The 57,213-nt window shown below is 53.6% G+C and carries 59 protein-coding genes, 1 tRNA gene, 1 pseudogene and 1 riboswitch (1 of these 62 only partly in view); of the genes and pseudogenes, 56 read left to right on the top strand and 5 right to left on the bottom strand.

The genetic code is table 11. From position 1 onward, the window contains the following. Positions 1-222: 222 nt before the first annotated feature. The gene (locus tag QMG93_RS31290) at positions 223-753 is read right to left on the bottom strand and encodes a hypothetical protein (RefSeq protein WP_281943556.1); all 531 of its coding nucleotides are present in this window, start codon (positions 751-753) and stop codon (positions 223-225) included. A gap of 201 nt (positions 754-954) precedes the next feature. Here QMG93_RS31290 and QMG93_RS31295 point away from each other — a divergent pair, with 201 nt between their 5' ends. The 10 genes from QMG93_RS31295 to rsmI all read left to right on the top strand — a co-directional run bounded on the left by QMG93_RS31295 (position 955) and on the right by rsmI (position 8,399). Further along, positions 955-1,152 carry a sigma factor G inhibitor Gin gene (locus QMG93_RS31295; protein WP_281943558.1) on the top strand — a complete coding sequence of 66 codons (198 nt, stop codon included), beginning with the start codon at positions 955-957 and terminating at the stop codon, positions 1,150-1,152. A 108-nt stretch (positions 1,153-1,260) separates the two neighbouring features. Then, complete coding sequence (locus QMG93_RS31300; protein ID WP_281943560.1) at positions 1,261-2,757, top strand: aminotransferase class I/II-fold pyridoxal phosphate-dependent enzyme; 1,497 nt, start codon at positions 1,261-1,263, stop codon at positions 2,755-2,757. Between the two features lie 96 nt (positions 2,758-2,853). Then, a complete protein-coding gene (gene tmk / locus QMG93_RS31305; protein WP_281943562.1) occupies positions 2,854-3,498 on the top strand; it encodes a dTMP kinase in 645 nt (214 codons plus the stop codon). Positions 3,499-3,618: 120 nt separating this feature from the next. Beyond that, positions 3,619-3,948, top strand: a complete 330-nt coding sequence (locus tag QMG93_RS31310; protein ID WP_010501661.1) for a cyclic-di-AMP receptor — start codon at positions 3,619-3,621, stop codon at positions 3,946-3,948. A gap of 17 nt (positions 3,949-3,965) precedes the next feature. Further along, positions 3,966-4,412 carry a YaaR family protein gene (locus tag QMG93_RS31315; RefSeq protein ID WP_025846801.1) on the top strand — a complete coding sequence of 149 codons (447 nt, stop codon included), beginning with the start codon at positions 3,966-3,968 and terminating at the stop codon, positions 4,410-4,412. 36 nt (positions 4,413-4,448) lie between these two features. Next, positions 4,449-5,426, top strand: coding sequence for a DNA polymerase III subunit delta' (gene holB, locus QMG93_RS31320; protein ID WP_281943565.1), 978 nt, complete (start codon positions 4,449-4,451; stop codon positions 5,424-5,426). 2 nt (positions 5,427-5,428) lie between these two features. Then, positions 5,429-6,232 (top strand): stage 0 sporulation family protein, encoded by an 804-nt coding sequence (locus QMG93_RS31325; RefSeq protein WP_281943567.1) that lies wholly within the window; start codon positions 5,429-5,431, stop codon positions 6,230-6,232. Positions 6,233-6,273: 41 nt separating this feature from the next. Next, the gene (gene yabA / locus QMG93_RS31330; RefSeq protein WP_281943569.1) at positions 6,274-6,630 is read left to right on the top strand and encodes a DNA replication initiation control protein YabA; all 357 of its coding nucleotides are present in this window, start codon (positions 6,274-6,276) and stop codon (positions 6,628-6,630) included. Between the two features lie 89 nt (positions 6,631-6,719). Then, positions 6,720-7,496, top strand: a complete 777-nt coding sequence (locus tag QMG93_RS31335) for a tRNA1(Val) (adenine(37)-N6)-methyltransferase (RefSeq protein WP_281943571.1) — start codon at positions 6,720-6,722, stop codon at positions 7,494-7,496. A 9-nt stretch (positions 7,497-7,505) separates the two neighbouring features. After that, positions 7,506-8,399: a 16S rRNA (cytidine(1402)-2'-O)-methyltransferase gene (gene rsmI / locus QMG93_RS31340; protein WP_281943573.1), complete on the top strand. Its 894-nt coding sequence runs from the start codon at positions 7,506-7,508 to the stop codon at positions 8,397-8,399. 137 nt (positions 8,400-8,536) lie between these two features. Here the strand turns inward: rsmI and QMG93_RS31345 are convergent, their stop codons facing one another. Both QMG93_RS31345 and QMG93_RS31350 read right to left on the bottom strand, forming a co-directional pair. Then, positions 8,537-8,788 (bottom strand): hypothetical protein, encoded by a 252-nt coding sequence (locus QMG93_RS31345; protein ID WP_281943576.1) that lies wholly within the window; start codon positions 8,786-8,788, stop codon positions 8,537-8,539. A 225-nt stretch (positions 8,789-9,013) separates the two neighbouring features. Beyond that, positions 9,014-9,268, bottom strand: coding sequence for an AbrB/MazE/SpoVT family DNA-binding domain-containing protein (locus QMG93_RS31350; RefSeq protein ID WP_010501678.1), 255 nt, complete (start codon positions 9,266-9,268; stop codon positions 9,014-9,016). A gap of 384 nt (positions 9,269-9,652) precedes the next feature. Between QMG93_RS31350 and QMG93_RS31355 the strand changes: the two genes are divergently transcribed. The 23 genes and pseudogenes from QMG93_RS31355 (at position 9,653) to QMG93_RS31465 (ending at position 32,860) form a co-directional block, all read left to right on the top strand. After that, on the top strand, positions 9,653-10,936 hold the full coding sequence (locus QMG93_RS31355; protein ID WP_281943578.1) for an HD domain-containing protein: 1,284 nt from the start codon (positions 9,653-9,655) through the stop codon (positions 10,934-10,936). 48 nt (positions 10,937-10,984) lie between these two features. Then, a complete protein-coding gene (locus QMG93_RS31360) occupies positions 10,985-11,752 on the top strand; it encodes a TatD family hydrolase (RefSeq protein ID WP_281943580.1) in 768 nt (255 codons plus the stop codon). Positions 11,753-11,976: 224 nt separating this feature from the next. Continuing rightward, positions 11,977-12,167, top strand: a riboswitch (cyclic di-AMP (ydaO/yuaA leader). 327 nt (positions 12,168-12,494) lie between these two features. Beyond that, positions 12,495-13,586: a 3D domain-containing protein gene (locus QMG93_RS31365; RefSeq protein WP_281943582.1), complete on the top strand. Its 1,092-nt coding sequence runs from the start codon at positions 12,495-12,497 to the stop codon at positions 13,584-13,586. A 110-nt stretch (positions 13,587-13,696) separates the two neighbouring features. After that, entirely contained in the window at positions 13,697-14,251 is a 555-nt protein-coding gene (gene rnmV, locus QMG93_RS31370; RefSeq protein WP_281943584.1) for a ribonuclease M5, read from the top strand. After that, positions 14,248-15,168, top strand: coding sequence for a 16S rRNA (adenine(1518)-N(6)/adenine(1519)-N(6))-dimethyltransferase RsmA (rsmA, locus tag QMG93_RS31375; RefSeq protein WP_281943586.1), 921 nt, complete (start codon positions 14,248-14,250; stop codon positions 15,166-15,168). Before rnmV ends, rsmA begins: the two co-directional genes overlap by 4 nt. An 81-nt stretch (positions 15,169-15,249) precedes the next feature. Then, positions 15,250-16,134, top strand: coding sequence for a sporulation peptidase YabG (gene yabG / locus QMG93_RS31380; protein ID WP_281943588.1), 885 nt, complete (start codon positions 15,250-15,252; stop codon positions 16,132-16,134). A gap of 206 nt (positions 16,135-16,340) precedes the next feature. Further along, positions 16,341-16,613: a biofilm formation stimulator Veg gene (gene veg / locus QMG93_RS31385; RefSeq protein WP_010501694.1), complete on the top strand. Its 273-nt coding sequence runs from the start codon at positions 16,341-16,343 to the stop codon at positions 16,611-16,613. Positions 16,614-16,773: 160 nt separating this feature from the next. Beyond that, a pseudogene (locus QMG93_RS31390) lies at positions 16,774-16,947 on the top strand (small, acid-soluble spore protein, alpha/beta type); the annotation flags it as partial. 331 nt (positions 16,948-17,278) lie between these two features. After that, positions 17,279-18,133 (top strand): 4-(cytidine 5'-diphospho)-2-C-methyl-D-erythritol kinase, encoded by an 855-nt coding sequence (gene ispE / locus QMG93_RS31395; RefSeq protein ID WP_036690525.1) that lies wholly within the window; start codon positions 17,279-17,281, stop codon positions 18,131-18,133. A gap of 134 nt (positions 18,134-18,267) precedes the next feature. Further along, positions 18,268-19,113 carry a pur operon repressor gene (gene purR / locus QMG93_RS31400; RefSeq protein WP_281943590.1) on the top strand — a complete coding sequence of 282 codons (846 nt, stop codon included), beginning with the start codon at positions 18,268-18,270 and terminating at the stop codon, positions 19,111-19,113. A gap of 9 nt (positions 19,114-19,122) precedes the next feature. Continuing rightward, entirely contained in the window at positions 19,123-19,509 is a 387-nt protein-coding gene (locus tag QMG93_RS31405; protein ID WP_216798250.1) for a RidA family protein, read from the top strand. A gap of 122 nt (positions 19,510-19,631) precedes the next feature. Then, complete coding sequence (gene spoVG / locus QMG93_RS31410; RefSeq protein ID WP_010501706.1) at positions 19,632-19,916, top strand: septation regulator SpoVG; 285 nt, start codon at positions 19,632-19,634, stop codon at positions 19,914-19,916. A 145-nt stretch (positions 19,917-20,061) separates the two neighbouring features. Then, positions 20,062-21,444, top strand: a complete 1,383-nt coding sequence (gene glmU, locus QMG93_RS31415; protein WP_413789364.1) for a bifunctional UDP-N-acetylglucosamine diphosphorylase/glucosamine-1-phosphate N-acetyltransferase GlmU — start codon at positions 20,062-20,064, stop codon at positions 21,442-21,444. A gap of 112 nt (positions 21,445-21,556) precedes the next feature. Further along, on the top strand, positions 21,557-22,183 hold the full coding sequence (locus QMG93_RS31420) for a 50S ribosomal protein L25 (RefSeq protein WP_281943596.1): 627 nt from the start codon (positions 21,557-21,559) through the stop codon (positions 22,181-22,183). 159 nt (positions 22,184-22,342) lie between these two features. Further along, positions 22,343-22,903 (top strand): aminoacyl-tRNA hydrolase, encoded by a 561-nt coding sequence (gene pth / locus QMG93_RS31425; protein ID WP_281943598.1) that lies wholly within the window; start codon positions 22,343-22,345, stop codon positions 22,901-22,903. A 113-nt stretch (positions 22,904-23,016) separates the two neighbouring features. Next, positions 23,017-23,247, top strand: a complete 231-nt coding sequence (locus QMG93_RS31430; protein WP_010501715.1) for an anti-sigma-F factor Fin family protein — start codon at positions 23,017-23,019, stop codon at positions 23,245-23,247. Between the two features lie 191 nt (positions 23,248-23,438). Next, positions 23,439-26,963 (top strand): transcription-repair coupling factor, encoded by a 3,525-nt coding sequence (mfd, locus tag QMG93_RS31435; RefSeq protein WP_281943600.1) that lies wholly within the window; start codon positions 23,439-23,441, stop codon positions 26,961-26,963. Continuing rightward, positions 26,950-28,041 (top strand): peptidylprolyl isomerase, encoded by a 1,092-nt coding sequence (locus tag QMG93_RS31440; RefSeq protein ID WP_281943602.1) that lies wholly within the window; start codon positions 26,950-26,952, stop codon positions 28,039-28,041. Before mfd ends, QMG93_RS31440 begins: the two co-directional genes overlap by 14 nt. Before the next feature lie 234 nt (positions 28,042-28,275). Further along, the gene (spoVT, locus tag QMG93_RS31445) at positions 28,276-28,818 is read left to right on the top strand and encodes a stage V sporulation protein T (protein ID WP_036690452.1); all 543 of its coding nucleotides are present in this window, start codon (positions 28,276-28,278) and stop codon (positions 28,816-28,818) included. A 181-nt stretch (positions 28,819-28,999) separates the two neighbouring features. Next, the gene (locus tag QMG93_RS31450; protein ID WP_281943605.1) at positions 29,000-30,688 is read left to right on the top strand and encodes a polysaccharide biosynthesis protein; all 1,689 of its coding nucleotides are present in this window, start codon (positions 29,000-29,002) and stop codon (positions 30,686-30,688) included. Positions 30,689-30,729: 41 nt separating this feature from the next. Further along, on the top strand, positions 30,730-32,238 hold the full coding sequence (gene mazG, locus QMG93_RS31455) for a nucleoside triphosphate pyrophosphohydrolase (RefSeq protein ID WP_281943607.1): 1,509 nt from the start codon (positions 30,730-30,732) through the stop codon (positions 32,236-32,238). Between the two features lie 77 nt (positions 32,239-32,315). Beyond that, the gene (locus QMG93_RS31460) at positions 32,316-32,588 is read left to right on the top strand and encodes an HU family DNA-binding protein (protein ID WP_010501443.1); all 273 of its coding nucleotides are present in this window, start codon (positions 32,316-32,318) and stop codon (positions 32,586-32,588) included. Beyond that, complete coding sequence (locus QMG93_RS31465; RefSeq protein ID WP_010501445.1) at positions 32,588-32,860, top strand: RNA-binding S4 domain-containing protein; 273 nt, start codon at positions 32,588-32,590, stop codon at positions 32,858-32,860. Before QMG93_RS31460 ends, QMG93_RS31465 begins: the two co-directional genes overlap by 1 nt. Before the next feature lie 67 nt (positions 32,861-32,927). Here QMG93_RS31465 and QMG93_RS31470 read toward each other — a convergent pair whose 3' ends face one another. Further along, positions 32,928-33,365, bottom strand: coding sequence for an ester cyclase (locus QMG93_RS31470; RefSeq protein WP_309299702.1), 438 nt, complete (start codon positions 33,363-33,365; stop codon positions 32,928-32,930). Between the two features lie 130 nt (positions 33,366-33,495). On the opposite strand from QMG93_RS31470, the gene QMG93_RS31475 reads away from it, so the two are divergent. The 7 genes from QMG93_RS31475 (at position 33,496) to spoIIE (ending at position 39,174) form a co-directional block, all read left to right on the top strand. Then, the gene (locus QMG93_RS31475; RefSeq protein ID WP_281943610.1) at positions 33,496-33,969 is read left to right on the top strand and encodes a MarR family winged helix-turn-helix transcriptional regulator; all 474 of its coding nucleotides are present in this window, start codon (positions 33,496-33,498) and stop codon (positions 33,967-33,969) included. Positions 33,970-34,281: 312 nt separating this feature from the next. Next, positions 34,282-34,566 carry a sporulation protein YabP gene (gene yabP, locus QMG93_RS31480; protein ID WP_025846843.1) on the top strand — a complete coding sequence of 95 codons (285 nt, stop codon included), beginning with the start codon at positions 34,282-34,284 and terminating at the stop codon, positions 34,564-34,566. After that, positions 34,563-35,144: a spore cortex biosynthesis protein YabQ gene (gene yabQ / locus QMG93_RS31485; protein ID WP_281943612.1), complete on the top strand. Its 582-nt coding sequence runs from the start codon at positions 34,563-34,565 to the stop codon at positions 35,142-35,144. The genes yabP and yabQ overlap by 4 nt, the downstream gene beginning before the upstream one ends. Before the next feature lie 25 nt (positions 35,145-35,169). Beyond that, positions 35,170-35,499 carry an FtsB family cell division protein gene (locus QMG93_RS31490; RefSeq protein ID WP_281943614.1) on the top strand — a complete coding sequence of 110 codons (330 nt, stop codon included), beginning with the start codon at positions 35,170-35,172 and terminating at the stop codon, positions 35,497-35,499. A 116-nt stretch (positions 35,500-35,615) separates the two neighbouring features. Then, on the top strand, positions 35,616-36,092 hold the full coding sequence (locus QMG93_RS31495; RefSeq protein WP_010501452.1) for a S1 domain-containing RNA-binding protein: 477 nt from the start codon (positions 35,616-35,618) through the stop codon (positions 36,090-36,092). Between the two features lie 94 nt (positions 36,093-36,186). Further along, positions 36,187-36,260, top strand: a tRNA-Met gene (locus QMG93_RS31500). Positions 36,261-36,678: 418 nt separating this feature from the next. Then, positions 36,679-39,174, top strand: coding sequence for a stage II sporulation protein E (gene spoIIE / locus QMG93_RS31505; RefSeq protein ID WP_281943617.1), 2,496 nt, complete (start codon positions 36,679-36,681; stop codon positions 39,172-39,174). A gap of 81 nt (positions 39,175-39,255) precedes the next feature. Here spoIIE and QMG93_RS31510 read toward each other — a convergent pair whose 3' ends face one another. Beyond that, complete coding sequence (locus tag QMG93_RS31510; RefSeq protein WP_281943619.1) at positions 39,256-39,867, bottom strand: VanZ family protein; 612 nt, start codon at positions 39,865-39,867, stop codon at positions 39,256-39,258. Between the two features lie 165 nt (positions 39,868-40,032). Here QMG93_RS31510 and radC point away from each other — a divergent pair, with 165 nt between their 5' ends. From radC to pabC, 16 genes are all read left to right on the top strand, one after another. Next, positions 40,033-40,443, top strand: coding sequence for a RadC family protein (gene radC, locus QMG93_RS31515; protein WP_281943621.1), 411 nt, complete (start codon positions 40,033-40,035; stop codon positions 40,441-40,443). 134 nt (positions 40,444-40,577) lie between these two features. Further along, complete coding sequence (locus QMG93_RS31520; RefSeq protein ID WP_281943623.1) at positions 40,578-41,357, top strand: vWA domain-containing protein; 780 nt, start codon at positions 40,578-40,580, stop codon at positions 41,355-41,357. Continuing rightward, entirely contained in the window at positions 41,341-42,252 is a 912-nt protein-coding gene (locus tag QMG93_RS31525; RefSeq protein WP_281943625.1) for a protein kinase domain-containing protein, read from the top strand. The genes QMG93_RS31520 and QMG93_RS31525 overlap by 17 nt, the downstream gene beginning before the upstream one ends. An 84-nt stretch (positions 42,253-42,336) precedes the next feature. Beyond that, positions 42,337-43,770 carry a tRNA lysidine(34) synthetase TilS gene (gene tilS, locus QMG93_RS31530; protein WP_281943627.1) on the top strand — a complete coding sequence of 478 codons (1,434 nt, stop codon included), beginning with the start codon at positions 42,337-42,339 and terminating at the stop codon, positions 43,768-43,770. 15 nt (positions 43,771-43,785) lie between these two features. After that, positions 43,786-44,325 (top strand): hypoxanthine phosphoribosyltransferase, encoded by a 540-nt coding sequence (hpt, locus tag QMG93_RS31535; RefSeq protein WP_010501468.1) that lies wholly within the window; start codon positions 43,786-43,788, stop codon positions 44,323-44,325. Between the two features lie 70 nt (positions 44,326-44,395). Beyond that, complete coding sequence (gene ftsH, locus QMG93_RS31540; RefSeq protein WP_281943629.1) at positions 44,396-46,363, top strand: ATP-dependent zinc metalloprotease FtsH; 1,968 nt, start codon at positions 44,396-44,398, stop codon at positions 46,361-46,363. A gap of 300 nt (positions 46,364-46,663) precedes the next feature. Further along, positions 46,664-47,602 (top strand): quinolinate synthase NadA, encoded by a 939-nt coding sequence (gene nadA / locus QMG93_RS31545; protein WP_281943631.1) that lies wholly within the window; start codon positions 46,664-46,666, stop codon positions 47,600-47,602. Between the two features lie 35 nt (positions 47,603-47,637). Beyond that, positions 47,638-49,251 (top strand): L-aspartate oxidase, encoded by a 1,614-nt coding sequence (gene nadB / locus QMG93_RS31550; protein WP_281943633.1) that lies wholly within the window; start codon positions 47,638-47,640, stop codon positions 49,249-49,251. Further along, positions 49,244-50,131, top strand: coding sequence for a carboxylating nicotinate-nucleotide diphosphorylase (gene nadC, locus QMG93_RS31555; protein WP_281943681.1), 888 nt, complete (start codon positions 49,244-49,246; stop codon positions 50,129-50,131). The genes nadB and nadC overlap by 8 nt, the downstream gene beginning before the upstream one ends. Further along, positions 50,128-50,895 carry a type III pantothenate kinase gene (locus tag QMG93_RS31560; RefSeq protein WP_281943635.1) on the top strand — a complete coding sequence of 256 codons (768 nt, stop codon included), beginning with the start codon at positions 50,128-50,130 and terminating at the stop codon, positions 50,893-50,895. The genes nadC and QMG93_RS31560 overlap by 4 nt, the downstream gene beginning before the upstream one ends. 87 nt (positions 50,896-50,982) lie before the next feature. Further along, positions 50,983-51,855, top strand: a complete 873-nt coding sequence (gene hslO, locus QMG93_RS31565) for an Hsp33 family molecular chaperone HslO (protein WP_281943637.1) — start codon at positions 50,983-50,985, stop codon at positions 51,853-51,855. A gap of 63 nt (positions 51,856-51,918) precedes the next feature. After that, positions 51,919-52,857, top strand: coding sequence for a peptidyl-prolyl cis-trans isomerase (locus tag QMG93_RS31570; RefSeq protein ID WP_281943639.1), 939 nt, complete (start codon positions 51,919-51,921; stop codon positions 52,855-52,857). A 110-nt stretch (positions 52,858-52,967) separates the two neighbouring features. Next, positions 52,968-53,906, top strand: a complete 939-nt coding sequence (gene cysK, locus QMG93_RS31575) for a cysteine synthase A (protein WP_281943641.1) — start codon at positions 52,968-52,970, stop codon at positions 53,904-53,906. Between the two features lie 359 nt (positions 53,907-54,265). After that, the gene (locus tag QMG93_RS31580) at positions 54,266-55,828 is read left to right on the top strand and encodes an anthranilate synthase component I family protein (protein ID WP_281943643.1); all 1,563 of its coding nucleotides are present in this window, start codon (positions 54,266-54,268) and stop codon (positions 55,826-55,828) included. After that, entirely contained in the window at positions 55,825-56,406 is a 582-nt protein-coding gene (gene pabA, locus QMG93_RS31585; protein WP_281943645.1) for an aminodeoxychorismate/anthranilate synthase component II, read from the top strand. The genes QMG93_RS31580 and pabA overlap by 4 nt, the downstream gene beginning before the upstream one ends. After that, positions 56,403-57,213 carry the 5' portion of an aminodeoxychorismate lyase gene (pabC, locus tag QMG93_RS31590; RefSeq protein WP_281943647.1) on the top strand. Its footprint extends 71 nt past the window's final position, so the window shows 811 of its 882 coding nt (coding positions 1-811); it begins with the start codon at positions 56,403-56,405; the stop codon falls past the right edge of the window. The genes pabA and pabC overlap by 4 nt, the downstream gene beginning before the upstream one ends.

A 57,213-nucleotide genomic window follows, 5' to 3' on the forward strand; every position in this document is an offset into this window, starting at 1 on the left:
TAAGTCTTCCGGAGAATTCTTCGGAAGCGACTAAGGTTTGATTACCAGAGAAGATATATCTTTTAGGAGCGACTTTTGACGAAGTCAACGGAGCGAGAAAAGATATATCGGAACGCGCTTTGTTTCGATCCAGTTTTCAGGGAATAATCAGACCCTTGCAATCCAACTTTGGAGATGCAAGGGTCTTTCGTGTTTATGCGGGATTATGCAAAAAAACTCGCCCTACTGTGCATAGCAGGACGAGTCATTTTCGTTTATTTTTAAATAGCCGGATGAACTGTGCTTGCGAAGAAGGAAAATGATGATCAGGCGCGGAAGTAGAAGCCAGAGATGAATGAATACCAGAAAGCCGAGGAGCGATGGCGAAAGCCACGGATAGAGGCAGCCCAACAAGACCAAGACGATCCACAGCACATGGAAATGGAGTCGGCGTACTTTGGTCATGGCGATATACGTGTCCGTGCCCGGCGCATAACCGAACCAAGGCAAATGATAGGACCAACTCCAAGCTTGCAGAGAATACTTCTCCTTCGTTCGGAGCAGGAGGCGCAGCAGAAGCGTTTGGACAAGTGGAATACCGATCACTCCGACCGGCACACCGATTAACCCGGCCGGCACCGACCAAAAAGAAACAGCAATAGCGGCCCCGATAAAAACGCAAACGCTCAAAATCCAATAGACTTGAAAGAAAATCGGCTTGTAATGTACCCGTTTAAGCAGTCGGTATGTATAGATGGTCGATTCTTTAGACAACGTTCGGTCTCTTGGCATAATAAGCCCCAATCCTCACTTGATGAACAAAATGAAAATTCACTACATATATCGGTAGGGTACAGGAAAATGTTGAGTTTGTCACGGGCTAACATGGATTTTCAACAAAAATATCGCGGAAAGGTTTGAGTTTTAAGAGAATTGGGCATACTGCTAGAAAAGAAGAGTAGAGGTGAATCGAACATGAGCGAAGAGCTGCAGCACGATTTCACGCCATCCTGCATTATTTGCGGGCAAACGAAAGAAAACGGCATCCAAATCATATCCGAATTCATATGCGAGGATTGCGAGAATGAAATGGTCCATACGGAAGTCAACGACGCCAAGTACCCATTTTTCATACACCAGATGAAGCAAATTTTATATAAAAAGAATGCTTGAACGGCAAGCAAAAGAAAGCAAGCTCCGTTTTATCTCGGACAGGGATGGAAGCGGGCTTTTTTGTTTGGTACAATACTGCTAAAATTGTTTTTGAAATGAGGAAACAAGGTGTCACAGCATAGAGCGCCGCTGTACGAAGCATTGGCGGCCCATCGGGAATCGGGTGCGCTCAGCTTCCATGTGCCCGGTCATAAGTCGGAAGCGCAAGGGTATGCCGAAGCGGAGTCAGACTTCCGGCAAATCTTATTACTCGATAGGACGGAGATCGCCGGGCTGGATGATCTTCACCATCCGGAAGAAGCGATTAAAGAAGCCCAGACCCTGGCTGCGGTGTGCTTTGGGGCGGATGAAACTTTTTTTCTGGTGAACGGGAGTACGGCGGGAAATTTGGCGATGATCTTGGCAGCCTGCCGCCGCGGCGATTTGCTGCTGGTGCAGCGGGATGCACATAAGTCGGTCATTCACGGACTGATGCTTGCGGGTGCGCAGGCGGTCTTTATCTCCCCGCTGTGGGACCCGGAGAGCGGATTGAGCATGGGAGTGGCTGCAGAGGATGTCGAGCAGGCGCTGAATCGCTATCCTGAGGCCAAGGGGCTGCTTGTAACTAATCCGAGCTATTACGGCATTACAAGCGATTTGAGGGCATTATCCGGCCTTCTGCATGACCAGGGGAAGGTGCTGCTGGTGGATGAGGCGCACGGGGCTCATTTTGGCTTTCATCCCGATGTGCCTGCCTCGGCCTTAAGCTGTGGGGCGGATGCGGTCGTGCAGTCCACCCACAAAATGTTAACGGCCATGACGATGGGCGCGATGCTGCACGTGCAGGGCCCCCGTATTCACCGCAGTGCTGTCCGAAAGGCGCTCGCCATGGTGCAGAGCTCGAGTCCTTCTTATCCGATTATGGCCAGCCTTGACCTCAGCCGGCGGATGCTGCAGAAAGACGGCGGGGAGTGGATCGAACGAGGCCTATCGACTGCTCGGAGAGTGACAGCCTATCTAAACGGACATAGCCGGTGGCATGCAAGAGAACTGACGGAACGCATGCTTCAGATCGGTTGTCTTCAGGACCCTTTTAAGGTGGCGCTGTACGACGTGTCAGGCCGTCTCGACGGTTTTGCGATAAAAGAGCGTTTGGAGCAGCAAGGCTGCTTTCCGGAGCTGGCAGACCCGACGCATGTTCTGCTTGCGTTCAGTTTGGCGAGCACCGAAGAAGCGGCGCAGCGGCTTATTGCAACGCTGGAGCGGATAGATGAAGAAACGCGGGACGAAGGAAGCGAGACGAAGCCGGGATCATGGGAGACCGAAGCCTCGGCGCAGCGGATATCCGAGCCGGTAACGTTCGATTGGGAAGCGATCCACGAGGGGACGGAGACGAAGGTAACGGTCCCCGTAGCCGAATGCGCAGGCCGCATCGCTGCCGAGATGATCGTGCCATATCCTCCGGGCATTCCGGTCCTTTATCCGGGAGAGCGGATTACCGAACGGACGGCAGCGCATTTAACGCGACTGGCTGCCTTAGGGTCGCGTTTTCACGGGCATGATGTGACCGCCAGCGGCACCGTCCCGGTACTGGAACCAGACGCATTCACGAATAGTTTTGAATAGGTGGCGGTCTGTTCGCACGGCATCAAGAGAAGAAGCTCGCTATAGAGCGGAGAAACGGATTGCAACCGCTATCCGAGTCACTACAGGACAGGAGACATGCATGTGAAACGTGGCTTTTTTATAACGGTAGAGGGCGGAGAGGGCGCAGGCAAAACGTCTGCGATCGATGCTATCCTAGAGCAAGTCAAGTCGCGGGGGTACGATGTGCTATCCACGCGGGAGCCCGGGGGCATTCCGATTGCCGAGCAGATTCGCTCGGTCGTTCTCGACCGGAACAATACGGCGATGGACCCGCGTACGGAAGCGTTATTGTATGCGGCCGCGAGACGGCAGCATTTGGCGGAGAAAGTCATTCCTGCGCTGGAAGCCGGCAAGGTCGTCGTATGCGATCGTTTTATTGACAGCAGCTTGGCGTACCAAGGGTATGCGCGCGAGCTTGGCATGGACGAGGTGTTTGCCATTAACCGGTTTGCGATCGGCGATTGGATGCCGGATTTGACGGTATTCATGGACGTTCGTCCGGAGATCGGGCTGGCCCGGATTCGCGCCGATCAGGGGCGGGAAGTGAACCGCCTGGATCTGGAGTCGATGACGTTTCACAACAAAGTGCGAGAAGGTTACTTGCAAGTACTCCGCCAATTTCCGGAACGTGTCGTACGGGTGGATGCGGAGCGGGAGCTGGACAAGGTGCTCGAAGATATTGGGCAAATGCTGAACCAAAAGCTCCCCAAGCGAGTATGATATAATAGATATATTCCTTCTACACATGTTTATATATAAATGAAGGAATTTTTCAACCGTTTGTCTAATTATTAAGGTAGGAAGACGGATAACATTCCTTTGGCAAAGGAGGCTGGATGCATGAAGTTGGTTATCGCCGTTGTGCAGGATAAGGACAGCAACCGTTTGTCGAACGCACTGATCAAAGAGGGCTTTCGCGCAACCAAGCTGGCGAGCACGGGAGGATTCCTACGCGCCGGAAATACGACATTTATGATCGGTACGGAAGATGAGCGTGTCAACGAAGCGCTGCAAGTCATTAAAGCGAACTGCAAAATCAGAGAGCAAATGGTCACCCCGGTATCCCCGATGGGGGGAACGACGGATTCGTATATTCCTTTCCCTGTCGAAGTTCAGGTTGGCGGGGCGGCGGTATTCGTGCTTCCGGTCGAGCGGTTCGAACATTTCTAGAAACGAGGTCGAGCCGAGTGAAAATCAACCCGGGTTGGCGCCCTTTCGGCAATGAAGTCGTCCGCAGCGAAAATACGTCATCCCAGCAGCTACAAAAAATGTCGTTCTCCGATACGATGCAGCAGCATGAAGAAAGAGCAACCCGGGAGCAGCTTCAGCGCATCCTGCAGCAAATTGACCTGCAAGGTCAACGGCTGGCCAAGTCGATGACCGTACGCGAGCTCCGGCAATATAAGCTGCTCGTAAAGCAGTTTCTGGAGGAGACGGCACGGCGGGGAGTCCAGCTTCGCGATACGCGGGGGTGGGACCGCAGAGGCCGGACGAAGCGGTACAAGCTGCTGGAGGAAATCGATGCCGAGCTGCTCGGCCTGGCGGACGAGCTGGTGGAAAGCGAACAGGGACGCATCGAGCTGCTGCAAAAAATCGGCGAAATTCGCGGAATGCTCATTAATTTATTTTTTTAGCGAAGCAGCCGATCTGGAAAGGAAATGCAGACCGTCATGTCTTTTCAATCGATTACAGGGCAGGAGCGAGTCAAACGAATGCTGCAAAACAGCCTTCGGACCGACAAAGTTTCGCACGCGTATATATTTACGGGGGCGCCCGGGACCGGACGGAGAGCAATGGCCCGGGCGTTCGCCCAAGCTATCTATTGCAAGGTGCTGCCGGACGATGCCTGCGGGGAATGTCTGGATTGCCGCAAGGTAGAGCATGGAAACCATCCTGATCTGCATTGGATCGTACCGGACGGCGCCTCCATCAAAATCGACCAGATTCGCGAGCTGCAAAAGCAGTTTGCTTATCGCGCCTCGGCCTCTAACATTAAAATGTATATATTGGAGGATGCCGATAAGCTGACCGTTCAGGCGGCAAACAGTCTGCTGAAATTTTTGGAGGAGCCGACCTCGCAGGTCGTGGCTGTTCTAATTACGGATAACGGACAAGCCCTGCTGCCGACGATTCGGTCCCGCTCCCAGTGGATTCCTTTTTTACCAATGGGACGAAGCGGCATGAAGGAGCTCCTTCTGCAGGAAGGACATCCGCCCGTGCTCGTTCAAGCGGCGGTAAATTTGGCCGCAGGACCGGAGGCGGCGCGCGAGTTGATTCAAGGAAATGGGTTTGCAGAACTCCGAAATTTGGTGATACAATTAGCTAGGGAAAGTTTGTCCCGATTGCCGTCCGCGATGCTGACCGCTCAGCAGAAGCTGGCAAAGGGCGAGTTTTCCGAACAATTGCCGCGCTTCATGGATATGCTGATTTTGTGGCTCAAGGATATGGTGCAGCTCAAGCTCGGCAGCCGCGAAGAATTGGTCTACACGGATCAACTGGACTGGATGTCGCAGCAAGCGTTGTCTTATTCGATGGAGCACTGGATCGCCTGCCTTGAGCAGGCGGTGGAGACGCAGAAACGATTGCGGTCCCATGCCAATCCCCAGCTCGCGCTGGAACATATATTAATGCGGCTCAAGGGGGTGTAAGATTGTTCTCCGTGGTAGGTGTCCGCTTCAAGAAGGCGGGCAAAGTGTATTACTTCGATCCGAGCGATCTGCCGATTGATCAAGACAGTGCGGTCATTGTTGAAACGGCGCGCGGAGTCGAGTACGGCCGGGTAGTGATTGGCCGAAGAACGGTAGGCGAATCGGATGTTGTGCTTCCGCTGAAGAAGGTTATCCGCATTGCGGACCAGCAGGATGCACAGCTTGTTGAGGATAACAAGCAAGCGGCCAAAAATGCGTTTGCTATTTGTCAGGATAAGATTAAGGATCACCAGCTGCGCATGAAGCTGGTTGACGTTGAGTATACATTTGACCGGAACAAAATCATCTTTTATTTTACGGCCGAAGGCCGGGTCGATTTCCGGGAATTGGTCAAGGATCTGGCCAGCATTTTCCGGACGCGGATCGAGCTTCGCCAAATCGGTGTACGGGACGAAGCCAAGATGCTTGGGGGCATCGGGCCTTGCGGACGTATCCTGTGCTGCTCTTCCTTTTTGGGGGATTTCGAGCCGGTTTCGATCAAGATGGCGAAGGACCAGAATCTGTCGCTCAATCCGACGAAAATTTCCGGATTGTGCGGACGATTAATGTGCTGCCTCAAATATGAGCATGATAATTACGAAAGCGCCAAGGACGATCTTCCCCGTGTAGGCAGCGAGGTCATTACGTCGTTTGGCAACGGACGCGTGGTGTCGCTGAATGTCGGGGAGCGTACGGCGAAGGTGCAAATTTTCGATATCAAAAAAGTGATGGATCTTCCTTTGGATGATGTAGTGGAGCAGCATTAAAAGCCAGTCGCTGCTTCTGCAGCTTGAGGTGAGAGAAAAGCGTGGATAAAAGGGATATATTCGTACAAATCGATCAAATGGAAGAACAGATGGGCACGCTATATGCCGAGCTGGGCGATATCAAGCGGCAGATTATCGAGCTGCTCGAGGAGAATAAGCGGCTGGGCATCGAGAATCAGCAGCTGCGCAAGCTGCTGAAGAAAGATGCCGAACCGCTGCTGCCTGTGCTTCAAGCAGCCGGCGCGAGCGTCCCTGTTTCGATGAAAGAAACGACCGGTGAAGGCTACGACAATTTGGCACGCATCTATCACGAAGGCTTTCACATTTGCAATGTCTATTATGGACATTTGCGTACGGAAGGCGACTGCTTGTTCTGCATGTCATTTTTGAATAAATAACGATGCGCCGTAGAGGAGAATGACTCTTCTACGGTTTTTTTTGAAGAGTTTAGCTATGGTACATAATAACGGCAGAAAGAGGAATACGCTTGGAACGAGTCCCGATCTATGAGCGGGAGCGAATCGACGATTTGCTTACGCACGATTTAAAAATTATTCAGAGCGACGAAGTATTCAGCTTTTCGATGGATGCGGTGCTGATTGCGCGCTTTTGCTCGGTGCCGCCGAGAGGGCGCATCGTCGATCTGTGCTCCGGCAACGGCGTCATTCCGCTGCTGTTGACCACCCGGACGAAAGCGCACATTACGGGTGTAGAAATTCAAGTCAGATTGGCGGATATGGCCCAGCGGAACGTGCAGCTGAACGGGCTGGAGGAACGAATCGCCATTCAGCACGGCGATTTGCGTCAATCGCCTGCCGAGCTGGGGAACGGCGCCTTCGATTTGGTGACGGTCAATCCTCCGTATTTACCGGTTCCGAATGGGGATCAGAACGTGAATGAGCACGTAGCTGCCGCCCGTCACGAGCTGTTTTGCACGCTGGACGATGTGGTCCGGGTGAGCAGCCGCCTGGTGCGCAGCGGCGGGAAAGTTGCCATGGTGCACCGGCCGAGCCGCTTGGTCGATATTTGCTGCACGATGCGGCAGTACCGGCTGGAGCCGAAACGCATCCGGTTCGTTCATCCCCGGGCCGATGCTGAAGCAAATATGGTGCTCATCGAAGCGCTTCGCGACGGAAAACCGGAGGTTCGCATGCTTCCGCCGCTCATTGTTTATAAGAATGAGACGGAGTATACGGATGAGCTGATGGAGGTCTATTACGGCCGCCGCGCTGCGCTCGCCGATCCGTCCAATACTTCATTATAGAAGGAATCGATGTCCGTGAACGTTCAAAAAAGCTACGCCAACGAAAGCCGCCGTCAAGGCAGCCTTTATCTGGTAGGCACTCCGATCGGCAATCTGGAGGACATGACCTACCGTGCTGTTCGGGTGCTGGGTGAAGTGCAGTGGATTGCCGCCGAGGATACCCGGCAAACGCGCAAGCTGCTCACGCATTTCGACATTTCGACCCGGCTCGTCAGTTACCACGAGCACAACAAGCTAGCCAGCGGTCCGGAGCTGATCCGGCTTATGCAGGAAGGCGACTCCATCGCGCTTGTCAGCGACGCCGGGCTGCCTGCGATCTGCGATCCAGGCGCGGATCTGGTCCGCCTCGCCATCGAAGCGGATATCCCGGTCATCCCTATCCCCGGAGCGAATGCCGCGCTATCCGGGCTGATCATGTCGGGGCTGCCGACCGAGCGGTTCACCTTCGTCGGCTTCCTGCCGCGCGACAAAAAGCCCCTGGAGCGGGAGCTTGCCGCTCTGAAGCGGGAGCCCGGCACGGTCATCTGTTACGAGTCCCCGCACCGCTTGGTTAAGACGCTAACGGCTATGGTCGAAACCATCGGCGAGACCCGGGAAATCTGCTTGGTCCGCGAGCTGACCAAGAAATACGAGGAAGCGGTCCGCGGCACGATCCGCGAATGCTTGGACCATCTGAACGAGCATCCGCCTCAAGGCGAGTATGTGCTCATCCTCCGCGGCGTCAGCCCGGAAGAAGCCGAGGCATCCGGCGAAGCCCTGTGGTGGGCCGCTTTATCCCCTGCGGAGCATGTTGCCCGCTACGAGGCCGACGGCCTCGACCATAAGGAGGCTTTGCGCCGCGCAGCCCAAGATCGCGGTGTCCCGAAGCGGGAGCTATATAACCTGCTTCACCAAGGAAGCTAGTAGGAAATAGTTTACAACGACCGCGCCTCCTATATAATAGAAGAGACAAGATGTTAGGCCTATGGCCCAATCGGGTAATATGACTTATATGTGTTGCGTGAATCGATGAGAAGGAAACGTAGGCGCCCTAAGAGCACTTAAGGTGTCATGGGCACGTTATAATGAACGGCGAACGTTGTTATATGTATTTTGCGATGCTGCGCAGCGAGCTCCCTGACGCACGAGCTGTCGAGTGCGCCCCGGCTTTGCTCGAACAAAAGCTGTCGAGGCTTGCCTCGATGCGGCCCATAGCAGGTAAGAAGAATCAAGCGCCGACGTGTGCGCATGCACCGCTTCGTAAGAGCGCTGCCGTAGAGCGTGTCTTCATGCCGGACCCGCAGGGTTCGCATGAAGACAGACGCGCTCCTCGCACCCAAGCTGCGTCGAAGCGCCTGCGGGGTCCAGGGGCGCGGCCCCTGGGGTCCCCCTTAGGAAGGGGGATTTAGGGGGATGGATGCCTCCGAACAAAAAAAATCCCCGATTCGGACAACCACGAATCAGGGATATAGAGGAGATATGAAAAAGGTTAGAATTACCAAAGTAAATTGTGCTATCTCTATTATAACCTATTTTTTTTATTTTGTCACAGGTATTGGCATTTCAGATAAGCATTCGTGGCAAACAATTTTTCCTTTGAAGTAGGAAACGTTCTCAGCATTGCCGCAGAAGATACAGGCTGGCTCATATTTCTTCAACATGATGCGCTCGCCATCAACGTAAATTTCCAAAGCGTCTTTTTCGCCAATGCCTAAAGTACGGCGCAATTCGATCGGAATAACGACCCGACCCAATTCATCTACTTTTCTAACAATACCGGTGGATTTCATCATAAAAAATTCCCCTCTCTAAGAAGTACATAATGAAGTATAGTGTTTCAAAAGATTAATCGTCATGTTTCGACATTTCTTTACACATATGATACCAACCATTCCCAAAATAGTCAACCAAAAAATATGAGTTTTCCTTGTTATTTTATGGTATACGAGGTGGGTTATGCAAAATTGAGTAAAAACAAACGTTCAAAAGCGAGAAAATCGTTGTTTTTTATAATACACATCGCACTAAGAAAGGGTCTGTCACCAGATCATTGAAGCATATATAAAAAAAGAAAACACAATAATGGAAGTCCGAATTCGACATATTTCGACAAATTTTATCTTCATTTTACGAGAGTATTGTCGAATAAATAGCCGGAACCGATAGGAGGATGTTACATGACCACTCCCCTTCAAGAAGAGAAAGTATTTAAGGATCCCGTGCACAAATACATCTACGTCCAAGACCAAACGATCTGGGACCTGATCAACACCAAGGAATTTCAACGCCTCAGACGAATTCGCCAGCTCGGCACCTGCTTCCTGACGTTTCACGGCGCGGAGCACAGCCGATTCTCCCATTCGCTCGGCGTCTACGAGGTGACACGCAAAATCATCTCGCAGTTCGAGCGCAACAAGTACGAGGACTGGCCTCGGGAGGAGCGGCTTCTGTGCCTGTGTGCTTCGCTGCTGCACGATGTCGGGCACGGCCCGTTCTCTCATTCGATCGAGAAAACGTTCGGGACGCACCACGAGGAATGGTCATGCCGCATCGTTCTCGGAGACACGGAAGTGAACCAGGTACTGCGCCGCGTATCGCCTACGTTTCCACAGCAGGTGGCTGGCGTGATCGCTAAAACGTACAATCAGGAAATCGTCGTCAGCCTCGTATCGAGCCAGCTCGATGCCGATCGGATGGACTACCTGCTGCGGGATGCCTATTTCACCGGCGTGAATTACGGCACATTCGATTTGGAACGCATCCTGCGCGTCATGCGCCCGTATCAGGGTCATATTGTTGTAAAGGAAAGCGGCATGCATGCGGTAGAGGATTACTTGATGTCCCGGTACCAAATGTATTGGCAGGTCTACTTTCATCCCGTGACCCGCAGCGCCGAAGTATTGCTTCACAACATTTTTCAAAGAGCGAAGCACCTTCATGAGGAAGGCTTTGCCTTCCGCTTCTTATTACATCCGCTGCCGAACCTGTTCCGGCAAAAAATGACGGTACACGACCATTTTTTAATGGACGAGGCGTTCATGCAGACAGTGCTGATGCAATGGTCCTTCGAAGAGGACCCGGTGCTTTCCGACCTATGTACCCGGTTCCTGCAGCGTCGGCTGTTGAAATATGTGACGCTCGAGAAAATCGATGCCCGGCAGATCGAGGGGCTCCGGGACCAAATGCGCAGCTTCGGCATTGATCCGGACTACTACCTGGACATCGATTTTCCTTCCGATCTATCGTATGATGTGTACAGGCCCGGCGAACAGGATGAGAAGCTGCCAATTCTGCTTCTTGACTCGCGGGATACCCTGACGGAAATATCGCGGAAATCGGAAATTGTCCGTTCCATCAGTGGCATTCATATGGGAAAATACCATCTGTATTACCCACGGGAGCTGCTTTTGAACCATGCCGACAAATTGGATAAAAATCTTCGAAAACTGCTCGATCTTTAACTGTCATCACCTGCTCTTACAACCAGACCATATTATAAGGAGAAAAAGATGATAACCGATACACACGCCCACTTGAATGCGCCGCAGTTCGATGAAGATCGACAGGAGGTCATCGAGCGCGCACGCGCAAGCGGAATCAGTCGAATCATTAATGTCGGTTTTAACCGGGAGACGATCCCGAGCTCCATCGCTTTGGCGGAACAGTACGATTTTATTTATTCGACCGTAGGCTGGCATCCGACCGATGCAAAGGACATGACGCCGGAGGATCTCGAATGGATCGAATCGCTGTGCGGACACGAGAAAGTTGTCGCCATTGGGGAAATCGGCCTGGACTATTACTGGGATACGTCTCCCAAAGACGTGCAGGACCGCGTATTTCGTCAGCAAATTCAGCTTGCGAGAAAGGTCGGCCTGCCGATCGTCATCCATAACCGCGATGCGCATCATGACGTCGTGCAGACGCTTCGCGAAGAGAAAGCGGCGGAGGTCGGAGGGGTCATGCACTGCTACTCCGGTAGCTGGGAGACGGCAAAGATGTGCCTCGATATGAACTTCTATATTTCGTTCGGCGGTCCCGTCACGTTCAAGAATGCGAAGCAGCCGAAGGAAGTGCTTGAGAAGGTGCCGCTCGATCGTTTATTGATCGAAACGGATGCGCCTTATTTGGCTCCTCACCCGTATCGGGGCAAGCGAAACGAGTCCTCGTATGTGCGCCTTGTCGCCGAGACGGCTGCCGAACTTAAAAGGATATCTCTGGAAGAATTGTGTGAAATCACCACAGCCAATGCCACCCGGCTTTTTGGCTTAACGTGAATAAATACACAGATTCGAACGAGCGGATTTTCTTCCGAATCGAGATAATTGAAGAAAAATATATAAAAACATACGACTTGCGAAGAGAAAGATGGTTTTTGAGATCGAATTCGCTTCAATTGGCTGGAATCGAACCAAAACCATCCTTTTTTTCGAAGTTTGTATACTTTACAACTTTGGTCCTCCCATCGTAAACTCAATAATAACTTCATAACGATTACCAAAATCCAACATCGCTGAGTTTCCGAAAGGGAAACGGGGGAACCGCATCGCGGCAGTTAAGGCGCAGCTTTGACCGCTGTGGTGTTTTTTTAGGGGTGAATCCTCATTGTGCATGGGAAACATGCACTGGGGTAGGGCGACTCTCAAGTCCGAATCCGTCAGCTAACCTCGTAAGCGTTCAGAGAGAGGTAACGATTGTCGTGAGCTTTTATTTCATTTTGGCCAAAATGAAAAAGTCACGGGAAGGTTCCTCTTCTCCGCTGACTTTTTTTGTGTTCTCCCGTTCATTTGGGATATTAACCGGAGCCGGTTTAACCAACACAGATTGAAGGAGGTGGCCGCCGCAGGCAAGTAAGTTCTGATGGCAGCAGATAAAATTGTTGGAATGGCAATCAAACCATTTTACCATAGTCGCGTCAGATTAAATCATGCATAACACTCGGATGGCGGGGCTTTAAGGAGGACCGAACAAGTGGGCGCTGTGAACCATGAGCAACCCCATGTAAGACGATCATCCAGCATGTCCTTCGCATTGCGATGGAAGCATGAAAACTTGCGTATGATATCGATTATTGCCCTCATTTCATTCGCTATGACTTTCATGTTCTTACTGATGTATCACGGTACGGCTACCAAGCGCGTATCAGTCGTTGTAGACGGACAGGAACGTACGTTCCAGACTCGGCAAGGGGTTCTACAACGCATACTGGATGAGCAAGGCATTGCTGTAGGAGAATACGACCGGGTGTCGCATTCCCTTCAAGCTTCGGTAAAGTCTGGAGATCGCATTACGATCGACAAGGCAAAGCCGGTGCAGTTGACAGCAGATGGAGAGACGAAGACCGTTTATACGACAGGGAAAACGGTGGAGACCGCGCTGGCGGATTTGAAAATCCCGCTCGGCGAGCTTGATAAGGTAACCCCCGAATTGACGACGGAAGTCGCGGACAACGCGCCGATCAAAGTGGTTCGCGTAAAGAAAGAAACCGAAGAAGTAAAAGAACCAATCCCGTTCGAGACGGTGAAGAAAAACGAGCCGCAGCTGCTCAAAGGCAAGGAACAGGTTGTTCAAGAAGGGCAAGAGGGAGTTTTGCTCAAGAAAAAGGAAAAGCTGTTTGAGGACGGGGCACTCGTCGCCGAGAATGTCGTCGATCAACAGGTGCAAGCGCAAAGCATTAAGAAAATCGTAGCCGTCGGAACGAAAAATCCGGTCACTATTTTATCCGCTTCTTCGCCGAACGTGGATGAATTGACCAAAAACGGGGTTAAGTTCGCATACAAGCAAGTGATTAACAATGTGAAGCTTACAGCGTACTCGGCCGATGCCGACTCGACAGGAAAGAGCAGCGAGCATCCGCAGTACGGGGTAACTTCTTCAGGCACGAAAGTAATGGAAGGTCGCACAATTGCCGTAGACCCCAAAGTAATCCCGATGGGCTGGTGGGTATATATCGAAGGAATCGGCTTCCGCCGGGCGGAAGACACCGGCAGCGCGGTGAAAGGGAATGTGATCGACGTTTATTTCGACAGCAGCGATTACGCCAATCGTTTCGGTTCGAAGAAGGGCTACACGGTGTATGTCATCGGGCCGAAAAAACCGTCGGTCGATTAAGGATGCGCAATTAGGGCAGACTCATCATATATAGAACGGAAAAAGAAGAGGTACGGCGATGGCCCTCTTCTTTTTCTCTTGTTTACGAAAGAAGGTACGGCGAAGAGAACATGATTAAGGAAATCATCGTTGTGGAAGGAAAAGACGATACCGTCGCCATTAAGCGGGCGGTGGAGGCGGAAACGATCGAAACAGGCGGCTCCGCCATTAACAAAGACGTATTGAAGCGGATTCGGCTTGCCCAAGAGCGGCGCGGCGTCATCGTATTCACGGACCCAGACCATGCAGGCGAGCGTATCCGTAAAATCATCGCCAAAGAGGTACCGGGCTGCAAGCATGCCTTCCTGACGCAAGAAGCCGCAACGAGCCGCGGAGATATCGGCGTCGAGAACGCGTCCGTCGAAGCGATTCGCGAGGCGCTGGCGAACGTGCGGACAGATGGGATGATGGGCGAATCCGCCATCGCTTGGGAAGACCTGATCGAAGCAGGGCTCATCGTCCATCCGGAAGCGGCTTCCAGACGGCTCGAAATGGGGAAACGGCTTGGGATCGGGTACTGCAACGGCAAACAGTTCTATAACCGCTGCCGGATGTTTCAAATTTCGCGCGAAGAGTTCGAGGCGGCCCGGCGGCATTTGGATGAAGAAGAGGGTGCGAGCTCATGACCACAGAACATCGCGGACAACGATCCGGACAAGCTGCCGAGGATATCGCTTCGCCGAAGCGGACCAAAGAGCTAATGCAGAAGTACGGCTTCACGCTCAAAAAAAGCCTGGGGCAAAACTTTTTGATCGATCAAAACATTTTAACGAAAATCGTCTCCGCCGCGGAGCTTGACTCAGGCAAAGGGGCCTTGGAAATCGGACCGGGGATCGGCGCACTCACCCAACAGTTGGCCAAGACGGCCGGACGGGTCGTAGCAGTCGAAATTGACCAGCGGCTTCTGCCGATGCTGGAAGAGACGCTTGAGCCTTATCCCCACGTTTCCGTTGTCCACGGAGATGTACTGAAGACCGATCTTCGCGAGCTGTTCGAGGCTCATTTTCGCGGCGTCTCGAAGGTCAGCGTCGTGGCAAACCTGCCTTATTACGTAACGACTCCCATCGTGATGAAGCTGCTGGAAGAAAAGCTTCCGCTGGAGCATATCGTCGTGATGATCCAGAAGGAGGTAGCCGACCGGATGGCGGCGAAGCCCGGAGGGAAAGATTACGGGAGCTTGAGCATCGCCGTACAGTATTATTGCGAGCCGGAAGTCGTCACCATTGTGCCTCATACCGTGTTTATCCCGCAGCCGAACGTCGACTCCGCCGTAATTAAGCTGAAGGTACGCGAGCGGCCGCCGGTGGAAGTGGAGGACGAAAGCTTTTTCTTCGATGTCGTTCAAGCCAGCTTCGTGCAGCGCCGCAAGACGATTTATAATAACCTGGCCTCCAGGTATTTTACGAAAGAGACGAAAGGACAGCTGGAGGGAATTCTCCGAAATGCCGGCATCGAACCGTCGCGCCGCGGGGAAACGCTGTCGATTGAGGAATATAGTGTGTTGAGCCGACATTTGGCCGCCGCGTTGAAGGGGAACGGATAGCCGGCCCGGACGGTAGCGGGCCGTTGTCCGTGCACCATTTGCCCATATCCGCCATACGATAGTCGAGGAGGCGATGCAGCCATGAAGCAGGGAGACCTGGTCACTCGGAAGTCGTATGGCGGTGACGTTATATTCAAAATTCATGAATTCCGGCAGCAGCAGGCCATATTACGCGGGGTGGAACTTCGCTTGCTGGCGGATGCCCCAATCCGGGATTTGCAGATGGCCCCGCAGATCGATCCCCTTGAAAAGATGGGGGCGATGCGTCCCAAATGGCTGGAAGCAATGAGACGATCGGGAGCCGGAGCAGCTCCGCAGGCGCAATCGGACGGCTGGCAAAGCACGGAGCCTGCGGACTCTCCCAAGCCGCGCCCGGCTTATTTTGAACTGCCTGGCAAAGTACTGCATTTGGACGGCGACCCGAACTATTTGCGCAAATGCATGGTTCTCTATAATGAGCTCCGCGTTCCGGCGGACGGCTACTATGTAGCGGAGGCGAATATGGCCGATGCGCTGTACCGCCTGCTGCCCCAACTGCAGCCGGATATCGTCGTGATTACGGGTCACGACGGCCTTCTGAAGCAGCGCGGACGAACCTACGGAGATATTACCCAGCTCACCAGCTACAAAAACTCGCATAATTTCGTCAATGCCGTTCGTGTGGCCCGTCAGTTCGAAAAAAACCGCGATGTCCTGACGATCGTCGCAGGGGCGTGCCAGTCGCATTTTGAGGCGCTGATGCAGGCCGGAGCCAATTATGCCAGTTCGCCGGCCCGCGTGTTGATTCACGCGCTCGATCCCTTGTGCATCGCGGCCAAGGTAGCTTTTACCCCGATTAAAGATACGGTGAATATCGTCGATGTCATCGGGCTGACACATAGCGGATTGGAAGGGCTGGGCGGTATCGAGTCCCGCGGGAGCTATCGCCGGGGCGTCCCCCGAATTGAATATGCGATTCATAAATAAGCGCCGAAAGGTGCTTTTTATTTTGCCTCGCGGCCAAATTTTAACAATACTGTGAACGGAGTATTCTCAACTTTTTGGAATACCGCAGCACATTAAGGAAAAATTCCGTTGACAACAGGTTTGTATGGCTGATATAATATTCGGCTTAAATTGACATACTACTGTCGTTGCGTTATAATCGTTAAGGAAAGAGGTGGTAGTGGTCAATGGCAAAAAATGCGCTGTTGGAGATCAAACGTAGTTTGGAACCTCATGTCGGACAGAAGATTATGTTAAAAGCGAATGGTGGTCGCCGTAAGACAATCGAACGATCCGGTGTATTGGAGGAAACCTACCCTTCCGTTTTTATTGTCAAGCTGGATCAGGAACAGCATGCATTCAAGCGCGTTTCTTACAGCTACGCAGATATCCTGACAGAATCCGTCGAAGTTACTGTGCATGGCGATGACGGTGAAGTACGGATTACGATACATCAATAAGTACATAACGGTTGGCCGGTTCTTACGGTCAGCCGTTTTTTTAATGGACGCCCAGGATTCCCCCTTCTCCTTGGAAAAGACTGCGGACCGTATGATTCTGCTGCGTCAGGCGCATAATAGATTGTACGGATACCATCATAGTTATGAGGGGGGACGCGATATGGGACGCAGGAGTCGGGGCGTCATGTCGGAAACATTCAAATACGAGCTGGCTAAAGATTTGGGCTTCTATGAGACGGTTCAGCAGGAAGGATGGGGCGGCATTCGTACGAAGGATGCGGGAAACATGGTCAAGCGCGCGATCCAAATCGCCGAGCAGGCTTTGGCGAACCAGCAGTCGGCGGCTGCGCCGGTACGTCAACCGGTCAGCTTCCAGCCGGCGCCGGTTGTTTCTCAAGCCTATGCGCCTTACGGTCAACCTTACGCCGGACAACCGTCTTACACCGGGCTGCCGCCTGCTTATACGATTGTCCCAAATCCGGTTCAAACGGGCTACACTTCCTTTGCGCCGTAGGGTGGACGTTCATTTCCGGAGAATCCTTAAGCTAGAGCGCCCGTTATGGAGCTTTAGCTTTTTTTTGTAGCGTTTTTGGTATAGTATTAGGATGAACGGCATCATGCCTTCGATTAACGGGATGACAGACAGGTGCAAAGAAGGTGTCGACATGAAAGTGTTTGAGAAAGCGCCGGCAAAAATCAATTTGTCGCTGGATGTTTTACATAAGCGTGAAGACGGTTACCATGAGGTCGAAATGGTGATGACCATGGTCGATCTGGCAGACCGTATCGAGATGCAGGAGCTGCCCCGCGATACGATCATTATCTCCAGCCAAGCCGGGTATATCCCGCTCGACGAGAAGAACCTTGCCTTTCAGGCTGCCCGGCTCATTAAAGACCGGTACGACGTGAAGCAGGGCGTATATATTCATTTGGACAAAAAGATTCCCGTCGCCGCGGGCCTGGCCGGAGGAAGCAGCGATGCCGCAGCGACGCTGCGCGGCTTGAACCGGCTGTGGAGGCTCGGGATCGGAACGGACGAGCTGCAGAAGCTTGGAGCCGAGCTCGGCTCGGACGTGCCCTTTTGCGTGACGGGAGGGACGGCCATTGCGCGCGGTCGCGGAGAGAAGCTGGAGCCGATCGAATCGCCGCCTCAGTGTTGGGTCATTTTGGCCAAGCCTCCGATCAATGTGTCCACCTCGGAAATATACGGCAAGCTGAACGCTGCCGGAATCCGCAAGCATCCGTCGACGGAAGGCGTTCTTCGGGCGATTCGGGAGAAGCGGTTCGATCTGCTGTGCGGAGAGCTTGGCAACGTGCTGGAGGAAGTGACGTTGGATTTGTATCCCGAAGTGCGTCAGCTGAAGGAAGTTATGATCAAGTTAGGCGCCGAGGGCGTGCTGATGTCAGGCAGCGGTCCAACGGTGTTTGGCCTCGTGTCCAAGGAAACGAAAATTCCGCGCATTTACAACGGGCTGCGGGGATTTTGCAAGGATGTATTCGCTGTCCGGCTGCTTACGTAAAGAAGCCAAAGAATGTCACGTTTGTGTCATCATCTTTTGCATGGACAGCTTGAATAAATACGTATAAAAATGGTATATTCACAATATATTATTCGGATTTATAGCTATTTATCCGACGTGTAGGGGGAACGCTCATGAAAAAACTAAAAAGAAGCGCAAGATTGGTCGAGATGACCCAATACTTGCTGATCCGCCCCCATACGCTGATTCCTTTGACGACATTCGCAGACCGATACAATTCCGCCAAATCGTCCATCAGCGAAGATTTGGCCATCATTAAAGAAGTGTTTGAAGAGGAAGGCCTTGGGGAGCTTCTGACGCTCGCTGGAGCAGCCGGCGGCGTCAAGTTCATACCGAAAGTATCGAAATCGCATTCATTGCAATTCATCACACAGTTGTGCCGCCAGTTGGAGCAGCCCGAACGCATCCTGCCAGGCGGGTATTTGTACATGTCCGATATTATGGGGCAGCCGATGATTTTGAATGAAGTCGGCAAAATGTTCGCTTCCGCCTTTTCAGGGAACGATATCGATGTGGTCATGACGGTGGAAACGAAAGGCATCCCGCTGGCCTACGCCACGGCTACATATTTGAACCTGCCGGTCGTCATCGTGCGCCGCGACAATAAAGTGACGGAAGGTTCCGCCGTCAGCATCAACTACGTATCCGGCTCGAACAAACGCATCCAGACGATGTCTTTGTCCAGACGGGCGCTCAAGGAAGAAGCCAAGGTGCTGATCATCGACGATTTCATGCGGGTGGGCGGAACGATTCACGGCATGATGGACTTGCTGCAGGAATTTAAAGCCACGGTCAAAGGCGTCGGCGTATTCGTCGAGTCGGGCGAAGTTGAGGAGCATTTGGTCGAAGATTACGTCTCGCTTGCCAAGCTGTCCGCCGTCGATCCGAAGACACGGCAGATTACGGCCGAGCCGGGCAATTATTTTCATGAAGAGGTTTCTAATCTAATTGAGGAGTGACAAAAGCATATGACATTAGAACGTATCTCTACGGACCGGGCGCCTGCCGCTATCGGTCCTTATTCACAAGCAATCAAATTTGGCAATCTGTTATTTACCTCAGGTCAAATTCCGCTCAATCCCGAAGGCCAAATCGTCGAAGGCGGCATTGCCGAGCAGACGCACCAAGTTTTCCGCAATTTGAAAGCGGTATTGGAGGAAGCGGGGGCAACATTCGAGAGCGTGATCAAGGCTACGGTGTTCATCAAAGACATGAATCAGTTCGCCGAGGTCAATGAAATCTATGCAACCTACTTCGGAGACCACAAACCGGCGCGTTCAACTGTCGAAGTTGCACGACTGCCGAAGGACGTTTTTGTCGAAATCGAGCTTATTGCGGCGTTAAGTGTCGAATAATTTCAAATTTATAAAGTATTTATAAAATTGCTCAAAAACTTTAGAGATTTAGCAGGAATTTGCCCTAAAATGTGGAATTTATAGTTCATGTCTCCAAGATGGAAAAAGGTGGTGAATCAGAAGTGCAAATTACAGACGTCAGACTTCGCAGGGTGAACTCCGAGGGCAGAATGAAAGCCATTGCTTCCATTACCATCGATAACGAATTTGTAGTCCATGACATTCGTGTGATTGACGGTAACAACGGCATGTTCGTGGCCATGCCTAGCAAGCGGACCCCGGACGGAGAATTCAGAGATATCGCTCACCCGATTTCCTCTTCAACCCGCGAGAAAATTCAAGCGGCCGTGTTAGCGGAATATGAGCGTGCCGCAACGGAAGAGGAAGTCATCGAAGAAGGAGCTTAATACGATCTATGAAGAGGGCCGAAAGGCTCTCTTTTCTTTTATAGCGAGGCAGGATATATTGGGACTGGCGTTTCACGGACAGAAACCGTATCATAAAAAGAAAACAATACATTGGATCAAAGGGGATGGACGAAACTTGAACATCATGGGGATCGTACTGGCTGCAGGTCAGGGGAAACGAATGAAATCGAAATTATATAAAGTATTGCACAGGGTATGCGGTAAACCAATGGTCGATCATGTGGTCACCGCATTGGAAAATATACATGCTTCTCGCACAGTCGTCGTCGTCGGTCACGGAGCGGAAGCCGTTCAAGCGTATTTGGGCGACCGGGTCGAGTATGCGCTGCAGGAGCAGCAGCTTGGGACAGGCCACGCCGTGCTTCAGGCCAAAGATCTGTTGGCCGCGGAGGACGGCTTGACGATTGTCATCTACGGAGATACGCCGCTGATTTCGGACAGCACCCTTGAAGGAATGATCAAGCTGCACCGGGAGAAGGGCGCGGCGGCTACGCTGCTGACGGCGGTTGTGGACGATCCGACCGGCTACGGGCGGATCATTCGGGACGAGCGCGGGTACGTGACGCAGATCGTGGAGCAGAAGGACTGCAACGAGGCGCAGCGCTTGGTCAAGGAAACGAACGTCGGCACCTACTGCTTCGACAATCGGAAGCTGTTTGAAGCGCTGGCGCTTGTGAAAAACGACAATGCGCAGAACGAATACTACATTACGGACGTGATCGGCATTCTGGTCGGTCAGGGGCAGATTGTCGAAGGCTACGTGCTGGAAGACGAGGCAGAGTCGTTCGGCGTGAATGACCGTCTGCAATTGTCCGTAGCTGAGCAAACGATGCGCGAGCGGATTAACCGCCGTCATATGCTCGCCGGGGTGACGATGATCGATCCGGCAAGCGCCTATATTGAAGCGGACGTACAGATCGGAGCGGATACGATAGTGCTGCCGGGAACGGTGCTTCGGGGGAAAACGGTGATCGGCGAAGACTGTGTCATCGGACCGCAAGCGGATATAACGGATAGTACGATCGGCAGCGGCGTCACCGTCAAGCACTCCGTGCTGCAGGAAGCGGTCGTCGGCGACGGATCATCCGTAGGACCATATGCTTATTTGCGGCCGGGAGCGGACCTTGGCCAGAACGTGAAAATCGGCGATTTCGTCGAAATCAAAAATGCCAAGCTTGCGGACGACGTGAAGGTGTCGCATTTAAGCTATGTCGGCGATGCGGTCATCGGCCGGAACGTCAACTTCGGCTGCGGAGCGATTACCGTCAACTATGACGGCTTCAACAAGCAGCTGACCGAAGTGGAGGAAGATGCGTTTATCGGCAGCAACGTCAACCTCATCGCTCCGGTTAAAATCGGCAAAGGAGCTTATGTCGTGGCCGGTTCTACCATTACGCACGAAGTAGGGGACGGCGACGTGGCGATTGCCCGGGAGCGTCAGGTGAACAAGCACGGTTACGCCGACAAGCTTCGCACCAAATTTGCGGCGAAGAAGGCGAAGAAGTAAGGTTTAACGGGGCAATCCGTAGCAAATCCTATACAGCGATGTTTCGAACCTCCTTCAATTGGGTAAAGTAGTAAGAAGCTAGGGCTTCACCCAAATTGAAGGAGGTTTTCTTATGGCTACATCGCTTAAAGCGGAAGCTCGGACAGGCCGGACGAAAAGCGACCGCAACCGGCTGCGGGCCGAGGGAAAAGTCCCCGGTGTCGTCTATGGAAAAAAAGTGACGCAGACGCCGATCGCCATCGACCAGAAGGAGCTGCTTGCGCTGCTGAAGACGAATCCGCATGCGGTTATCGACTTGGACGTTCCGCAATTTGGCAAGCAGCCGGTCATGATCAACGAAGTGCAGCGGGATGCGCTGAGCCGCCAGCTGCTGCATGTCGATTTTCATCAGATCAATATGGACGAGCCGGTTCAGACGACGGTTCGGCTGGAATATATCGGAGACCCGGAAGGGGTTAAGGTCGGGGGGATTCTGCAGATCCAGCACCACGAAATCGAGATCCGCTGTCTGCCGCAGCAGATCCCGGCCTCCGTCGAAGTCGATGTCAGCGGGCTCGAAATCGGACAAAGCATGCTCGTATCCGAGCTCAAGCTACCCGAGGGCGTCGAGGTGAAGACGGACGTGCACGACGTGCTCGCCACGATCCTGACGCCGCAGAAAGAAGCCGAGCCGGAAGCGGAAGCCCCGGCCGCCCAAGAGGGGAATGCCGCCGAGACCGCGGAGAAGGCTGAAGCATAAATTAGAGAGAGTGTGTCGGCTTGGATCGACGCGCTTTTTCTTTATGTCCGCGGACGCTGTACCTGCCGCTTATCGCGAAATTGGCGCGGGACGTTTTTTTCGGTTATGATAAGTTTAGGGTATCGTTTCACCCCATGGAGTTGAAAGGGGCAGGTCAGGTTGAAATGGTTTGTGGGTCTCGGCAATCCGGGACGGCAGTACGAAGCGACGCGGCATAATATCGGTTTTATGGCGCTGGACCGTTTTGCCGATAAGCACGGCATCAAAATCACACAAAGCAAATGCAAGGGACTGCTGGGAGAAGGCCATGTCGCGGGACAGAAGGTGTATCTGCTGAAGCCGCAGACGTACATGAACTTATCGGGGGAGTCGATGCGCGCCTTCATGGATTTTTACAAAGCGGCCATCGAGGATCTTATCGTCGTGTACGACGATCTGGATACGCCCTACGGGCAAATCCGGCTGCGCTATCAAGGAAGCGCAGGCGGACATAACGGGATCAAGTCGGCCATCGCTCACTTGGGCACGCAGTCGTTTCAGCGCATTCGAATGGGCATTTCGCGGCCCGCGCCCGGCAGAGACATCGCCGATTACGTGCTGAGTCCGTTCAGCAAAGAAGAGTTTCAACAGATGCCCGAGCTGCTCGACAAGACGGTCGAGGCCATGGAGCATATCTTGGAGCATCCGTTCGAGAAGACGATGGCCAAATTCAACGGCTGAGCCGTATTATCCATTTCGTCAAGAAAAGCGTTAGCCTAGAGGCTAATCTCCTCCCATCCCGGCCATAATAAGTAAAAACGGCGCTTGGCAAGGCAAGCGGAGGAGGAAGTCCAATGGCCCTGAAATATGTTTGTCGTCATTGTCAGACCGTAATCGGAGAAATCCGGCAGGGGGAAGTGAGCGAGTTTCAACTCGGTTTCCATTTCTTGACCCCCGAGGAGCGGAGAGATATAATATCGTATAACCCGAATGGGGATGTCACCGTCAAGGTGGTTTGCGATTACTGCAAGGAAGCGCTGGATGCCAATCCGGAGCTCTCGCTCCTCGCGAATCCTCTGCAATAGGGGTTGTTCGCATTTCGGCTATCCGGCTTTTTGGTTGAGGATCGGCCTAAAGTCCGGTGAATAAGAGGCCGCTGCGCGGGCGGATCGTCTTTCCGAGTCGCTGCTTCATAAGCGATGACGCCCGCACTGCTGCTTATTCACGGGACTTTTAGGCTTTTTTAGTGTTACGCGGTTGAGAGGGGTGTCCTGTTTTGCAGGCTTTAATTCAGGCGTTCTCCGCGGACAACGATTTTCAAAGCGTCGTGTCCGGCCTACGTTCGGGGATGAGAGAACAGTTAATAGCCGGGTTGACCGGTTCTTCGCGGCAGGTGATGCTGGCTTCGCTTTACGAGGAGCTGCAGCAGCCTCTATTTGTCGTGACCCACAATATGTTTTCTGCGCAAAAGATGTTCGAAGATTTGGCGGAACTGCTGCCGGAAGGCCAGGTGCTGCTGTTTCCGGCCCAGGAGCTTCTGGCGGCCGAAGCGGCGATCGCAAGCCCGGAAATGCTGGCGCAGCGGATCGACGCGCTGTCCAAGCTGGCGGATAACTTTCGCGGGATCGTCATCGTGCCGTATGCCGGGATGCGGCGGCTGCTGCCGGACCAGACGTCGATTGCGGAAGCCCGGCTTCGCGTCGCCGTCGGCGATACGATCGAACTGGAGTCGTTTATCGGCCGCATGGTCGAACTCGGCTATGAACGGGTAGAGCGTGTTGAGAACAAAGGGGAGCTGAGCGTTCGCGGGGGCATTATCGATTTTTATCCGCTCACTTCGCCGAACCCGTACCGGATTGAGCTGTTCGATATTGAGGTGGACTCGATCCGGACGTTCGACCCGGCCGATCAGCGATCGATCCAGAAATGCTCCGAGCTTGTCATTACGGCCTGTCGTGAAATCGTAGTCGACCGTAAACGGTTACAACTGGCGGCACAGCATGCGTATGAACTGCTCCAGGAACAGATCGGCAAAATGTCTGACCGCGGGGCGAAGGACCGGCTGCTCGAAGGCATCGGCCACGAGATTGAGCTGCTTCGCGAGGGGCAACATTTTCAAGGGATGTTCAAATACGTCTCCTTGTTGTTCCCGCAGCGCCAGACGCTGCTAGATTACTTGCCCAAGGATTCCATTCTTATCGTGGACGAACCGGCCCGGCTGCTGGAGACGGCCAAGCAGCTGGAGAAGGACGAGGCCGAATGGATGACCATGTCGCTTCAGGACGGCAAATGCCTGCCGCAGCTCGTGCTGTCGAAGCCGTACGAGACGCTGCTGCACCGCAGACCGTATCCGACCTTGTACATGTCGTTGTTCCTGCGTCAGGTGCCGCAGACGTCGCCGCAGAACATCGTCAACTTCATGTGCCGCCTGATGCAAAATTTCCACGGTCAGATGAACCTGTTGAAGAGCGAAATGGAGCGCTGGAAAAAGTCCGGCGCGAAGGTGATGATGGTCGCGAGCGGCGCGGAGCGGGTCGACCGCATCAAGCGCGTGCTGGCCGACTACCACATCGAAGAGCCGCAAATCGTAGACGGCAGTCTGCAGACCGGTTTCGAGCTGCCGGGCATTCATCTGGTCGTCATCACCGAAGGCGAGATGTTCACGCAGAAGCAGCGCAAAGCGCGCAAGGTGGACAAAAAGATCGAAAACGCCGAGCGGATTAAAAATTATCAAGAGCTCAAAATCGGCGATTACGTCGTCCACGTCAACCACGGGATCGGTAAATTTGTCGGCATCGGCACGCTTGAGGTCGGCGGCATTCATAAAGATTATCTACACATCCTGTACGCCGGCGGCGACAAGCTGTCGGTGCCGATCGACCAGATCGATCATGTGCAGAAATACGTCGGCTCGGAGGAAGGTAAGGAACCGAAGGTCTATAAGCTCGGAGGCACCGACTGGAACCGGGTGAAAAGCAAGGCCCGCGCGTCCGTCCAGGATATTGCCGACGATCTGATCAAGCTGTATGCGGAGCGTCAAGCGACGCTGGGCTATGCCTTCAATCAAGATTCGAACTACCAGCAGGAATTCGAGGGTATGTTCCCGTACGAGGAAACGTCGGATCAACTGCGGGCCATTGAAGAAATCAAGAAAGACATGGAGAAGCCGAGACCGATGGACCGCTTGCTGTGCGGCGACGTCGGTTACGGGAAAACCGAGGTGGCGATCCGCGCGGCGTTCAAGGCGGCGATTGACGGCAAGCAGGTAGCGGTGCTCGTGCCGACGACCATCTTGGCGCAGCAGCATTACGAGACGTTCCGGGAGCGGTTCTCGGGCTATCCGTTCAACATCCAAGTGCTCAGCCGGTTCCGCTCCAAGAAGGAGCAGACCGAAACGATGAAAGGCATTAAGAACGGCACCGTGGACGTGGTGATCGGGACGCACCGGCTGCTGTCGAAGGATGTGCAGTTCAAGGATCTGGGGCTGCTGATCGTCGACGAAGAGCAGCGCTTCGGCGTATCGCACAAGGAAAAGCTGAAGCGGCTGAAGACGAACGTAGACGTGCTGACGCTGACCGCGACGCCGATTCCGCGTACCCTGCATATGTCCATGCTCGGCGTGCGGGACTTGTCGGTCATCGAGACGCCGCCGGAAAACCGTTTTCCGGTGCAGACGTATGTCGTCGAATACAGCGCCTCGCTGGTTAGGGAAGCGATCGAACGGGAACTGGCGCGTGAAGGCCAGGTCTATTACCTGTTTAACCGCGTGCAGGGAATTACCCAGATGGCCGATCAAATCTCGATGCTCGTGCCTGATGCCCGAGTGACGGTCGCGCACGGCCAAATGTCCGAGCAGGAGCTGGAGAAGACCATTCTCGACTTCCTCGACGGCGAATACGACGTGCTGGTCAGCACCAGCATCATCGAGACCGGGGTCGATATCCCGAACGTCAATACGCTTATCGTCCATGACGCCGACAAGATGGGCTTGTCCCAGCTGTATCAGCTTCGCGGCCGGGTCGGTCGATCCAACCGAATTGCTTACGCCTACTTTACGTACCAGCGCGACAAAGTGCTGACGGAGGTGGCGGAGAAGCGGCTGCAGGCGATAAAAGAGTTTACAGAACTTGGATCCGGGTTTAAAATTGCGATGAGAGACTTGTCCATCCGCGGTGCGGGCAATTTGCTCGGCGCGGAGCAGCACGGATTTATCGCGTCGGTAGGTTTCGATCTGTATTCGCAAATGCTGGCCGAGGAAATTCAGAAGCGCAAGAAGGAATTGGGCGGCGAAGCCGTGCAGGAGACGAAAGTATGGTCGACGCAGCTCGATATCCAGCTGGACGCTTACATCCCCGGCGACTACATCTACGACAGCGTGCAAAAAATCGAGATTTACAAAAAAGTCGCGGCCATTCAAACCTTGGATGAAGCGATGGAGCTTGAGGACGAATTGGTCGACCGTTTCGGCGATCTGCCGGAGGCGGTGCAAAATCTGTTGACCGCCGCACGGCTGAAGGTGTATGGTGCCTTGTATGGTATCGAGATCATCTCGCAGAAGGGGCTCGATTACGAGCTGAAAATTCACCCCGATCAGAACGGCAATCTGGACGGACAGAAGCTGTTCCAGCTGTCGGGCGAATTCGAGAATCGGATCAAGCTGATCAGCGGACCGCAAATCCACATCGAACTCAAGGGAAAAGGGTTGAAGCCAGAAGAAACCATCGCTTTGCTGGAAAGGTTTCTGGTACAATACAAGCGTGTGTTGAAATCGAAGGGAGAGCTGCAAAATGTGGCAAAATAAACGGAAACCGTTGCGGAAAGGGCTTATGGCTCTTTGTGCGCTCGTATTGGTCGCGGGTGTCGCTGCAGGTTGCGGCAAGAAGAAGGACGAAGCGGCTACGGCTGCTGCCGATAAAGGCAAACCGAGCGAGGTGCTTGTGACGTACAAGGACGGACAAGTCACGCGCGGCGAATTCGATACCTTTTTGAACGTGAACGCGTTCTTTTATAAGCAATATGCGCAATTCAAGGACGACCCTGCCTTTCAACAAGATATGATGAAGCAGCTCGTCACCTTTAAAATTTTGTCCTCCCGTGCGGACGACAAAGCGAAGGCGGAAGCCGATAAGCAGTTTACTGCTCAATTTGAGCAAATCAAGGGCTTCCTGGGCGCTCAGGAAGGCGGCATGGAGAAACAGCTCAAGGATGCGAAGCTGGAGCAGAAAGACGTGGAGGAGTTCGTGAAGCGCAGCATCACGGCGATTGTCTCCGAGGAAAGCAAAGTGTCCGACCAAGAGATTCAAACGGCTTATAATACCAAATTAGAGCAGGACAAAACCGCCTATGTGACGGCAACGGTCAGACATATTCTGGTCGGGATCAACGATCCTGCGACAGGCAAGGAAACTCGCTCCAAGGAAGATGCGCTTAAGCGTGCGAAGGAAGCTCAGGACAAGCTGAACAAGGGCGGCGACTTTGACGCGCTGGCGAAAGAATATTCGGACGATCCCGGCTCGAAAGAGAATGGCGGCAAGTACGAAAACGCGGACATCTCCCAGTGGGTGCCTGAGTTTAAGAAAGCGGCGGCGGAGCTACCGATCGGGAAGATCAGCGATCCGGTGGAAACGTCGTTCGGCTACCATGTCATGAAAGTGGAATCCCGCAAAACGAAAACGCTCGATGAAGTCAAGCCGGAGCTGCGCTCCGCGGCGGCTGAGACGAAGGTGTACGATTTTGTGGAGAAAGAACTGCCAGGTCTGATTCAGACGAACAACCTGCCGAAGCCGGAGGAGAAAAAGCCGGCGGAAGCACCGAAAACCGACGCACCGAAAACGGACGCTCCAAAAACGGATGCGCCGAAGACGGAAGGCGGCAAGTAACAATTACCAGGGTACCCCATGGGGTGCCCTGTTTTGTTTTCATTTTTTTGGACATAATGTAAACAGCGACGGCTTAAGCGTTCGACCAAACGCCTGCAACTGTGCCGGAGCGGGACATGCATAGGCCGCCGGGAGTTGAAGAATACTAGGGTCAGTCGAATTCCCTCCATTTTGCATACAGGATCATATCCAGTCTGTATCCCATTCTTCTTGGAAAGCGAGGCATCTAGAAACATGAAAGCAACTGGAATCGTTCGTCGTATCGACGATCTTGGCAGGGTCGTAATCCCGAAGGAGATACGCCGCACCCTGCGTATTCGGGAAGGGGATCCGCTTGAAATTTTTGTGGACCGGGACGGGGAAGTTATTTTAAAGAAATATTCTCCGATCGGCGAGCTTGGCGATTTTGCCAAGGAATATGCCGAATCGCTCTATGAGAGCACGAACCATATCACGATGATATCCGACCGCGATACGATCATTGCCGTGGCCGGCGGCTCGAAAAAAGATTTTTTGGAAAAGCAGATCGGTTCGCTGGTTGAACAAAGCATGGAAAACCGCAAAGCGACGCTGGAAACCGGTGGAGGCTCTTATGAAATTTGTAAGGACGTTACGGAGACGTACAGCTCGTATGTAATTGCACCGATCGTGGCGGGGGGCGATCCGATCGGTTCGGTGATTTTACTGAACAAGGACGAGAACGTGAAGATGGGTCAAATGGAATTGAAGATGGCGGAAACGGCCGCCGGCTTTCTGGCAAAGCAGATGGAGCAATAGCTCCGCCGATGGACAGCGATGCGCAGCTTCCTGATAGGAATCCCTTGGAGGGAATCGGGAAGCTTTTTGCGTTTTTGGAAAAGGATTGCGAATTGCGGTATAATGGGGCTGCAAAATCTGTCCGAATGGGTCTCTCGCCGGACGGATGAGGGACCGGTCGCGGGAACGAAGGGGAAGCGTCATGAAAGAGCGATCGGAGCGGATGGAGGCAGGCGGGCCAGAGATTGCGGACAGCAAAGACCGGGACGGCGGAAAAGGCTCTGCGCTGCTGAAAGGGGCGGCGTTGCTCGGTCTGGCGGCCGTCATTTCGAAGCTGATCGGCACGCTGCAAAAAATTCCGCTGCAAAATCTGGCGGGCGATGCGGTCTTCGGCATATACAATGCCGTGTATCCGTTGTACATATTGATCTTGGTTTTGGCTACGGCCGGATTTCCTCTGGTCGTATCGAAGTTTGTGTCGGAGTATGCTGCCGAACGGCAGTATCACGAGGCCCGGCGCGTGCTCCGGGTGGCTTCCTTATCGCTATTGGTCACCGGAATTGTATTTTTTTCGCTGCTGTATTTCGGGGCGGAGACGCTTGCGAGGTGGATGGCTGCGCCGCAAACGGCTCCGGCGATACGAAGCGTGTCGTATGCCCTGCTCGTCGTGCCTCTTATGTCTGCACTGCGCGGCTACTATCAAGGTTACCAGGATATGCGGCCGACCGCTTGGTCTCAGGTGGTGGAGCAGACGGTGCGGGTGGCGACGATGGTCGTTCTGCTGCTGGCTCTGATGCGGCTTGGCGTGGGGCCGGAACGAATCGCCGCAGGCGCGACGTTCGGCTCGGTGACGGGCGCGCTGGCGGGACTGGCGGTCATGCTGTGGTATTGGCGTAAGGAGCCGAGACGCGAACAAGTCCTGGGTAAGGGGGACGGCGGCGGCTGGCGGCGCGATTGGGCGCTGGCGAAACGATTGGCCGCCTATGCGCTGCCGCTCTGCCTTGGCTCCGTGGCGATGCCGATCCTCACGCTCGTCGATTCGTTTACGATGCCCCGGCTGCTTCGCTCGGCCGGCTTCGGCGAGAGCGAAGCGTTGTATCAGTTCGGGCTGTACAACCACGGGCTGCCGCTTGTGCAACTGGTCGCAATGATCGCCTCTTCGATGTCCGCGGCGCTCGTTCCTGCGATCGCCGAAGCGCTCCGGCGCGGCGATGCGGAGGCGGTGCGCGCACGCGCGGGCTTGTCCCTGCGGCTGACCTGGCTGATCGGGCTTGCCGCTTCGTTCGGGCTCGCTCTGCTGGCGGAGCCGCTGAACGTGATGTTCTTCAAGAGCGCCGAAGGCACGGCGGCGATGGCGATCTTGGCGTTCACCGCCTTGTTCTCGGCGGTGAACATCGTCGCGGGAAGCGTGCTGCAGGGCCTCGGCGCCGTGCGCGCGCCGGTGCTGTACCTGCTGCTCGCCGCCGCGGTGAAAGTCGCCGCCAGCGTGGCGCTCGTGCCGCGCTACGGCATCGACGGCGCCGCCTGGGCGTCGCTCGCCGCCTACGCGCTTGCCGGCGGCCTCGCGCTCGCGCACGCGCTGCGCGCCGCCGGGGTCCCGGCCGCGGGCGGCCTCGCCGCCATGAAACCGATGCTCGGCATCGGCTTCATGGCGCTCGGCCTGCTGGCCGTGACGCACGGCGTCCCGCCGCTGCTCGCGCAGCTGCCCGCAGCCCTGCCCCCACGGGGCACGGCCGCGGTCATCGCGCTCGGCGGCGTCGCCGTAGGGGCGCTCGCTTACGCGGTGGCCCTGCTGCGCCTGGGCGTCGTCACCGCCGCCGATCTGGCGCTTGTGCCGCAGCTGGCGGGGAAGCCCCTCGCCTGGCTGCGCCGATTCCGGCTGCTCCGCTGAAGGAGCGCCGCACCCCAAACTGAAGGAGGCGGCTCTGGGCTATGTCCATCCAACCGCAAATTACGGTCGTCGGTCTCGGAACCGGCGACGAAAACCAATTGACCCTCGGCGTCTGGCGCAAGCTTGAAGCCGCCGGCGCGCGAGGCGGGGCGATATTTCTCCGCACCCGGGAGCACCCGATGGTCGCGATGCTGGACCATCACAACCTTCGCTACGAGACGTTCGATGCGGTCTATGAAGCGCATGAGGGCTTTGACGCCGTCTACGAGCAGATCGCTTCGCAGCTGATCGAGCGGGCCAAAGCCGCGAACAGCGGAGAGGTGCTCTACGCCGTACCCGGCCATCCGATGGTGGCCGAGCGGACTGTCCAGCTGCTGCGTGAGCGTTGTCCGGCCGAGGGCGTGCTGCTTACCCTGATGGGCGGCGAGAGCTTCCTGGATCAAGCGTTCCTGCGGCTAGGGTTTGATCCGATCGAAGGCTTTCAACTGCTCGACGGCACTTCGCTGACGGCGAGCGGGCTCAATCCGCAGCTGCATACGCTGATCGGGCAGGTGTATGACGTCTACACGGCGTCCGACGTGAAGCTGACGCTGATGGAGCTGTATCCGGACGATTATCCCGTCGTCGTCGGCCATTCGCTTGGCGTGGCCGGAGAAGAGCGCGTGCGCGAGGTACCGCTCTATGAGCTGGACCGGGTGGAGGGTTACGGCAATCTGTCCTTGGTCTGGGTGCCGCGCACCGACCGCGAGGACGTGCGGAGCCGGACTTTTACGCGGCTGCATGAGATTGTGGCCATTCTCCGCAGCCCCGAGGGCTGTCCGTGGGATCGGGAGCAGACGCATCAATCGCTGCGCAAAAACTTGATCGAAGAAGCGTACGAAGTGCTGGAAACGATCGACGAAGACGATCCCGACCATATGCGCGAGGAGCTCGGCGATCTGCTGCTGCAGATTATGCTGCATTCGCAGATCGAAGCGGAAGACGGGATGTTTACCGTCTTCGACGTCATCCGCGAGCTCAACGAGAAGCTGGTCCGTCGTCATCCGCACGTCTTCGGGACAGCGCAGGCGGAAGATGCTGACGAGGCGCTGGGCAACTGGCAGCAGATCAAGGAGGAGGAGAAGCGGAAGAAGGGGATCAATCCCGACGAACTTCCGCTTCTCTCCGGCGTTCCCCGCGAGCTGCCGGGACTGATGAAGGCATACAAGCTGCAGAAGAAAGCCGCTTCGGTCGGCTTCGATTGGGGCACCAAGGAAGAGGTGCTGCCGGTCGTCGAGTCCGAGCTGGCCGAAGTGAAAGAGGCGATCGAACGCTTCGGCAAAGCGGAGCAGCAGGAAGAACTGGGCGACCTGCTCTTTGCCGTCGTCAATCTGGCGCGGTTTCTCAAGGTGGACCCCGAAGAAGCGATGGCAGACGCTAACCGCAAATTTTTTGAACGGTTCGGGTATATCGAGGCGCAATTGCGTTTAAAGGGCAAATCATTTGACCAAACTGATTTGCAAGAGATGGAATCTTTGTGGCAGGAAGCAAAAAAAGTTCTGAAAAAATAAGATGCTTTGCAGGATTTTCCTAACGAACAAAGAATACTTTAGTTCAGCGTCACTTTTAAGAGGAGGATATTAAACTCATGAACAAAACCGATCTTATCAACAACATCGCAGAAAAAAGCGGCTTGACTAAAAAAGACGTGGAATCCGTATTGAACAGCTTCCTTGGCGAAGTTACGGAAGCATTGTCCAACGGTGACAAAGTACAATTGATCGGCTTCGGTACGTTCGAAACCCGCAAACGCTCGGGCCGTACGGGTCGCAACCCGCAAACGGGCAAAGAAATCACCATTCCTGAGTCCAAGGTTCCTGCATTCAAAGCAGGCAACAAGCTTAAAGAAGCGGTGAAGTAATGCGGCTTGATAAGTTTCTCAAGCTTTCCCGCCTGATCAAGCGGCGTACTGTCGCGAAGGACGTGTCCGAACAGGGCCGTGTCTGGATCAACGGACGGGAGGCAAAACCGAGCAGCGCGGTGAAAGTGGGCGACGAGCTGACCATTCAGTTCGGGCAAAAGCTGGTGACCGTGCGCGTAGAACTGCTGTCCGAGTCGACCCGCAAGGAAGACGCGGCCAAGATGTACACGCTGCTCAAAGAAGAAATGAATAAACCCGAGCCTTTATTTTAAAGGCCCGCCCGAAGAGACCGGCATTGGCCCGGTCTCTTTTTTGAATATTGATACCGTCTGGAACGTCTTAACGGATTTTGCAAGCCTGATCCGGCGTAAGCTGTGCACCGATTTGGATGAACAGCGCGGCCGTGTCGAATAAAGCCCAATGCTCGGCGATTTTGCCGTCGGCCAAGCGGTACTCGCGGTAAATGGCGACATCCACGGGACGGCCGGTGGCGGGGTTTCCTCGAAAGTCCCCTCCATGCGTGCCTTGAAGCTTCAGGCGAACGATAACCTTGTCGCCCTGTGCGACGATCTCTTGAATAGCGGATTGCTGGTCGGGGAAGGCGGAGCGAAGCTGCGCGGCCATTTGCTTAAGACCTTCGGCCGTATGCGGGACATAGGCATGGTCAACATAGTCGTCTGCCAGCAGCGTCTCGGCAAGGCCAGCGTCGTTTCCGTTCCAAAAAGCGGAAATAAAGGTCTTTACAAGCTCGATGTTTGTTTGTTCTAATGTGTTCAGTACCTCCGTTGGTTTTGGCTTGTTTTCACGTAAATATAGTCAATTTACTTGACTATATTTTTCAATGTACTGCACTCTCGAAAAATAGTCAAGTAAATTTACTAAAAACACTTTAGGACGGAGGATGATAATGGACAATAAAAGTTCCGGCGGCTATGAGCTGACCGTATTGATGTCCTTAGGTTTTCGTGCGGCGATCGACGAGCTTCACCGGCAATTGGCCTCTTCGGGTTTCGAAGACGTAAGACCGGCGCATGGGTTCGTATTTCAGCGGCTGGCTCCCCATGGCGCCACGGGGAACGAGATCGCCGAGCACATGGGCATTACGAAACAAGCCGCGAGTCAGATGATCGATTATTTGGAAGAGCATGGGTACGTGAAGCGGCATTCCCATCCTCGCGACGGCCGGGGGAAAATCGTCGTGTTAACCGAGCGGGGCTGGGGCTGCATTCAGGCGACCGAGCGGATTTTTGCAGGCATCGAACGGCGATGGACGGACCTGTTGGGGCGAGAACGAATGGACGAGCTGCGTACGGATTTGCGCCGGTTGATTCAAGCCGCTGCCGAAGAGGGGCACCCGGTTCATTTCCGCCCCGTTTGGTAACAGACGCCCGATTGCCCGGCCAGGGCGATTCGCCCTCCCTACCATTGGTGGTTCTAAACCTTGGACGACCTCCATATTTTTAAGTAAACAAGCTTTGTGCGCACTTTGTCTTTCCATATAGCGCAGCGTAGAGTTGTGTCATGGCCGGAGAGTTTACGTGCCGCCTTTGAAAACGGGTTATTTCCTTCTGAAATTCAATATCAAGATAACCCGTTTTCAAGAGCGGCCGCAGGCCATGAGCACAACTCGAAGCGTCAGCGCATGGGTTAATCCAAAGCTGCGCCAAAGCGTCCAAGGAGGATGAACCAAGCCATGGTAGAACAGCCGGGGAAGGTGAAACGGCAGGAGATCAAGATGCTCAACCGCAAGCTGCTCGAGGTATCCGGCGTGTTGAATGTGGAGAGCTTCGACAGCGAAGAATTTTTGCTTGAAACCGAGTGCGGCTATTTGATGATCAAGGGACAAAATTTACATATCAAAAACTTAAGCCTGGAGCAGGGTCTCGTTGCTATCGAAGGGTACGTGAACGAGCTGGCCTATGTTGATGCAAACTCCCAAGGGAAAACCAAGGGATTCCTGAGTAAGCTGTTCAAGTGACGCTGCACGTCCAGTTCGTCACCTTGGGGATGATGTATGCGGGAGGTCTGGCGCTCGGGGGACTGTACGACGTGTACCGGGTGCTTTCCGGCCAGCTGAAAGTCCGGGCATGGCTCCGGGCGGTTCTGGACCTTCTCTATTGGCTCATCGGCACGCTCCTGGTGTTCATGCTGTTGTATGAGAGCAATTGGGGCGAAGTGCGCCCGTTTATATTTTTGGGCCTGGGCATCGGGATAACCTTTTACTTTTTGGTGTTTAGCCGGACGATGATTCGGGTAATACGTTTTATGATCCGTGCCGTAATGGCTGCGATCCGGTTCGGCAAGCGGACGATTGAGCTGCTAATCATAAAGCCGGCCCTGGTGATGTACCGCATCGTTGTGATCATTTTGGGATTTTTGGCCGCAATGGCTATATTCCTGTACAAAATTGTGTTACAATTGCTTTATCCTGTGTGGAAATTGCTGTTATGGCTTCTTAAGCCTTTCGGTCGGTGGATCCGTTTTCGCGTTTCCGTCCCCGCATGGGTTCTGAAAACCGGTCAAAACATCGCGGCATGGCTCCGTCGACTCTTTTGATCGTACGTAGGAGGATTTCAGGTACATGCAGGCAATCTCGAAAACCAATCCTATGCAACCGCATAACAAAGGCTCCTTTCGCCGACGCCGTTTGGTCATGCTGATGCTGGCTTGTTTTTTGAGTTGGGCTGGTGTCACACTTTGGAATCAGGTCGATAAAATCAGCGAGCGCAGCCAGAAGCTTAGCGCGGTGAAGCAGAAAAAAGCGGAAGCGCAGCAGCAGAATGAAACCTTGCAGCGTGAGATCGCGCGTCTGAACGACCCCGAGTACGTAGAGCAAAAAATTCGCAAAGAGCTGCATTATGTCAAGCAAGGGGAGACGTTATTTTATACCCCGAAACCGGCCCAGAAGTAACTCGGCAAAAGATGGGCACAGCCTTGTGTTGACCGTATTTTCTCCGTAAGTTATAATCGGCATAGCTTCAATTTCTCTTTGTTTCTTAACTATTTAAGGGAGGATTAGTTTACTTTATGGCAATTGAAGTGGGCAGCAAGCTGCAAGGAAAAGTGACAGGCATTACTCACTTTGGGGCGTTCGTTGAGCTATCTGAGGGGGTTACTGGCCTTGTGCACATCTCGGAGATTGCGGACAACTATGTCAAGGATGTCAATGATCATCTGAAGCTTAGCGATATCGTAACCGTAAAAGTGATTAATGTCGACAAAGACGGCAAAATCGGATTATCGATCAAGCAAGCGGTCGATCGCCCGGTGGATGCCGCTCCGACAAGGCCCGCTCGTTTTGACAGACAAGGCGACCGTGGCGACCGCGGCGGCTTCGGCCGAGGGGACCGTGGAGGCCGTGGTGGTGGTAGACCTCCCGCCAACAAGCACGTTACCTTCGAAGATAAAATGGCGCGTTTTCTGAAAGACAGCGAGGATCGCATCTCTTCCTTGAAGAAAAATACCGAGGGCAAAAGAGGCGGACGCGGCGCGCGTCGTGACTAATAAATAGACGGAACCGGATGGGCCGAGGCTCATTCGGTTTTTTTGCGGGTGCTTGACAAGCCCTTATCGGCTGTTATATACTCATGCTTGTTGCGGCGGCATAGCTCAGCTGGCTAGAGCGTACGGTTCATACCCGTAAGGTCGGGGGTTCGATCCCCTCTGCCGCTATAAGTTAAGAGCAAAACGAATAAACCTGAGGTCGGGCGGTGAGAATCGTCAGACGATCAGGTTTTTTGTTTGCCGTTTTTTCACCTGATTGGCGGGAAAGCCATGACTTTGTCACAACTCAGAGCGGGCCGGACTTTTTTTGTCGTATCTTTCGGGTGGCCCCGGCGAATCGACAGGTTGTAACGTAAAGGACAAAGGTCCGCTGCGAACAAGTCCCGAACATAAAGTGAAGAGTATGAAACCGCACTATTTTGATAGCGCTTTCATTTTCTGTTAACCTGCTGATTCAGGGCGATTCGCGTTGGCAACTCATTTTGTCGGAAAAAACTTTGGACCAGCCCCCGCATTCTGACAAACTTTCCGATGGACAGCTTATATACTAAGACCACTAATAGTCTATGGGTGGTGTGATGAAAATATGCAAAAACGTCAAAGTATGAATGCAATGGGAACGGCAGCGTCGGGATGGGTACTTCGGATCAAGCAAGGCATTATTGCGTTGGTCGTGAAAAACCGGTTGGTGCAGTGGTTCGTCGCCAAGAAGTGGTCGATATTGCTGCTGCTGATGGCGTTTTTGCTGGGCCGGGCGATGATCCTCGATCAGCTCGCGCCGTTCGCGGTCGCCTTTTTCGCGGTCATGTATTTTTTGCGGCGGGAGCTGCTCTATTGGTCCGGCGTATTTCTGGCTGCGGGCGGTCTGTTCTCCATCGATCCGAAGCATACGGGATACCTGGCCGTGCAGATGCTGGTCTTCCTGTTGATCCAGAAAGGCGTAGAGCGGTTCGAGCGGTCCGACATCTCGTATGCCCCGGGAATCGTGTTCGCCGCCACGTTTTTCGTTCAGCTGTTCTCCCATTTGGCCTCTGCGGAACTGAGCTGGTACACGCTGATGATGACGGGCATCGAATCGACGCTTAGTCTCATTCTGACGCATATATTCCTGCAAGCGATTCCTGTGTTTACCTTAACCCGTAAAAACTACAATTTAAAAAACGAAGAAGTCATCTGTCTGATCATTCTGCTTGCTTCGGTGATGACGGGGACTGTGGGCTGGCTCATCGGGCCGATTACGCTGGAGCATGTGATGTCGCGGTACTTGATCCTATTGTTTGCGCTCGTTGGGGGAGCGCCGCTTGGAGCTTCCGTGGGGGTCATCTCCGGGCTCATTCTAAGCCTCGCGAATGCAAGCGCCATTTATCAGATGAGCTTGCTGGCGTTTGCGGGGATGCTTGCCGGGCTGCTGCGCGAAGGCAGCAAAATGGCGGTAGCGCTCGGCATGCTGATCGGTTCTTCCATTCTTTCCTTTTATTTAGGAAACTCGTCGGAGGTGATTCATTCCACCTGGGAGTCGGTGGTGGCAGTCTCGCTGTTCCTGATGACGCCGAAAGGAGTCATTCAGATGCTGGCCAAATATGTACCGGGAACGCAGGAAAATCTGAAATCGCAGCATGACTACGCCAAGCGGGTGCGGGATGTGACCGCGAGCCGCGTCGAGCAATTTTCCGAGGTGTTCAAGCAGCTCTCCCGCAGCTTCAAGCAGGTGACCGTCGATGCGCAGCCGGCGCGCAAGGAGGAGGAGATCGGCCATTTCATGAATTCGGTGGCGGAGAAGTCATGCGCGAACTGTTGGAAGAAGAAGCAGTGCTGGGACGGCAAGTTTTATCAGACTTATAAATTTATGACCGATATGATGACGGAGGTGGAGCTTCGGGAAAATATGTCGCGCAAGGATGTCCGGCCGCAGTGGAAGAAGCAGTGCATTAAGCCGGATCAAGTATTGGAGGTGATGAAGCAGCAGTATCAATTGTACAAGCACGATCAGCATTGGAAGAAGCAGATCGTCGACAGCCGCCAGATCGTAGCGGATCAATTGTCCGGAGTATCGCAGGTGATGGAGGACCTGGCGAAAGAGATCAAACGGGAAGGACAAGAGCTCTTCATGCAGGAAGAGCAGATCCGCAGCGCGCTGGAGGAGCTGGGGCTCTCCATACATAGCATCGATGTCATCAGCTTGGACGAAGGCAATGTCGAGATCGAAATCGTTCATCAATATACGAGAGGCTTTGACGAGTGCCGCAAAATCATCGCGCCGCTGCTCTCCGAGATTGTCGGGGAGAACATTGCCGTCAAGAACGAGCAGGCGATGGAGCGGAAAGAAGGCTACAGCACGGTGCTGTTCGGTTCGGCGAAGGAATACGAGGTGGAAACCGGGGTGGCCGGAGCGGCCAAAGGAGGCGATTTGCTGTCGGGCGACAGCTTCAGTACGGTGGAGCTCGGCAACGGCAAGTTTGCGGTCGCGCTGAGCGACGGCATGGGCAATGGCGAGCGGGCCCGGGCAGAGAGCAGCACGGCACTGTCGATTTTGCAGCAGCTGCTGCAATCCGGCATGGACGAGAAGCTGGCGATCAAATCCGTCAATTCGGTGCTGATGCTGCGCTCGTCGGACGAGATGTTTGCGACGGTCGATGTGGCGCTTGTCGACTTGTATAACGCGCAGACCACCTTTTTGAAGATCGGATCGACGCCAAGCTTTATCAAGAGAGGGGATGAGGTATTCCCGGTGACGGCCAACAATTTGCCCGTAGGGATCGTGCACGATATCGACGTCGATCTGGTTAGCGTGCCTTTGCGGCATGACGATATTTTGATCATGATGACGGATGGGATTTACGACGCGCCGGGGCACGCGGTGAATAAGGAACTGTGGATGAAACGGATGATCAGCGAGATCGAGGCGGACAGCCCGCAGGATTTTGCCGATATTTTATTGGAAAGGGTGGTGCGGTATCACCATGGGGACATTTATGACGACATGACGGTGGTCGTCGCGCGGATCTCGAAATTCCAGCCGGAGTGGGCAACGTTCCGTTGGCCCGGCATGCAGCGCGTCGACCGTCCAAAGACGGTCAGTTGAAATAAAGGCTAACCAAACCAAAAAACGTCCTATGTTTTGAGGACGTTTTTAGTTTGTTAAACCTAGTATTATTTTACCATATCAGGATTTAAAAACTTTTTGATAAAATGAGTTTTTTACGTCAAAGCGCTTTAACAGAGTTAAAAAGGCATAACCAAGTATAACGCCTATAGTATTTAAAATAATATCATCTACATCCAAGCTTCGATAAAAGAACCCAATTCCAACGCCAATAATTAACTGAGATAATTCAATACATAATCCGAAAAGAATACCAGAGATTATTATTCTAATTGAAGATTTAATCTGTTGAAATAGTAGTGGCGCATAAAATCCAAATGGAGCACACATGAGAATGTTTCCAGCGATTTGTTTAACAGCTACGAAAGGAGATACAGAGTTTTGCATAATATCAATAATACTTTTAAAAGGTATAAAATTCATATTAGGTTCTATATTGCCCCGTTTGAGGCCTAACAATAGGTTGGATTGCACAGGAATTGGAAAGAGTGTTATTGAAATAACAACTAAAATGTGTAGATAAAAGAGTAACAATGTAAGATTTTTTATTACATTTTTTTTGGTTGAAATGTTATGTATGGCTGTGAGAATTACTGCAATTACAAGCGATACTCCAAGTGGCATTCCAGTTAAAATAAATATTACCTCCTTAAAATTGTGGATCAGTAACAAATCCTAGGAGTATTGTCCGAAAGCGGTCGTATCCGGAATATTATATCCTATATTGGTAACAAATGGAATGTGATTATGCAGGATTTTTATAAACCGATAGAGTTTGCTGGAAGGGTGTGGAATCCGGTACAATAAGGTAAGTTGGATTCCGAAAGGAGCCTGGGGATGGGAAGAACAAGCTCACCGGAGGATGCTAACCAGATTATTCAGACCGTTCTTGATTTGAATAACGAGGCGGTTGAGAAGTTTGGCATTCTGACGCTGGACTCGCGCAATGTTGTGGCAGGCATTCATGTCCTCGCCATCGGCACGTTGAATGCTGTGTTGATTCATCCAAGGGAAGTTTTCAAAGCGGCTATCTTGAACAATGCAGCCAGCATCGTTCTATTCCATAACCACCCGTCCGGTGATCCGACACCAAGCGAGGAGGATATCGAAATCACGCAGAGGATTGTCGAAGCTGGCCATCTGATGATGATCGAAGTGCTCGACCACATCATAACAGGCGATGGGAAGTATTGCAGCATGGCTGAGCAAGGATTGCTGAACAGGGGCCAGTCTGAACCCGAAAAATGAATCCGATCCGCTTACTCCTTAAGCGGGGGCGGATTTTTTTGTTTCCGCATTGTTCGAAATGTCACACTGGAGGGCAAGTTTAGAATTCTCCCAACTGGAAAAACTGGGTAATAGATAGATGGGAGGATGAACAGATGAAGCAGATCATACTTATAACCGACGGCTGCTCCAATGTCGGAGTCAGCCCAGTCGTTGCGGCGGCGGAAGCGAAAGCGAAAGGAATTATCGTTCATGTTATCGGGGTGCTGGATGCCGGCGAGATCGGCGAACTGGGCGCTTCCGAGATCGACGAGATTGCCGCAGCGGGTGGCGGGATGAGCCGGGCCGTACAGCCGTCGCAGCTTTCGCAGACGATGCAGATGATGACGCGCAAAACGGTCGTCCAGACGATTCAGCAGGTGGTCGGACAAGAGCTACGTAGCATCCTGGGCCAAACGACGAAGCTGGAGGCTTTGCCGCCGGAGCAGCGGTCCGAAGTGGTGCGGGTCATTGACGATTTGACGGAAACGGCGGATTTGAAGGTCGCTTTGCTGATCGACGCCAGTGCCAGCATGAAGCCAAAGCTGGCGGCCGTCAAGGAAGCGATCTACGATCTGCAGCTCAGTCTGCAATCGCGGATAGGTGAGAGCCTGCTGTCCGTCTTTCATTTTCCGGGCAACGTATCGGGCGATCAGGAGGTCGAGATGGACTTCGGCTGGACCCGCGACCTTGCAAATTTGAACCGGTTGTTTTATAAATTAAACATGAAGGGTACGACGCCGACAGGACCGGCGCTGCTCAAAGTCGTTGAATTTATGAACGGCGCGGCCGATGATACATATAGAAGCAAGCATAGTGCAGCGGGGGATCGGCAGACGGCCGACAGCCGCATGAGATCAAGCGAGGATGGGATATTCGGTGACTACGTCGTTTAGGCCCGCTTTTCCGGTGGGAACCCTCGTAAACGGCAAATGGAATCATAACGCATACCGTGTGGAGCGGCTGCTTGGCGAAGGAGCCAATGGCAAAGTATATCTGGTTTCCCGGGGGAAGCGGTATTACGCTCTTAAGGTCGGTTTCGACGCCGTGGATCATCAGTCCGAGGTTAATGCGCTGAAGGCGTTGTCCCAATCGTCCACATCGTTTCAGCAGACGTTGATTGATGTCGACGATTTTTCATGGGAAGGCACGGATTATCCTTTTTGCGTCACAAAGTATATCAAAGGAAAGTCCTTGACGGAATACATGAAGCAGTATGGCAGCGATTGGATTCATCTCATCGGCTTGAACCTGCTGCGGAAGCTGTCCGAGCTGCATGCGAGCGGCTTCGTCTTCGGCGACTTGAAAGCGGAGAATATGATCATATCGGGCTACGGCGACGTTGCCTTGATCGATTTCGGCGGCGTAACGGCCAAAGGGCGTGCGGTGAAGCAGTTTACCGAGGTGTACGACCGCGGCTTCTGGAACGCCGGCACGCGGATGGCGGACGATGCGTACGATCTGTTCTCTTTCGCCGTGCTGGTGCTGAGCGTGACGGACCGGGAACGCCGGTTTCATTCCGTGAATTCGCTGCTGCCGCAGAACCGCAACGTCGAGTTGCTGCTCGATATGCTGAAGGGCAATGCGCTGCTCGCGCCGTCGGCTCCAGTGCTGCGCAAAGCGCTGACGGGCCGCTACACGAGCTCCAAGCAAGCGCTGGCCGACTGGCGCGCCCGCGGCTCGGCTTACCGTCCCGTGCGCAAGAAGCCGGTCAAAGGGGGCTGGATCAAGCTGTGCTTCGCCGCTTCCTTGCTGATGTTCGGGGCGGCCATTTATTTCGTATTGCAATAAAATGCAGACAAAGGCAATTCAAGACGGCCCGGATCGGGTAATAGTTCAAACGGGAAGGTTCGTCAGACGAAAGGTTGTTCATTCATGGAGACGGCGGAAACATTATCCGTGCAAGTGGAACGGTTCATACAAGATGAAGCGTTGATCGAACCGGGGGACGGCGTGGTCGTGGCGGTATCGGGCGGACCCGATTCCGTCGGGCTGCTGCACCTCCTTTTTGCGTTATCCGGCCCTTATCGTCTACGGCTCACCGTCGCTCACGTGAATCACGGCTTCCGGGGCGCGGAATCGGACCGGGAGGCGGAGCTTGTGAAGTCGCTCGCCGAGCGCTGGGGCCTTCCTGTGGAAGCGACCTTCATCGACATGCCCCGTATTATAGAAGAAACGGGGCAGAATCCCCAAGCCGCCGCCCGGGACAAGCGGTACGAGTTTTTGTTCGACGTAGCGAGGCGAACGAGTTCCCGCCGGATCGCGCTCGCCCACCATGCGGACGATCAGGCGGAGACGGTGATGATGCGGCTGCTGCGCGGAACGGGGCCTTCGGGATTGTCCGGCATCCCGGTACGTAGAATGGCAGAAAATGGTTTGGAACTCATACGCCCCTTGCTGCGTATATACAAAGCGGATATTATCCGGTACTGCGAAGCGGAAGGGCTGCCGTATTGTACGGACAGCAGCAATTTGGAGAGGAAGTACGTTCGCAATCAGGTGCGGATGGACGTGCTCCCCTTTCTATCCCGTTACAACGAACAGCTGCCCGCGGCGTTGAACCGGCTGGCGGAGACGATGGCCGGAGAAGACGATTTTATGGACCAGGAAGTCCAACGGATCTGCGAGCAGCACGTGACCCGAAAAAACGCCTGTTACAGCTTTTCTGCAAAATGGTTTACGGGGGTACATGTTGCTTTACAAAGGCGGTTGATTAAACTAATATTAAATTATCTTGCTTCCGACCCGGATTCCATGGATTTCCTGAAAGTCGAACAATTTCGGACGGCTGTTCTGCGTGAACGACCGTCCAATTTTCGATTGGAAATCGGGCAGAACATCGCGCTCAGCAGGGAATATGATCGTATTGCGGTTCATACTATGGTGTTACGACCTCTCCCTTACGCGTACATACTGCGCGAAGGCCAGACGGAGCTTGCGATTCCCGAGACGGGAGTCCGTCTCACGCTCCGCTCCTTGGACAGCGAAGAGGGGCGCCCCGAATGTACCGATGCCTGGACCGCCTGTTTTGATACAGAGGAACTTGCCATGCCTCTCACGGTCCGAAGCCGCCTTCCGGGAGACCGGATGAAGCCGCTCGGACTAAACGGGACGAAAAAGGTAAAAGATATGTTCATCGATGCGAAAGTGCCTCCTACCTTGCGCGAGACGATTCCGATCCTTGCGGACGCCGGCGGCAGCGTGCTTTGGGTACCGGGCGTTCGGCGGTCTTCAGCCGCTGCGATAACCGGTCGGACGAAGCGAATGCTACATATTCAAGTGGATATTCATGGCAAAGATTTTTATTAAGTGGGAGGACCTCTCTTGCAAAACGACATTCAAGAAGTACTGTACAGCGAGCAGCAAATTCAAGACAAAATCAAAGAAATGGGCGAGCAGATCAGCCGCGATTTCGAAGGACGCAACCCGTTGGTCATCTGCGTACTGAAGGGCGCGTTCATCTTTATGGCCGATTTGGTCAAGCAGATCACGATTCCGCTTGAGCTCGATTTCATGGCTGTATCCAGCTATGGCGCATCGACGAAATCGTCGGGTGTGGTCAAAATCATTAAGGACCTCGATATTTCCGTGGAGGGCCGCCACATTCTGATCGTCGAGGACATTATCGACAGCGGCTTGACGCTAAGCTATTTGATCGACGTGCTCGAACGCCGCAACGCCCTTTCCATTACCGTCGCCGCGTTGTTCGACAAGCCGGCGCGTAGATCGGCAGAGTTGGACGCAGACTATAAAGGCTTCGTGATCCCGGACGCGTTCGTGGTGGGATACGGCTTGGACTACGCGGAGAAATACCGGAACCTGCCGTATGTCGGCGTGCTGAAGCCCGAAGTTTACTCCCAATAGCATTTCTTGAGATGCCAAGACTTGCTGTGGTACAATATACAAAGTTGCCGTTGTTGAGAGGAGGTAGGGGATGAATCGCATTATTCGCAATACAGGCTTTTATCTGCTCATTTTTTTGGTCACCGTCGGAATCGTTCATTTTATCAGCACGCAGAATGAACAGAAAGACACCATTAGCTACGATAAGCTCCGCGTGGCCTTAATCGAAAAGAATGTCGAATCCATCATCGTAAAATACGATGCTCAAACGTATCTGGTTCGGGGGAAATATAAGAACGCTTCTACGGATAAGAAAAATTTCGAATCTCGTGCGCCTTATGACCCGCAAATCTTCCGTTTGATTGAAAACAGCGACATTCCCCAAGGGAACGTTTACATCGAGAAAATGGAAGGGGACAATGTTTGGATCAGCTTCCTTACCTCCATTATCCCGTTTGTGATCATCTTCATCCTGTTTTTCTTCCTGTTGAATCAGGCGCAGGGTGGCGGCGGAAAAGTCATGAACTTCGGCAAAAGCCGGGCGAGGCTCTATAACGAAGAGAAGAAGCGCGTCACGTTCGAGGACGTTGCCGGAGCCGATGAGGAGAAGCAAGAGCTGGTTGAAGTTGTCGAGTTTTTGAAAGACCCGCGCAAATTTGCAGCCGTAGGCGCCCGCATCCCGAAAGGGGTTCTGTTGGTCGGTCCTCCGGGTACCGGTAAAACGCTGCTTGCCAGAGCCGTAGCCGGTGAAGCCGGTGTACCGTTCTTTAGTATCAGCGGTTCCGACTTCGTGGAAATGTTCGTCGGTGTCGGTGCTTCCCGCGTACGCGATTTGTTCGAAAATGCTAAGAAAAACGCCCCTTGTATCATATTTATAGATGAAATCGATGCTGTCGGCCGTCAGCGCGGCGCCGGATTAGGCGGCGGGCACGACGAGCGCGAGCAGACGCTCAACCAGCTTCTGGTTGAGATGGACGGCTTTGGCGCCAACGAAGGGATTATCATCGTGGCCGCGACGAACCGTCCGGACATTTTGGACCCCGCCTTGCTGCGTCCGGGACGCTTCGACCGTCAAATTACCGTTGACCGTCCGGATGTGAAAGGCCGCGAAGCGGTGCTGAAGGTGCATGCGCGCAACAAGCCGCTCGCCAAAGATGTGAAGCTGGATCAACTGTCCCGTTACACCACCGGATTTACCGGCGCGGACCTTGAAAACCTGTTGAACGAAGCGGCGCTTATTGCAGCCCGACGCAATCGGAAAGACATTTCGATGGATGAGATCGACGAGGCGTTCGACCGCGTGATTGTCGGAACGCAGAAGAAGAGCCGCGTCATCAGCGAACGCGAGAAGCGGATGGTCGCCTTCCACGAAGCGGGCCATACGATCGTCGGTATTCATGTCGAGGACGCTGACGTTGTGCACAAGGTAACGATCATTCCGCGCGGCCGCGCGGGCGGCTACGTCATGATGCTGCCGAAGGAAGGCGAAGACCGGATGATGCAGACAAAGAACGAGCTGCTTGACAAAGTCACCGGACTTCTTGCAGGACGCGTCTCCGAGGAACTGTTCATCGGTCAAATCGGAACGGGTGCTTACAGCGACTTCCAACGAGCCACAGGCATCGTACGCCGCATGATCATGGAGTACGGGATGAGCGATAAGCTCGGACCGATGCAGTTCGGTACGACTCAGGGCCAAGTTTTCTTGGGCCGGGATATCGGACATGAACAGAACTACAGTGATGCCATCGCTTACGAGATCGACCAAGAGATGCAATCGATTATGCGCGCCTGCTATGACCGGGCCAAAGACATTTTGACCAAGTATAGTGATCAAGTGCGCTTGGTTGCCGAAACGTTGATCGAGAAAGAAACGTTGGAGAAAGAACAGATTCGCGAGCTGATCGAGACCGGCAAGCTCGGACCCGTGAAAGAAGACGGGGAAGTAAAGTCGGAAGATGTGAAAGTGAACATCCAAGGGCAGCATCAAGAATCCGAAGCCAACAAGCTCGATTTCGAGAAAAACGAGTCGGATGGCGACAAAGAGGAAAATAAATAATTTTGCAGTTAAAACCGGTGCCGTAAAGCGCCGGTTTTTCCTTTTCTGTGCAGGCTAAAACGGGACGTTTCTTGAGAAACTAGCCTTAGGAAAGGGAGCGAATCGGCCCATCATACGAAACCGGTATTTTCCGGCCTTTTTGTTGCTATTTCAGCATTGACACCGCTCGGTCTGTTGTGTAAATTAAGTGTAAATCTTTAAACACTTTGTGAACATTTTCACCAGCTGTTGCAGTACGTTCCAGAGAGATATGAAGTTGGAAACATCAGGGTGGTCATACGAAAAAAAGGATGGTGCGTCATGGAAGCATTAGCGTTGGAGCGTAAAGCGGAACAGCAAAAAGAGCTTAAAGAGCGGATCGCCCAGCTGAAGAAAGAACGGAATGCCATTATACTTGCTCATTATTATCAACGCGACGAGATTCAAGAGGTAGCCGATTTTCGTGGGGATTCGTTCCTGCTGGCTCAAAAAGCCGCTTCCACCGACGCCGATGTGATCGTGTTCTGCGGCGTGCATTTTATGGGCGAAAGCGCAAAAATATTGGCCCCGAACAAAACGGTGCTCATCCCGGACGAACGGGCCGGCTGTCCGATGGCCGACATGGTCAATGTCGACGGTCTGCGAGCGCTCAAGCAAAAGCATCCGAACGCCAAGGTCGTAGCCTACATTAATACGTCGGCGGAAGTCAAATCCGAAACCGATATTTGCTGTACGTCGGCCAACGCGATCAAAGTCATCAGTTCGGTCGACTCCGATGAAATCATCTGGGTACCCGATAAAAACCTTGGTGATTACGTTTCCAAATTTACCGATAAGAAAATGATTATTTGGGAAGGATATTGCAACACTCATGACATGTTGACCGTCAAAGATGTTGAAGAGATGAAAGCTCAATATCCGAATGCCCAATTCGTCGTTCATCCCGAATGCCGCCCGGAGGTCGTCAAGCTTGGCGATTTTGTCGGCAGTACCACAGCCATCATCAAATATTGCAGGGAATCCGATTGCCAGGAGTTTATCGTCGGCACGGAAGACGGTACCGGGTATCAGCTTCGGCTCGACAGCCCGAACAAAACATTCCATTTTGCCACCAAATATTTGGTTTGCCCGAATATGAAAGTCAATAACCTGAAAAAAGTGGTCAAATGTCTGGAAACGAACCAACCCCAAATTTATGTTCCGCCGCAAGTGGCCGACAAAGCCAGAGCATCCTTGGAGCGCATGCTGCAGGTCAAGTAGCATGCGCTACTTCCTTGTTGAACGGGTGAGAGCTGATGATACCTCGTTATTTGGTTAATTTTGATGTGCGGCTGCTGCCGCAGGTACATACCGACGTCATTGTGATCGGCGCAGGAATCGCCGGTCTTTTCACGGCACTGCGTTCCGCTGAGAACCACAAAGTGCTGATGGTCACCAAAAAGTCGCTGCTCGACAGCAACACCAGGTACGCCCAAGGCGGAATTGCGGCCGTCATCTCGGACGAAGACTCGCCGGCCTATCACCGGCAGGATACGCTGATCGCGGGAGCCGGACTTTGCTCGTCTGCGGCCGTGGATGTTCTCGTGCATGAAGGGCCCGCCGGGGTTACGGATTTGATCCGGATGGGAACCGAATTCGATATGGAAGACGGACGCTATGCGCTGACGAAAGAAGGGGCGCACAGCCAGAGGCGCATCCTTCATGCGCAAGGGGACGCTACCGGCGCCGAAATCGTGCGTGCGTTGTCCGAGCGAACGAAGCAGGACCCGAATATTGAGATTTGGGATGACCATTTTGTAATCGATTTAATTACGGATAACGGCGAATGCTACGGCGCACTGGTTCAAAAACCGGACGGCAGCAGGGTGATCGTTCATGCGAAGGCGACCATCCTATGTACCGGCGGAGCGGGGCAATTGTTCCGCTATACGACCAATCCCGATATCGCCACCGGAGACGGCATTGCGATTGCCTACCGGGCAGGAGCGAATATCCGGGACGTGGAGTTTATTCAGTTCCATCCGACGGCGTTATGCTATCCGGGAGCTCCGAGGTTTCTTATCTCTGAAGCGGTGCGCGGGGAAGGGGCCGTACTGCGCAATATTAACGGCGAGCGGTTCATGGAACGGTACCATCCGCAGCTGGAGCTTGCTCCGCGGGATATTGTCGCCCGGGCGATCGTCAGCGAAATGGAGAACACCAAGTCGACCTTTGTCTACATTGATTTTACGCACGAATCGGAAGAAACGGTGAAGCACCGGTTTCCGACCATTTATGAATACTGCTTGTCTTACGGGCTCGATTTGTCGTCCGATTGGATTCCGGTAGCTCCCGCGGCTCATTACATGATGGGCGGGGTAGAAACCGACCTGTACGGAGAAACGGCTGTCAAACGGTTGTTTGCGTGCGGGGAAGTGTCCTCTACAGGTGTACATGGAGCCAACCGGTTGGCCAGCAACTCGCTTTCCGAAGCGATTGTGTTCGGGCGGCGGATTGTCAAGCGAATCGACCGCTTATCGCCGATCGCAGAGCTTCCCCACATCCAGGAGGAGCAGCGGTCCAAGGATAACGCCATTCAGCCCGTTGTCGAAAAGAAGCTGAAGCTGCAAAAGGTCATGCTCCGGTACGCAGGACTCAAGCGGCATGCTCAAGGACTGGAAAAAGGCTACGACGAGCTGAAACGGCACGTATCGATCTTCGACAGCTGTTTGGCCAAGCGGGAACAATATGAATTTGCCAATCTGCTCATCTGCGCGCTTCTGACGACGCAGGCCGCTTTGATTAGGCAAGAAAGCCGTGGGGGACACTACCGGGAGGACTTCCCGGACAAGGATGACGTGGTTTGGCGCAAGCATACCGTGTTTAATCGTGCCAACGGCATTACGGAAGGACGGATTGATGATGTTTGAGTTGAACCGGTCGAATCTGGAACGAAGCTTGCGGGCTTGGCTTGAGGAAGACATCGGGATGGGCGACGTCACGACGATGACAACGATTCCGGCGGAATCGCAAGCCAAAGGCATTATTCACGTCAAAGACGAGGGCATTATCGCCGGACTCCCGGTGGCCGAAGCGGTCTTCGCATTGGTCGATCCGCAGCTTCGATTCGAAGCGAAGGTGAATGATGGCGCGGCGGCCCAATATGGTACCGTTATCGCGGAAGTATCCGGCAGCACGCGCAGCATTTTGCTTGGGGAGCGGCTCGCACTGAATTTGCTGCAGCGTATGTCCGGCATTGCTACGCGTACGCGTCAGTTCGTGGACCGGCTGGAAGGACTGCCGGTTCGTCTTGTGGATACGCGCAAAACAACGCCGGGCCACCGAATGCTGGAGAAATATGCGGTTCGTGTCGGGGGAGGACATAATCACCGGTTCGGATTATATGATGCTGTCATGATCAAGGATAACCATATCAAGGGAGCGGGAGGAATCCGTGAAGCCATTACGGCGGCCCGCGCTCAAATTCCGCATACGATGAAGATCGAAGTCGAAGTGGAGACCTTCGAGCAGCTCGAAGAAGCGTTAGCGGCCGGTCCCGACATCGTCATGCTCGACAACATGTCGCCGGAGCAAATGTCGCAAGCCGTACAGCGCATGAAAAACCAGGCTCCGCATATCATGGTAGAAGCGTCGGGAAACGTTACGCTGGACACGGTCCGCGGCATTGCCCAGAGCGGGGTGGACGTCATTTCCGTCGGCAGGCTGACCTATTCCGTTCAGGCGCTTGATATCAGCTTGGATCTGAACGAACAGAAAGGTTCCGCGGGAGAAAAGGCGGGCCGGCCATGATCTTGGTGGTAGACGTAGGGAATACTAACATCGTACTCGGTATATACGAAGGGAAGCAACTGCTTCACCACTGGCGGCTGAGTACGAACCGGTCGGCCACTTCGGACGAGTACGGAATGACCATGTACAACCTGTTCCAGCATGCAGGAATCGGCCTGGATCAAGTCGACGGCGTCATTCTTTCTTCCGTCGTGCCGCCGCTCATGTTTGTATTGGAACAATTGTGTTTAAATTATTTGAAGAAAGCGCCGTTGATCGTAGGACCTGGTATCAAGACCGGACTGAATATTCGTTACGAGAACCCGAAGGAAGTCGGCGCAGACCGGATCGTGAATGCAGTCGCTGCCATCGAGCTGTACGGCTCGCCTTGTATCGTCGTCGATTTTGGAACGGCTACGACGTTCGACTATATTGACGAGAAGAGCCAGTTCATCGGCGGTGCCGTGGCGCCTGGAATCAGTATTTCCACCGAAGCTTTATATCAACGGGCGGCGAAGCTGCCACGCATTGAACTGGTGAAACCGAAAAGCGTCGTCGGCCGCAATACGGTCGCATCGATGCAAGCCGGGATTATTTTCGGCTTCGCCGGTCAAGTGGATGGAATCGTGGAACGGATTAAACAGGAGTTCCGGGTGGAGCCGAAAGTCATCGCAACGGGCGGGCTGGCAGAGCTCATTGCAGGGGAATCGCGTACGATCGATTTAATCGATCCGCTTCTCACGCTGCAGGGATTGCAAATTATATACGAACGCAATATTGGCTAGAGGTCTCATATCCGCAGCAAGCAGACTTCTTATTCCGGCTTCCCGGACCCTGGCTTGTAGCGTCATTCGAACAGAAGGAGCTTTGTCATGCAAGATTACTTAATCAGGGCTACGGCCTATGAAGGAAAAGTGCGCGCGTTTGCCGTCCGCACTACCGGAATTGTTGAAGAACTGCGCCGCCGTCATCAGACCACGCCAACCGCAACCGCTGCTTTGGGACGTACGGCAACGGCTGCGCTGATGATGGGCATCATGCTTAAAGGGGAAGAAAAGCTGACTGTTCAAGTCAAAGGCGGCGGGCCAATCGGCCAGATCGTCGCGGATTCCAATGCTCACGGAGAAGTACGCGGGTATGTGGACAATCCGACCGTCGATTTGCCTTTGAACTCAATCGGTAAGCTGGACGTGGCTGGTGCTGTCGGTGCCGACGGTTTTTTGTATGTCATTAAAGACCTTGGACTCAAAGAACCATATCGCGGCAGTATCCCGATCGTTTCGGGCGAGCTCGGCGAAGATTTTACGTACTATTTTGCTAAATCCGAACAAACGCCTTCGGCTGTCGCTTTGGGCGTGTTGGTCGACGTGGATTATACCGTGAAGACTGCCGGCGGATTCATCATTCAGTTGCTGCCGGGATTAACGGATGACGAGATTTCACAGATTGAAAAGGAGCTCGCGGCTCTTCCGCCGATTACGTCCTTGCTTGACCGCGGAGACCAGTTGGAGGACATCCTGACTTCATTGCTTCCCGGCGCCGAAGTGCTGGAGAGACGCGACGACATTCGGTTTCAATGCAAATGCTCGCGCGAACGCGTCGAGCAGACCTTAATAAGTCTGGGTCGGGATGAATTGCAGCAAATCCTGGAAGAAGACGGCAAAGCGGAAATTGTGTGCCATTTTTGCAACGAAGCCTATCGTTTCAGTAGAGAAGACCTTGAAGCGATTCTCAAGTCCATATAAAATGACAGGATGGCGAGCAGCCGCCCGGTCAATATAGAGAGTGATTATACGAGGAGATAGGGTATGCGAAACATTAAAGTTTTATGGGGAATGATCGCTGTGTTGTTGGTCGCGGTAGTCATCCTATCCTCCGTATTAATGGCCCACTCCTTATACCCATCTCCTACCGATAAACATCCGGACCCCCAGAAGCAGGACGGAGAGGCGCAAATTTTGGCCACGATCGGAGAGAAAAAGATTACGTTAGCCGAATTGGAAACGCAGCTGCTGGCGGCGCACGGACGCGAGCTCTTGGACCGAATGATCGACCGGGAAGTGGTGCGCTTGGAGGCAAAGGCCTTGGGCATCGAGATCGCTGACAGTGAAGTGCAGCAGGAAATGAAGCGGATGAAGCAGGGGTACGAAAGCGAGCAAGCATTTTTAGAAACGATGAAAAATCAGCTGGGTTTAACTCCCGATACGCTCAAAGAGGATGTTTACCACAAGCTGTTGGCCGATAAAGTTGCGATTCACAACATCCGGATCAGCGATGAAGAAGTGCAGGCTTATATTGCGACGCATCCGGACGAATTCCAGACACGCGTGGAGTTTCGCCTTCAGCAGATCGTGACGGCCAGCAAGGAGCAGGCCCAACGGGCAATGAACGACTTGTCCAAAGGCACCGATTTTGCTCAGGTAGCCAAGGAACGTTCCCTTGATGATGCTACGCGCGATAGCGGAGGGGACTTGGGTTGGCTGGAAGAGGGCGATCCGTTCGTCTCCGCCCCGATCATGAAGACTGCTAAGCTGCTAAAGCAAGGGGAAATCGGAAAACCCGTCGAAGTCGACGGCAAATATGTGATCGTCAAGCTGAGAGAGCGTAGAGAAACTTCGAAGGAGGAGCCTGCGGTAGTTCGGGAGCGGGTCCGCAAAGATCTCGCCCTTCGGGAAGCTCCTCCGATGAAGGAGACGCTGCATACGCTCCGAGACAAGTGGAAAGTAACCGTCCAGGCAAATTTCTAGGAAACGACAGGGAATTGTATTGACAACCACCGTAGGGGTTGCTAAGATTACAATATAATACCCACTAATTTACTCGGATATTTTGATGTGAACTTGAGGAGGAGAACGGAATGGCCAGATTAGTGCAAAGCGTTACGCAATTGATTGGGGACACGCCATTGGTTAAACTAAATCGTGTCGTGCCGGAGGGCAGTGCGGAAATTTACGTGAAGCTGGAATTCCAAAACCCGGGTGCCAGCGTAAAAGACCGGATTGCCATCAGCATGATTGAAGTGGCCGAGCAAGAAGGCCGTATCAAACCGGGCGATACGATCGTCGAGCCGACGAGCGGAAATACGGGGATCGGTCTGGCAATGGTCGCCGCGGCTAAAGGCTATAAGGCGATCTTGGTCATGCCGGAGACGATGTCCATGGAACGCCGCAATCTGCTTCGAGCTTACGGTGCGCAGCTGGAGCTGACGCCGGGAGCGGAAGGGATGAAGGGCGCCATCAAGCGTGCGGAAGAAATCTTGGCCGAAAATCCGAGTTACTTCATGCCTCAGCAGTTCAAGAACCAAGCGAACGTCAAAATTCACCGCGAAACGACCGGTCCGGAAATCGTCGAAGCGATCAACGCGCATGACGGCAAGCTGGACGCTTTCATTGCCGGGATCGGAACCGGCGGAACGATTACAGGTGCCGGTTCGGTGCTCAAGGAACACTTCCCGCACATTAAGATTTACGCTATCGAGCCTTCGGCTTCTCCGGTATTGTCCGGGGGCAAGCCGGGCCCGCACCGCATTCAAGGGATCGGCGCAGGCTTTGTGCCGGATATCCTCGATACGAACATTTATGACGGGATCATTACGGTAGAGAACGAGGAAGCATTCGAAACGTCCCGCCGCGTAGCGAAAGAAGAAGGCATTCTGGGCGGCATTTCGTCCGGAGCGGCCATCTTTGCCGCACTGAAGATCGCCAAGGAACTCGGCCCCGGCAAGCGCGTCATCGCTGTCGTTCCAAGTAACGGCGAGCGCTACCTGTCCACGCCGCTGTATCAATTCGAGGACTAATAAGCCAACCAAGCCTGCTCATCCTGCAAAGGTTGAGCAGTTTTTTATTTTTCTACCTCTCCCAAGAAATTGGGAGAGGGATGTAGCACACGCGGCGTCTTTTCTTGTGGAATGGTCGAAGGAGAAATCGCGTTTCGCGGCGAGTTTTTTGCTCCATCCCCTTCTACTTCCATAAAATTCTAGGGGGATGGAGCAAAACGTGTCTGAGCTGAAGCGAAACGCGATTTCTCCGCAGACTGCGCAAGGGGCCCGGGCTCTCCCGAAGAATCCCCTCCAATTTTCGCCACCCTTTTATTCGTCCACAATTTCAAGTATACTAATCCCAACATTACACGACGAACGCAAAAGGAGGACGGAACATGCTCCTGACATCCTATCATCAATGGCAGCAGTGGGCTCAGGACTATACCGTGCTTCCATATGTTATCCGGTTTTCATTAGAGCAAAGCCGCCCGCTTTCCTGGGCGCCTATTTGGGAGGAAGCGGCTCCCGGTTCCTTCGTATTGGAGAGCGGCAAGGGCGGCCGCTACAGCTTTTTTGGCATTCGGCCCGTTTCGGCTATTCAAGGAACAGGCTACGAGGCGACGGTCACGCAGCAGGACAGCAGCGAAGAGAAGCGGCATGGAGCACCGCTGGAACTGGTCAAAAGCTGGCTCGCTCCTTTTCGCTCGCCGGTTGTAGAGGGGGCCCCGAAGTGGATAGGCGGATGTGTCGGGTTCTGGGGCTATGATGTGATCCGTACCATTGAGCGGCTGCCAGTTCGGGCGAAAGCCGATTTGCCCCTGCCCGATTATGCTTTTGTTCGGGTGAACGAGCTTTGGATTATCGATCACGAAACCAATCAACTGTTTTGTGCGGTCCATACGGAGCTTTCGCCAAAGCAAGCAAAGGAGCCGGGCTGGCTTGAAGCCCGATATAAGGAAGCGGAGCAGTCCGCGGCCCGGATGAAAGTCTTGTGGGACCGATTGACGGAGGCTGCTGCCGATCCGCTTTTGCAGGAAGAAGTGGCCTGGAAGCGGAAGCTAATGGAAGAAGACCGCTTGCAAGTGGACGTGGACGCCATTGAAGGGATAGCTGCCGATTTTCCAAGAGAAGCCTACATGGATGCGGTACGAAAATCTCGCGATTATATCAGCGCCGGAGACGTGTTTCAGGTTAATCTGTCGGTGCGCCAGAACAAGCAGCTTGAGGCATCGCCTGAAGAGATCTATGAATGGCTGCGGCTGGTGAATCCTTCCCCTTATATGGGACTGCTGCGTTTTCGTGATTTTCAGCTTGTATCGGGCTCCCCGGAGCTGCTGGTCCAGCTTGAACGAGGAACTGTCCGCACCCGCCCGATTGCAGGCACCCGTCCGCGCGGCATGAGCCCGGAAGAAGACCGGCAGATGGCGGATGAGCTGATTCATCACGAGAAAGAACGGGCCGAGCATATCATGCTTGTCGATTTGGAGCGCAACGATCTCGGACGAATTTCGACATACGGGACTGTAAAGGTCAAAGACTTTATGGTCATTGAGTACTATTCCCACGTGATGCACATTGTGTCGGAAGTTGAAGGAAAGCTGGCCGAGGGACGCGATGCATTCGATGTCATTGCCGCGACGTTTCCGGGCGGCACGATAACCGGCGCTCCGAAAATCCGCACCATGGAGATCATCGAGGAACTGGAGCCGGTGAGAAGAGGACCATATACCGGGTCTATCGGTTGGATTGACTATAATGGCGATATGGAATTTAATATAATCATACGCACGCTGATCGCAGCGGGCGGCACGGGATATGTGCAGGCCGGGGCGGGGATTGTCATCGACTCGATCCCGGAGAAGGAATACACCGAATCGATTAACAAAGCAAAAGCCATGTGGAAAGCAATCCAATATAGCGAACGAAATCCATGTCCTGCGGGAGGTAGAAAATCATGATTTTGGTCATCGACAACTACGATTCGTTTACGTACAATTTGGTGCAGTATTTGGGAGAATTGGGCGAAAAGATCGAGGTACGCCGCAACGACGAGATCGATCTGGAAGGGATCGAAGCGTTAAAGCCGGACCATATTCTAATCTCTCCGGGGCCTTGCACGCCCAACGAAGCGGGAATCAGCCTGTCGCTGATCGAACGCTTCAAAGGCCGGATTCCCATTCTCGGCGTCTGTCTCGGCCATCAATCGATCGGTCAGGCGTTTGGCGGCGAAGTGATCCGCGCAGAACGGCTGATGCACGGAAAGACGTCGGAAATATTCCACGACGGTCAAGGGATCTTCAAGGATATGCCGTCTCCGTTTACGGCAACGAGGTACCATTCCTTGATTGTAAAAAAAGAAACGCTGCCTGATTGCTTCGTGATCACCGCCGAAACGGCCGAGGGTGAAATTATGGGTCTGCGCCATAAAGAATATCCGATCGAAGGGGTCCAATTCCATCCCGAATCGATCATTACCGATCATGGGCATCAAATGCTGCGCAATTTCTTGAACGAAACGGCAGTGAGCCAAGCGTGAAAATCGATTTAAACGGAAACGTCATAGAGGAACAAAAGGCCGTGGTCTCCGTATACGACCACGGTTTTCTTTACGGTATGGGCTTATTCGAGACGTTCCGCACCTATGGCGGGCGTCCCTTTTTGCTGGAATGGCATTTGGAGCGGCTGGCCGTCGGCTGCCGGGAGCTGGACATCCGCTATGTTCCCGATCCGGACGGCTTGCAGGCCCGGATTCGCAGGCTGCTTGAAGCTAACGCATTGACGGATGCCTACTTCCGCTTCACGGTTACGGCAGGTACAGATATTCTCGGTCTTCCGGCCGAACCGTACAAGTACCCTACGGAAATCCTTTATGTAAAATCATTGCCGCCTGTCGATTCGTCAGTTTATAGCAGCGGCAAGTCGCTGCAGCTCCTCGAATCGCGTCGAAACTCGCCGGAAGGAACGATTCGACACAAGTCGCTGCATTATATGAACAATATTTTGGCGAAACAAGAACTCCGGCGCTATCCTTGGGCGACTCAGGCGGAAGGTCTCCTGCTGGATGCCCAAGGCTTCTTGTCGGAAGGGATCGTCAGCAATTTGTTTTTTGTACGCGGCGGGGAGCTGCATACGCCTTCGGCGGAAACAGGGCTTCTGCCCGGCATCACGAGACGCTATGTGATGACGGCGGCGCGAGAGACCGGATTATCCGTATCGGAGGGCCTGTACAGGTGGGAAGATCTTACCGGAGCGGACGAAATATTTTTGACGAATTCCATTCAAGAAATCATTCCGGTTACAAGGCTGTTCGACCGGGAAGGGAATGCACGCACCGTCGGCGACG

It is taken from the genome of Paenibacillus tyrphae (genome assembly GCF_027925525.1).
Taxonomy (GTDB): domain Bacteria; phylum Bacillota; class Bacilli; order Paenibacillales; family NBRC-103111; genus Paenibacillus_G; species Paenibacillus_G tyrfis_B.

What these genes read in the sequence shown, in the direction of transcription:
- QMG93_RS31420 (WP_281943596.1), top strand. Translation starts at nt 21,557, where the DNA reads ATGGCTACATCGCTTAAAGCGGAAGCTCGGACAGGCCGGACGAAAAGC.
- QMG93_RS31450 (WP_281943605.1), top strand. Translation starts at nt 29,000, where the DNA reads ATGAAAGAGCGATCGGAGCGGATGGAGGCAGGCGGGCCAGAGATTGCG.
- QMG93_RS31440 (WP_281943602.1), top strand. Translation starts at nt 26,950, where the DNA reads ATGTGGCAAAATAAACGGAAACCGTTGCGGAAAGGGCTTATGGCTCTT.
- QMG93_RS31360 (WP_281943580.1), top strand. Translation starts at nt 10,985, where the DNA reads ATGATAACCGATACACACGCCCACTTGAATGCGCCGCAGTTCGATGAA.
- QMG93_RS31475 (WP_281943610.1), top strand. Translation starts at nt 33,496, where the DNA reads ATGGACAATAAAAGTTCCGGCGGCTATGAGCTGACCGTATTGATGTCC.
- rsmI (WP_281943573.1), top strand. Translation starts at nt 7,506, where the DNA reads ATGTCCGTGAACGTTCAAAAAAGCTACGCCAACGAAAGCCGCCGTCAA.
- ftsH (WP_281943629.1), top strand. Translation starts at nt 44,396, where the DNA reads ATGAATCGCATTATTCGCAATACAGGCTTTTATCTGCTCATTTTTTTG.
- QMG93_RS31570 (WP_281943639.1), top strand. Translation starts at nt 51,919, where the DNA reads ATGCGAAACATTAAAGTTTTATGGGGAATGATCGCTGTGTTGTTGGTC.
- rsmA (WP_281943586.1), top strand. Translation starts at nt 14,248, where the DNA reads ATGACCACAGAACATCGCGGACAACGATCCGGACAAGCTGCCGAGGAT.
- glmU (WP_413789364.1), top strand. Translation starts at nt 20,062, where the DNA reads ATGGGGATCGTACTGGCTGCAGGTCAGGGGAAACGAATGAAATCGAAA.
- tmk (WP_281943562.1), top strand. Translation starts at nt 2,854, where the DNA reads ATGCATGTGAAACGTGGCTTTTTTATAACGGTAGAGGGCGGAGAGGGC.
- tilS (WP_281943627.1), top strand. Translation starts at nt 42,337, where the DNA reads ATGGAGACGGCGGAAACATTATCCGTGCAAGTGGAACGGTTCATACAA.
- QMG93_RS31520 (WP_281943623.1), top strand. Translation starts at nt 40,578, where the DNA reads ATGAAGCAGATCATACTTATAACCGACGGCTGCTCCAATGTCGGAGTC.
- QMG93_RS31295 (WP_281943558.1), top strand. Translation starts at nt 955, where the DNA reads ATGAGCGAAGAGCTGCAGCACGATTTCACGCCATCCTGCATTATTTGC.
- QMG93_RS31350 (WP_010501678.1), bottom strand. Translation starts at nt 9,268, where the DNA reads ATGATGAAATCCACCGGTATTGTTAGAAAAGTAGATGAATTGGGTCGG.
- spoIIE (WP_281943617.1), top strand. Translation starts at nt 36,679, where the DNA reads ATGCAAAAACGTCAAAGTATGAATGCAATGGGAACGGCAGCGTCGGGA.
- QMG93_RS31580 (WP_281943643.1), top strand. Translation starts at nt 54,266, where the DNA reads ATGCTCCTGACATCCTATCATCAATGGCAGCAGTGGGCTCAGGACTAT.
- yabG (WP_281943588.1), top strand. Translation starts at nt 15,250, where the DNA reads ATGAAGCAGGGAGACCTGGTCACTCGGAAGTCGTATGGCGGTGACGTT.
- ispE (WP_036690525.1), top strand. Translation starts at nt 17,279, where the DNA reads ATGAAAGTGTTTGAGAAAGCGCCGGCAAAAATCAATTTGTCGCTGGAT.
- veg (WP_010501694.1), top strand. Translation starts at nt 16,341, where the DNA reads ATGGCAAAAAATGCGCTGTTGGAGATCAAACGTAGTTTGGAACCTCAT.
- cysK (WP_281943641.1), top strand. Translation starts at nt 52,968, where the DNA reads ATGGCCAGATTAGTGCAAAGCGTTACGCAATTGATTGGGGACACGCCA.
- purR (WP_281943590.1), top strand. Translation starts at nt 18,268, where the DNA reads ATGAAAAAACTAAAAAGAAGCGCAAGATTGGTCGAGATGACCCAATAC.
- QMG93_RS31560 (WP_281943635.1), top strand. Translation starts at nt 50,128, where the DNA reads ATGATCTTGGTGGTAGACGTAGGGAATACTAACATCGTACTCGGTATA.
- QMG93_RS31310 (WP_010501661.1), top strand. Translation starts at nt 3,619, where the DNA reads ATGAAGTTGGTTATCGCCGTTGTGCAGGATAAGGACAGCAACCGTTTG.
- yabP (WP_025846843.1), top strand. Translation starts at nt 34,282, where the DNA reads ATGGTAGAACAGCCGGGGAAGGTGAAACGGCAGGAGATCAAGATGCTC.
- rnmV (WP_281943584.1), top strand. Translation starts at nt 13,697, where the DNA reads ATGATTAAGGAAATCATCGTTGTGGAAGGAAAAGACGATACCGTCGCC.
- mazG (WP_281943607.1), top strand. Translation starts at nt 30,730, where the DNA reads ATGTCCATCCAACCGCAAATTACGGTCGTCGGTCTCGGAACCGGCGAC.
- nadA (WP_281943631.1), top strand. Translation starts at nt 46,664, where the DNA reads ATGGAAGCATTAGCGTTGGAGCGTAAAGCGGAACAGCAAAAAGAGCTT.
- QMG93_RS31355 (WP_281943578.1), top strand. Translation starts at nt 9,653, where the DNA reads ATGACCACTCCCCTTCAAGAAGAGAAAGTATTTAAGGATCCCGTGCAC.
- QMG93_RS31430 (WP_010501715.1), top strand. Translation starts at nt 23,017, where the DNA reads ATGGCCCTGAAATATGTTTGTCGTCATTGTCAGACCGTAATCGGAGAA.
- QMG93_RS31460 (WP_010501443.1), top strand. Translation starts at nt 32,316, where the DNA reads ATGAACAAAACCGATCTTATCAACAACATCGCAGAAAAAAGCGGCTTG.
- nadC (WP_281943681.1), top strand. Translation starts at nt 49,244, where the DNA reads ATGTTTGAGTTGAACCGGTCGAATCTGGAACGAAGCTTGCGGGCTTGG.
- QMG93_RS31365 (WP_281943582.1), top strand. Translation starts at nt 12,495, where the DNA reads ATGTCCTTCGCATTGCGATGGAAGCATGAAAACTTGCGTATGATATCG.
- QMG93_RS31490 (WP_281943614.1), top strand. Translation starts at nt 35,170, where the DNA reads ATGCAGGCAATCTCGAAAACCAATCCTATGCAACCGCATAACAAAGGC.
- QMG93_RS31405 (WP_216798250.1), top strand. Translation starts at nt 19,123, where the DNA reads ATGACATTAGAACGTATCTCTACGGACCGGGCGCCTGCCGCTATCGGT.
- QMG93_RS31495 (WP_010501452.1), top strand. Translation starts at nt 35,616, where the DNA reads ATGGCAATTGAAGTGGGCAGCAAGCTGCAAGGAAAAGTGACAGGCATT.
- pabA (WP_281943645.1), top strand. Translation starts at nt 55,825, where the DNA reads ATGATTTTGGTCATCGACAACTACGATTCGTTTACGTACAATTTGGTG.
- nadB (WP_281943633.1), top strand. Translation starts at nt 47,638, where the DNA reads ATGATACCTCGTTATTTGGTTAATTTTGATGTGCGGCTGCTGCCGCAG.
- holB (WP_281943565.1), top strand. Translation starts at nt 4,449, where the DNA reads ATGTCTTTTCAATCGATTACAGGGCAGGAGCGAGTCAAACGAATGCTG.
- QMG93_RS31345 (WP_281943576.1), bottom strand. Translation starts at nt 8,788, where the DNA reads ATGCGAACCCTGCGGGTCCGGCATGAAGACACGCTCTACGGCAGCGCT.
- radC (WP_281943621.1), top strand. Translation starts at nt 40,033, where the DNA reads ATGGGAAGAACAAGCTCACCGGAGGATGCTAACCAGATTATTCAGACC.
- QMG93_RS31465 (WP_010501445.1), top strand. Translation starts at nt 32,588, where the DNA reads ATGCGGCTTGATAAGTTTCTCAAGCTTTCCCGCCTGATCAAGCGGCGT.
- spoVT (WP_036690452.1), top strand. Translation starts at nt 28,276, where the DNA reads ATGAAAGCAACTGGAATCGTTCGTCGTATCGACGATCTTGGCAGGGTC.
- hslO (WP_281943637.1), top strand. Translation starts at nt 50,983, where the DNA reads ATGCAAGATTACTTAATCAGGGCTACGGCCTATGAAGGAAAAGTGCGC.